Source organism: Conchiformibius kuhniae DSM 17694 (assembly GCF_000428785.1).
Lineage (GTDB): Bacteria > Pseudomonadota > Gammaproteobacteria > Burkholderiales > Neisseriaceae > Conchiformibius > Conchiformibius kuhniae.
Genome location: NZ_AUAP01000003.1, coordinates 1 through 57,671 on the forward strand (window position 1 = coordinate 1; position 57,671 = coordinate 57,671).

The window sequence follows — 57,671 nt, forward strand, 5'->3', positions numbered from 1 at the left end:
GCACTTCGCCGCTGATGCGGATGGCGGTTTGTCGGGATTCGGCAAGGTTGATGATGTTGTCTGCGGTAACGGGGTGCAGGGTGATGATGGGTTTGGGGGCGGTCGGCGGCGGGGAAACGGTCGGGGGAGTCGGGGTGTTGCCGTTGGCGGGGGGGTGGTCAGCAGTGGGGTTTTTGTCGCTGCCGCTTTTGGCAAGGACGGCGGCGGTGCCGATGAGTCCTGCTGCGCCCAAGCCCCACAGCAGGGGGCTGCCGCTTGTGGCGGCAGGGGCGGTGGTGTAGCTGCCGCCACTGTTTTGCAGGGGGGCGGCTTCGGCGGGTTCTTCAACAGGGGGTTGGACGGCGCTGTCCGGACTGTTTTGTGCCGCCTGTTCGTCAAGGGCGGGGGCTTCGCCGGTAATGGGGTGCAGGACGTGTTCGGTTGCAGGGTGCTGCGGGTTCATGATGCGCTCCTGATAGATGGGTTGATGCGCTCATTTTACACCAATTCGGGGGAAATTTCTATTCGCGTCAAGGGGTAGGCTGAATCGAACCTGCCCGCAAACCGCGTTGCCCCTTGCGCCGCCGAAGCGCCCGTCATGCGCCGTTTTAACGCGCCTGCGCCAGATTCCCCGTCAGCAGATACTCCACCGTTTCGCGCACCGACTTAATCGCCGTACCAAACGGCAACGGGTCTTTGCCACGGAAAAATAAACCCTTGTCCACCTCGCCACGAAATGCCTCCGCCAATTTCAAATCAATGCAAAATTGCCCGATTTTGTCCAAACCGTCCCGCAAACCGCACACCGACAAGCAATTGATGCCCTGCGTACAACGGCGCGGGTCGGCTTTGGCATTCGCCTGCAATTTTTCCTCGCGCTTGATGTAGCTGGACAAAAACTTGGTTTTCACGCCGCGTGCAGGCAGCCCCGCCACCGACATAAACTCGACAATCTGCTCTTTTTCCGCGCCCGCCAGCGTGTTTTTGAAATTGATGTGCGCGTCCCCTTCCTGCGTAACCGCAAACGCCGTGCCGATTTGCACCGCGCTTGCGCCCCAATCTTTCAGCGCGGTACTGATTTTTTGGAAATTCGCCATGCCGCCCGCCAAAATCAAAGGGATTTTTTCGCTTTCCAAGCCCAAGTTTTTAAACACTTCCATCGTTTCGTCAATCACGCGCTTGAACTCAAATTTGGCATCGTTCACGCCCGCCACCGTCATCGCGCCCAAATGCCCTGCCGCGTGCGCGGGGTGCTCAATCACCACCGCATCGGGCAACACGCCTTTTTTCATCCAACGTTTCAACACGATGCCGATGCCGCGCGATTCCGACAAAATCGGAAACAGGGCAACGTCTTTGTTGCCGCCCGTCAGTTCCGGCAAATCAAGCGGCAGCCCCGCGCCCATCACAATCGCGTCCGCGCCCGATTCGCAGGCTTGGCGCACCAGATGCGGGTGGTCTTTCACCGCTTTCATCACGTTTACCGCAATCATGCCGCGCCCCTCGCTTTGGGCTTTGGCTTTTTGGATTTCGCGGTCAAGTGCGATTAAATTCAAGCGCGTGTATTTTTCTTCGCTGGGATTGACCTTGCTTTCGGCAAGCAAATCTTCGTGCAGGTGGCGCAAATCCACGCTGGCAATCGTGCCGATGCCGTTTTCCCGCGCCACCGCGCTGGACAGCCCCGATGCGGAAATGCCCACACCCATGCCGCCCTGCACAATGGGAATCAATTCCTTGCCGCGAATGGTTAAAGGCTCGAAAGAATGCGAGAACATGTGTTTTCCTTTGAATGTTGTTTACGGTGTGTGTCGGGGCATTGTACTCCTTTTTTTTGCAAGATGAAATCGGTACTCTATTCGATTTTCGGGCAAGGGCGCGGCAAAAACGCCGTTTCGGCAGGGAAACGGCGCGGGGTGCGGGGTTTTGGGGCAAGACGGCACGCCCTAAACGCGCTCGAGCGCGGCGGGGTGCGTTTGCGGCAAACTGTAAATCTGCGAAACCGCGTCCACCAGCATGCCCTCATCGCCCAAGCCTTTGTTCAGCACGCGGGTGGGGGCGTGCAGCAGCTTGTTGGTCAATTGCACCGACAAACGCTCCAGCACTTCTTCGGGGCGCGCGCCCTTTGCCAACTGCTTGATGGCGTTGTTCAACACATGACGGCGGGCGCGTTCGCCTTCATCGCGCAGGGCGCAAATCAGGGGGACGCGCTGACGGCTTTTTTGCCATTGGATAAATTCGTCCACCTTTTGTGCCACCATTTGTTCGGCGGCGGCGGCGGCTTCGCGGCGGGCTTCTTTGCCGTTTTGCACCATCGAGACCATGTCGTCCACCGTGTACAGATGCACGCCCGCCACTTCCGCACTTTGTGCTTCGATGTCGCGCGGCACTGCCAAATCCAACAGAAACATCGGCTTGCCGCCGCGCAATGCCATGGCGCTTTCCACCATGCCCTTGCCGACAATCGGCAGGGGTGCGGCGGTGGACGACACCACCACATCGTATTCGTACAGCAGGTGCGGCAAATCGCCGAGCAAGCAGGGCGCGGCACCGCCCGTCAAACGGTCGCACAAGGCTTGCGCCCGCGCCAGCGTGCGGTTGGCAACGGTGATTTTGGCGGGGGAAGCGGCAGCGAAATAAGTGGCGACCAATTCAATCATTTCGCCTGCGCCAATCAGCAACACATTGACTTGGTTCAGATTGCCGAAAAGCCGTTGTGCCATTTTCAGCCCCGCCGATGCCATCGATACGGTGTTGTCGCCCACACAGGTACGGCTGCGGACTTCTTTGGCGGCGGAAAAGGTTTTTTGAAACAGTGCATTGAGCCATGTGCCGATGCTGTCTTGCTGACGGGCGGCGCGCACCGCGTCTTTCATCTGACCGAGAATCTGCGGCTCGCCCAATACCATGCTGTCCAGCCCGCAGGCAACGCGGCAGGCGTGGCGCACGGTGTCGCTGCAGCCGTAGCTGTACAGATAGGGACGGATTTCCGCCACGCTCAAACGGTGGTAGTCTGCCCACCAACGGATAATTTGTTCGGCTTCGCCCACGCAATACAGCTCGGTGCGGTTGCAGGTGGACAAAATCACCGCTTCGGCGGCGGCGTTGGCGTTTAAATCGCGCAGGGCTTCGGGCAAGGTGGCGGCGGTAAACGCCAATTGCTCGCGGATGGCAAGCGGGGCGGTTTGGTGGTTCAGCCCGACAGTGGTCATCTTCATGATAATGGTTTGTATTTGCAATTATTTTTTCATGCGGCGATTATAGCAAAAAAAACCGTTGGCAAACAATCCCGTTTGTTTTTGGCTATGGTGCGGGCAAAAACGGGTTACAATCGGCACAACAGCGTTCAGGAAACCCCGAGATGGCAAAAGCCCCGAAAACCGTTTACCAATGCACAGAATGCGGCGGCAACGCCCCCAAATGGCAAGGCAAATGCCCGCATTGCGGCGAATGGAACACCTTGCAGGAAAGCCTCGCCGCGCCCGAACCGAAAAACCCGCGCTTCCAATCGTGGGCGGCGGAAACCGCGCAGGTGCAGCCTTTGGCGCAGGTGAGCGCGGCGGAAGTGCCGCGCCAGCCCACCGGCATCGGCGAGCTCGACCGCGTACTCGGCGGCGGTTTGGTGGACGGCGCGGTGATTTTGCTCGGCGGCGACCCCGGCATCGGCAAATCCACCCTGCTTTTGCAAACTTTGGCATCGGCGGCGGCGCGGCGCAAAGTGCTGTATGTGTCGGGCGAGGAATCGGCGCAACAAGTTGCTTTGCGGGCGCAACGTTTGGGCGTGCGGGCGCAGGGCGTGGATTTGTTGGCGGAAATCCGTTTGGAAGCGGTTCAGGCAGCCTTGAAACAACACCGTCCCGAAATCGTCGTCATCGATTCCATTCAAACCGTGTATTCCGATTTAATCACTTCCGCGCCCGGCTCGGTGTCGCAAGTGCGCGAGTGCGCCGCGCAGCTCACCCGCACCGCCAAACAAATGGGCATCGCCGTGATTTTGGTCGGACACGTTACCAAAGACGGTGCGATTGCCGGCCCGCGCGTGTTGGAACACATGGTGGACACCGTTTTGTATTTTGAAGGCGACCAACACTCCAACCACCGCATGATACGCGCCATCAAAAACCGTTTCGGCGCCGCCAACGAATTGGGCGTGTTCGCCATGACCGAACAAGGCTTGAAAGGCGTGTCCAATCCGTCCGCGATTTTTTTGGCGAGTTACCGCGACGACGTTTCCGGCTCGTGCGTGTTGGTTACGCAGGAAGGCACGCGCCCGCTTTTGGTGGAAATTCAGGCATTGGTGGACGATGCGCACGGTTTCACGCCGAAACGGCTCACGGTGGGCTTGGAACAAAACCGTTTGGCGATGCTGCTGGCGGTGCTGAACCGTCATGCGGGAATTGCCTGTTTTGACCGCGACGTATTTTTAAACGCGGTGGGCGGCGTGAAAATCGGCGAACCGGCGGCGGATTTGGCGGTGATTTTGGCGATGCTGTCCAGCTACCGCGACCAACCCTTGCCGCAAAAAATGGTGGCGTTCGGCGAAGTGGGCTTGGGCGGCGAAATCCGTCCCGTGCCGCGCGGACAGGAACGCCTGAAAGAAGCGGAAAAACTGGGCTTCAAACGCGCCATCGTGCCGAAAGCCAATCTGCCGCGCCAAGCGGCGGAGTTTCCAAATTTGAAACTGCACGGGGTAACGAGTTTGGCGGAAGCGGTGGACTTGTGCCGCAACGGAGATGAGGAATGACATGGAAAGAACGGCAGATGCGGGCGCGGATTGCCGCGCTGGTACGGCAGCACGCCGAACATGATGATGCGGATTCGGCACATGATTTGTCCTTGCCCGAATTGGCGCGGAAAACCGAAGCCGCCACCTTGAGCGCGGACGAAGCGGCGTATCTGATTGAAACGGTGGTGTCGGAGGCATTGGATTTTGACGAACACGGCGAGCCTGTCGGCGAAACGCTGTTTTGGGAGGCGGCGATGGATTTTTTGTTGGACAAGCATGTTTGGCAGGCTGCCTGAACGCGCGAAAACCGTTCCCGCCGTCATTCCCGCGTAGGCGGGAATCCCAGTTTTTTAAAGCCAATATTTTTGAAATGGTGAATTGGATTCCCGCATTCGCGGGAATGACGGCGTGTTTTTTGCGGCAGGGTATAGGTTGGGTTGAAGCGCAGCGCAAACCCAACAAAATCCATAAATTTTCAGAAAAACGTTGAATTTGCAATTCGTTTTAACCAAGCCTATACTTGCTTGTGCCGCGATAGAGAAAACGCATAACACAGCAAATACAGCGCAAAACCGTTTTGGGAAACAAGCAAAAGCAGGTTCAAAACATTTGCATAACAAAACAGTTTCTGTTCGCCATAACCAATATATCTAATCAAAATAATGGATTATTATTGACAATAAACACAGCCCCTTGAAAATCGATACTTCCCAAAAAAATGAAAGGTATGATAAACAATGAGAAATTTGCTGTTACTGGATAGTGGTGCGTGTGAACACCAAGCACAGGTAATTTCATGCATTCCAGAACAATCAGGATTTGCGGTGGTATGTGATGAAACCATTTTTCACCCACAAGGCGGCGGTCAGCCTGCCGATAACGGTACAATTAACGGCATTGCCGTCATGGGCGTGAAAAAACAAAACGGTACCATCGTACATTTCTTACCCGAAGCCATACCGATGGGCATCGTAACAATGCGTGTGGACAGGCAAATTCGTTACCGTCATTCGCGGCTGCATTCGGCGGGGCATCTGATTGGTCATGTGCTGGAAACGGCAGGACGTTTGAAAGCAATTAAAGCCCACCATTGGCCTGATGAAGCCAAAGTAACGTTTGACAACCCCGATGGTATTTCCGTTACTGCCGATGCGGTGCAAACATGGTTTGATGAAGCGGTGGCACGGCAGTTGCCGCGCCATGTGGCGTATCGGGGCGATGTCAGGCTGATTGGTTTCGGAACGGATTGGGCGTATCCTTGCGGCGGAACGCATGTGGCGCATACGGGGGAATTGGCGGGCGTACGCATCGAAGCGGTTTCTGTGAGAAAAGGACAACTGTCGGTGCGTTATCACGATTGATTTTTTTACTATTTACTTATTAGGTAGGGTTTAGGTTGGGTTGGGGCGCAGCGCAAACCCAACAAAATCCATAAATTTTCGGAAAAACATTGGGTTTTCACTTCGTTTCAACCCAAGCTGCGCTTGCTCATCATTCTTACATTAGAAAATTTTAATTGATGGCACGCCCTAAACCTGTCCGAATCAGGGCAAGGCATGGGGCTTTGCTTTATGTGCAGCCCTGTGCGTTGGAACATCGTTTTTTTTCGTTCCGAAATTGTAAGCATTTTATTGGATTGCAGCCCGAGCAGGGCAAAGCCGCAATCCCGATGGTTTGGGGGGTGTCATTGACCGGAAAAAACACGGCACGGTGGTTGCCGCGCAGTGGTTTTTCGGTCAGTTGATGCGGTTTTTAATGGTCGGCAGCGTGCCAAGGCTTTTCCGCGCCCGTGTGGAAAGACGGTTTTTCGCCGCCCCACAGGGCTTCGATGTTGTAATAGTCGCGCACGGCGGGCAGCATGACGTGCACGACCAAGTCGCCCGCATCGACCAGCGCCCATTCGCCGCTTTCTTGTCCTTCGCTGCCTTGCACGGTAAAGCCCGCTTCTTTCAAATCCACTGCCACGCTGTTTGCCAATGCTTTGACTTGGCGGGTGCTGTCGCCGCTTGCGATAATCATGCGGGCAAACAAGGGGGTTTTTTCGGTGGTGTCCAATACGGTGATGTTTTTGGCTTTGACGTCTTCTAGGGCTTTGACGGCGGTGTCGGTCATTTTTTGCCAGAGTTCTTGTTCGGTCATGGGCGGGGTTTCCTGAAAAATCAAATCGGGGGATTATACCGTGTTTCGGTGTTTATGCGCCCAACACTTCGCCCGCCGCCGCGCCGCGACCCGCCGCAAAGGCTGCTGCGCTCATGCGTTTGCCGCCGGCGGGCTGGAGTTCGCCGATGCGCACCGCGCCCGTGCCGCACGCCACGATGATGCCGTCCGCGTCCGCCGCCAAAATTTCGCCCGCCGCGCCCGTGCCTTGCACGGTTTGCGCCTGCCAGATTTTCAGGGTTTTGCCGCGATGGGTCGTCCACGCGGCGGGCACGGGATTAAAGGCGCGGATTTTGCGGACGATGGTGTCGGCGGGCTGCGACCAATCCAATCGCGCTTCGTCTTTGCTCAGTTTGGCGGCGTAGCTAATGCCTTGTTCGGGCTGGGGAACGGCGTTCAGGCTGCCCGTGTCGCGCAGTCGGCGCAAATCGTCTGTGATGGCGCGTGCGCCCAAACGCATCAGGGCATCGTGCAAATCGGCGGCGGTGTCGCGCTTGCCGATGGGGTGGCGGTGGGTGGTGACCACCGCTCCGGTGTCCAAACCCGCGTCCATCTGCATGATGCACACGCCGCTTTCGGCATCGCCCGCTTCAATGGCGCGTTGAATGGGGGCGGCACCGCGCCAGCGCGGCAGCAGTGAAGCGTGAATGTTCAGGCAGCCGTGCTCGGGCGCGTCCAACACCGCTTGCGGCAAAATCAGCCCGTAAGCGGCCACCACCATCACATCAATCTTTAATTCTTTCAACAGATTGGGGATTTCATCGCTGCCGCGCAAACTTGCGGGCTGTTCCACGCGCAAACCCAATGCCCGCGCCGCTTGCTTCACGGGCGGGGGTTGCAGGTTCATGCCGCGCCCTTTGGGGCGGTCGGGCTGGGTCAGCACCAAAGGCACGGCAAATTCGGTGGCGATTTCGCGCAGGGCGGCGGCGGCAAATTCGGGCGTGCCGGCAAAGGCGACTTTGAGGTTTTGGTTCATGGTTTTCCTTAATCAATCATTAATAGTGTGGGTGTTGTACAAAGCCCGCGTCCGTGCGCTGACGGTGGTGCGCCGGTAAATATTTTGCGCGTAGGTTCCGCCGTTGATGGTTTCCGTGCCGTGCAATTCAATCCGTTGGAAACCGCAATGTTGCGCCAGCGCGTTGCTGGCGGCGTTGTGGACGGCGCAACGCAGTTCGCAATGGGGCAAATCGTCCGCCACCGCGTGCAGCAGCGCGTCCAATGCGCGGCTGACGATGCCGCGCCGGTGCAGCGCGGGCGAGAGCCAGTAGCCCGCCGCCGTGCCGCGTCCGCGCCAATCGATTTCGTTAAACGACAGCGTGCCGGCCGCTTCGCCCTGCCAAAGGATGGTCCACACTTTCGCTTCGCCGCGTTCGGCTTGGGCGCGGGCGCGGGCGATAAAGGCGGCGGTTTCGGCTTCGCTTTCGGTATGGCGCACCCAGTCCAGATAGGGCGAGAGTGCGGCGCGGTGGCGGTGGATGTGGGCGAACAGCGCGGGCGCGTGTTCGGGGGCGATGGCGTGCAGCGAAAGTTCCTTATCAAGGAGAATGTGGTCGGGCAGGGCAATCATGGTAGCAGGCTCGGACGGTGTTGTTTCCGTTCAACGGTTGGTTGTGGTGGGATTGGGGGGCATTATTTGACCGAAAAAACACGGCACCGTCATTCCCGCGCATCATCGTGCGGTGGATTTCCGCGTGCGCGGGAATGACGGTATTTTTTATATTGCACCGGTTTTCAGTATCAACAGGGATTGTGCAACCTTATCTGCGCCATTATATCGTTGATGGCAGGTGTTTCCCATACGGCATCGGGGGGATGTCGTTTGGCGCATGGCAATGTAAGCGATTTTCATTTCCCGAATATTGGCTTTTAATGTTAAAATTTCCGCACGATTTGTTATTTTTTGTATGGAGGCTGTGATGGAGCAAGGCGGTTTCGGCAGCAAAGGCATGTGGCACGGCGGTTGGACGTTGCGTCAGCAGGCGGCGGTGCGCCCGATGTGGGGCGGCGGAACGTGGCTGTGGCGGGGAATGTGTTTGTTGGGCAGGCATTGGGGGCGTTGGCTGGGCTTGGGGTTGTGCGCGGCTGCTGCGTTTGCGGGCATGTGGCAGGCGGCGCAGCAGACCATTGCGGTGTTGTTTTTGATGCCTTTGTTGGTGCTGATGTTGGGCGGGGGCGTGTTGTATGCGGCTTCGATGCGGGAGCTGGAGGGGATGCCGCCGCAGTTGGGGCATTTGTTTGCCACTTTGGCATCAGACAATTATGTGAATTTGCTGATTTTGTATTTGTTGCTGGTGGGGGTGTCGTTCGGTGTCGGCGCTCCGGCGGGCGCGGTGTTGTCGGCGCTGTACCGCGACAACCCCGCCGCTTTGCTGCTGCCGCTCGCGCTGGTGTGGGTGTTGCGGATGTTGTTGTGGTTTACGCCCGCGCTGGTGTTTTTGCAAGGGGAAAACCCGTTTCGGGCGATGCGCCTGAGTGCGCGGACGGTGTTGGGCAATGTGTTGCCGATGACGGTGCTGATGACGTTGCAGGGGGCGCTGGTGGCGGGTGCGGTGGCGGCGGTGCAGTGGGTGCAGACGGCAGGGGCAGGGCGTTTGGCGGTTGCTGCGGCGGTGTTGGCGGCGTTTGTGTTGTTTCAGGTATGGAATGCGCTGTGTTGCTATGCGGCGTATCGGGACGTGTGGTTTGAACAGGACGCGCCCCCGCCGCCAAAGGTGCGGCAGCCCGTAGACGACCTGCCGGAGCAGCCGCAGCCCATTCAGAAATTTTGCAAAAACAAGGCATCATCGCGCAACAGACGCGGCGGCGGACGGCGGTGTCGCGAAACCGCTTAAAGGCATACGGTAGGCGGGTGGGGCAAAGGTGCTATCCCGCCGATAAAGCGCACAAGGGCAATCCGCGTTACAATGCGCGTTTTTGACACAAACACACCGAGAAAACACCATGCCGAAAATTACCGTCTTGCCGCACGCCGAGTTTTGCCCCGAAGGAAAAGTGATTGACGCACCAAGCGGCGAAACCGTTTGTGACGTATTGCTGGCGAACGACATCGACATCGACCACGCCTGCGAAAAATCCTGCGCCTGCACCACCTGCCATGTGATTGTCCGTCAAGGCTTTGACAGCTTGGACGAGCCATCCGAAATCGAGGAAGACCTGCTCGACCAAGCGTGGGGCTTGGAAGCACAATCGCGTTTGAGTTGTCAGGCGGTGGTGGCGGAAGCGGATTTGGTGGTGGAAATCCCCAAATACACCATCAACCACGCCCGCGAACATTAAAGCACATATATTTTCTTATCACGCCGTCATTCCCGCGCAGGCGGGAATCCAAGTTGAAACCAAACCAATATTGGACATTCCACGCTCGCCGAAAGCAGCGATGGATTCCCGCCTGCGCGGGAATGACGATGCTGTGGTTTAACTGTCCGATTGGCTTCAGGCAGCCCGAAACTGTTTCAGGCTGCCTGTAAACTTTGTTACAATCCATTGTTTATTTTTAAAAAGGAAAAAAACATGAATTACCGCATCCGCCGCGACCCAAACGGCGAAGCGCCCCCGCAAACAGACGAAAACTGGGAACGCGCCACCTTGCGCGACGTGCTGCTGGAAGCCTACCGCGAACAACGCCGCGCCCGCGTGTGGAAAGCCGTGTGGCGCGGCGTGGGCTTGCTGGTGTTTTTAAGCGTGATGGCGGGGCTGATGGGCAAGGGCGGCAACGAAGATGCCAAACCCAACGGCGCACACACCGCCGTGATTGATTTGGTGGGCGAAATCGGCGGCGACGAATACACCGACCACGTTGCCATTTTGCGCGAAGGCATGGAAGCCGCCTACGAAAACAAAAATGTCAAAGCCATCATTATCCGCGCCAACAGTCCGGGCGGCTCGCCCGTTGTTTCCAATGTGGCGTTTGAAGAAGTGCGCCGCCTCAAAGCCGAACACAAAGACATTCCCGTTTACGCCGTTGCCGAAGACATGTGCGCTTCGGGCTGCTACTACATCGCCGCCGCCGCCGACAAAATCTATGCCGACCCGTCCAGCATTGTCGGCAGCATCGGCGTGGTCGGCAGCAGCTTTGACGCAACGGGCTTGATGGACAAACTCGGCATCAAACGCCGCACCCGCACCGCCGGCAGCAACAAAGGCATGGGCGACCCGTTCAGCCCCGAAACGCCCGAACAAATCGCCATTTGGCAGCAAATGCTCAACGAAATCCACGGCGAATTTATCAAAGCCGTGCGTACGGGTCGCGGAAACCGTTTGAAAGAAAAAGAAAATCCCGATGTGTTTAGCGGGCGCGTGTACACCGGCTTGCAAGCGCAGAAAGTCGGGCTGACGGACGGCACCGGCAATATTTACAGCGTGGCGCGGGATGTGGCAAAAGCCCCCGAGCTGGTGGACTACACCCCGCAGCAGGACGAATTGACCCGCTTGCTCAGCCGCCGTTTGCGGGCGGAAGTGAAAACGCAGGTATCGGCTTGGCTCGACAAAATGTGGTAACGCCGCATCAAAAGCCCCGCCTAGCCCCAAGCGCATACCGTACCGGCACGGTATGCGTTTGCTTATTGGGAAAATGAAGTCCGCCGGATTTTTACAAAAATTGCATCAAACTGCCATAAAAACAAAATTTCTTTACATAAAATGGCAAATTGAACGGGCGTAGGTGTTTTGCACTTGGCAAAGGCGGGAAAAACGGCTAATATGCTTACAACTGATTACAACAAGAACACCTTACAGGCTTTACGGTCTTGCTTTTTACTCCTTTCGGGCAAGACCGTGAGGGCAGCCGAAAGGCTGCGGGGTTTTCAACCCCATGTTTGTGAAGCGTAAAATCTCTGATTTGAGGTATTTCAGGCAGCCTTGTCGCTGCCTGTTTTTTTGTCTTTCGATTACGCGGTTTGCCGTTTCGCGCAGATGAGGTTGTCCAACGCCCACGCGCCGCTGCCCGCCGCCGCCAAATACAGGAAAATAAAGCAGAACAAGGCTGCCGGTTCGCCGCCGTTCATCAAGGGCAGCAACACCGCGCCTTGCGAAGCGTGCGCCATAAAATACGCCACCGCCATCATGCCCGACAGCACAAAGGCAACGGGGCGGGTAAACAAGCCCAGCAGCAGCAAACCGCCGCCGGCCACCTCCAGCACGCCCGCCGCGCCCAGCATGGAAAACAAAGGCATATTGTCAAAACGCTCGATGTGCGGCAGCGCAAACAGCTTGGCAGTGCCGTGCAGCAAAAACATATACGCCGAAGTAATGCGCAGCAAACCCAGCACAAACGGCTGGAATTTTTGCAAAGGATTGTTGTGAAGCATCATCTCTCCTGATGGTTGTCAAAACCGCAAATTATAACAGAACGGTTCAGCCGTTCAAATTCGCCGAATGCTCGCGCGTTTCGTGGAACACGATGTCCGGCCAACGCTCCATCGTCAAATTCAAATTCACGCGGTTGGGCGCAAGATACGCCAAATTTCCGCCCGCATCGGTGGACAAATTCGCCGCATTCGCCTTTTCAAATTCCGCCAATTTTTTCTTGTCGGCGCACGACACCCACCGTGCAGACCACACCGACACATTGTCAAACACCGCTTCCACGCCGTATTCCGCCGCCAGCCGCGCCGTTACCACCTCAAATTGCAACACGCCCACCGCGCCCAAAATCAAATCCGCACCCGAATGCGGCTTGAACACCTGCACCGCGCCTTCTTCGCCGAGTTGTTGCAAACCTTTTTGTAGTTGTTTGATTTTTAGGGGATTTTTGATGCGGACGCTGCGGAACAGTTCGGGCGCGAAAAACGGAATGCCGGTAAACGCCAACGCCTCGCCTTCGGAAAAACTGTCGCCAATCTGAATGTTGCCGTGATTGGGAATGCCGATGATGTCGCCCGCATACGCCTCTTCCACCAACTCGCGCTCGTGCGACATAAACGTTACCACACTGGACGCGGCAATGTCGCGGTTGATGCGTAAGTGTTTGATTTTCATGCCGCGTTCAAATTTTCCCGAACACACGCGCAAAAAGGCGATGCGGTCGCGGTGTTTCGGGTCCATATTCGCCTGAATTTTAAAGATAAAGCCTGAAAACTTGCTTTCATCGGGCGACACTTGGCGCACGCCGGCATCACGCGGCTGCGGCGCGGGCGCCCACTCAATCAGCGCGTTCAAAATTTCCTGTACGCCGAAGTTGTTAATCGCCGAGCCGAAAAACACGGGCGTGAGTTCGCCTGCCAAAAATTCTTCTAAATCAAACTCATTCGAGGCTGCCTGCACCAATTCAATCTCATCGCGCAGTTGCGCCATTTCCATCGGGAACAGTTCGTCCAAACGCGGGTTGTCAATGCCTTGAATAATTTCAAATTCGTGCGGCAGTTTTTCGCCGCCCGCGTCAAACAGGTAAATCTCATCGTTGAGAATGTGGTACACGCCTTTGAAATTTTTGCCCATACCGATGGGCCAAGTTACGGGCGCACAACGGATTTTCAAGATGTTTTCCACTTCGTCCAGCAATTCCAGCGAATCGCGCACTTCGCGGTCGTATTTGTTCATAAAGGTAACGATAGGGGTGTGGCGCATGCGGCAAACGTTTAATAATTTAATGGTTTGCGCTTCCACGCCTTTGGCGGCGTCGATGACCATCAGGGCGCTGTCCACCGCCGTGAGTACGCGGTAGGTGTCTTCGGAAAAATCTTGGTGGCCGGGCGTGTCCAGCAGATTGACAGTGTGGTCGCGGTAGGGGAACTGCATCACCGATGACGCCACCGAAATGCCGCGCTGCTGCTCGATTTCCATCCAGTCGGACGTGGCGAATTTGCCGGATTTTTTGCCTTTTACCGTGCCCGCGCTCAAAATCGCGCCGGAGAACAGCAGCAGTTTTTCGGTGAGTGTGGTTTTGCCGGCATCGGGGTGGGAGATGATGGCGAAGGTGCGGCGGCGGCGGACGTGGTCGGGAATGGCAGACATGGTGTTGTTTCGGAATGATAAAGGTGGAAAAATGCTTTTCAGGCAGCCTGAAATCGCGGCTGCCTGAAAAACAGTATTGTAAAACGTTAGCAGGATTGTGCCAACAAGGTTGCCGTGCGATATTGCCGCACGTTTCCGCTTCCGCCCGCAACAATGCGCGGCATCGTCAATTACGCCATGCCCGTTACGGACGGTAATCTTCAAATTCCCAATCGGTATAACGGTTTAATTTCCCGGCAATTTCATGCCAATTATCGCCGTTGATGCTGTTCAGCAGCTTTTGAATGGCTTGCTTAATCTCTTGAAAATCATAGCATTCCACAATCAGCCACGCTTTGGCGAACAATGTACCGCGATGGTGTGCCGATAACCATTTGGGCGTACACACCGACAAATAAAATAAATCGGCAGCATCGCCATCGTCCGCGCCGACAGACAAAGCCAAATACAACATAAAATTATCGGGTTCGGGCGGGCGGTATGCCGCCAAATTTTGCACAATCTCCGCACAATCCAAGCTTTTTAAGACGGGTTTCATGAGCTTGTCTCGGATTTTCGTTCGCGCAACCACGCCAAAGCCGCTGCTTTTTCCTGCTCGTTGCCGTATTGCACATCGCGCTGGGCGCGGCGGAACGCGGCTTTTTCGCGCTCTTCGGCAAGGCGGCGTTGGCGGAACTGTTCGCGGTTGGCGGGGGCGGACGCGGCTTGGTTTTGCGCCCGCGCCATCGCCTGTGCAATCAGCGCGGCGGCGTTGGGAACGGCGGGCGTTGCCGAAGTTTGGTTCGGATTGGGTTTCGGTTTTTTGGCGGCGGCACGGCGGGCGTTGCGGTTTTGGTAGCGGCTTTGCGCGTGCGCGGCTGCCTGAAAACGCGCTTCGGTTTCGTGCGTACCGAGAAAACGGTGGCGCGGCAGACAGGCATCTTCCGTGCCGACCATCTCGATGCAGTCCACCGGACAGGACGGCACGCACAAGCCGCAGCCCGTGCATTCGTCCGCCAACACCGTGTGCATCTGCTTGGTCGCGCCCATAATCGCATCAACGGGGCAAACGCGGATGCACGCCGCGCAACCGATGCACACGTTTTCGTCAATCAGCGCAAGCGCGGGCGTTTGCGTTTTGGCGGGGGCTTGCGGCGGACGGCGCAGCAATGCCGCCAAGTCGCGCATTACTATTTCGCCGCCGGGCGCACACAAATTCACCGCCGCTTCGCCCGCCACCAACGCCGCCGCATACGGTTCGCAGCCGTCATAGCCGCACTCGCGGCATTGGGTTTGCGGCAACAGGCGGTTGATGGTATGAAGGTTTATCTTGTTCATTCATCTGCAATCTTAATCACGATTTTGCCTTTCGCCCGCCCCTGCTCGCTGTATGCCAACGCCTGTTGCGTGTCGTCAAAGGCGAACACCTTGTCAATCACGGGCAGGACTTTGCCCTGTTCCGCCCACGCGCCGATTTCTGCCAACTGCCCGCCATCGGGACGCATAAACAGAAAATCATAAACCGCGCCGTGTTTTTTCGCGGCAAGGTGCAGGGGCGCGGACGCCAGCGCAAACAGGATTTTTTTGTAAAACGGCAAACCCCATTCGTCCGCCAGTTGCGCGGTCGGGACGGCAGACACGCTGACCACTTTCGCGCCCCGTTTCACCACCCGAAACGATTTTCTCAACGCATCGCCGCCCAGCGTGTCCAACACGCCGTCATAACCGCGCAGTTGTTCGCTGAAATCTTCCGTTTTGTAATCAATGATTAAATCCGCGCCCAAACGTTCCACCAACGCCCGTCCCGCCGCGCTCGCGGTGGTGGCGACAAACAAGCCCATTGCTTTGGCGATTTGAATCGCCGCCGTGCCGACGCCGCCCGCGCCCGCGTGAATCAATACTTTGTCGCCGGCTTGCAGCTTCATGCGCTCGTGCAGGGCTTGGTAGGCGGTCAGCGCCGCCAACGGCAGCGATGCGCTTTCGGTAAAGTTTAAATGCGGCGGTTTTTTGGCAAGGTGTTGTTTTTTGATGGCGATGTATTCGGCAAACGTGCCCATGCGGTCTTTGTCGGCGCGTCCGTACACGGCATCGCCTACGGCAAATTCGCGGACGTTGTCGCCGACTGCCGCCACGATGCCCGCCAAATCGTTGCCCAAAATCAGGGGCATGGGGTAGTCAATCAGCAGTTTCAGTCGTCCGTCCCGAATTTTGAAATCCACAGAATTGACACCTGCGGCAAGGATTTTCACCAGCACATCGTCTTTGCCGATGGCGGGGGTGGGGACGGTGGTTTTTTCCACGTTTTTCTGACCGTAAGCTTGAATGGTCATGGCGTGCATGGTGGCGGGAATGGCTTGTTCCATCGTAATTTCCTAAAAGATTTGCGACAAAATTTCAGGCTGCCTGAAAATGTTAAAATATAGCCTATTTTCTTGTCGTTTTGTCATAAACCATGCAAATACGCAAAGCCTTCAAATTTGAATTGATGCCCAACGGCACACAAACCCGTAAGATGAAACAATTTTGCGGCTGTGCGCGTTTCGTGTTCAACCGTGCTTTGGCGTATCAGAACGAGCAATATCAACAGGATTGTTCGTTCAAATTCAGTTACACCAAAATTGCCAATCTCTTGCCCGAATGGAAAAAAGAATTGGCGTGGTTAAAAGATTGCTACAGCCAAGTTTTACAGCAAAGTTTGAAAGACTTGGAAAGCGCATTTAAAAACTTTTTTGCCAAACGTGCGGATTTTCCCAAATTCAAACGCAAGGGCGAAAAAGACCGTTTCCGTTTTCCGCAAGGTTGCAAATTGGAGCAGGGCAACGCACGCATTTGGCTGCCGAAAATCGGTTGGGTGCGCTATCGCAACGCCGTCAGGTAAACGGTGTAATCAAAAACGTAACGGTCAGCCAAAAATGCGGTAAATGGTTTGTTTCCATTCAAACAGAGTTTGAGCAAGAAATCCCGACCCCGAAAGGCGGAGCAATCGGGATTGATATGGGCATTGTACGTTTCGCCACTTTGTCAAACGGCGAATATTTTTATCCCGCCAATGCGTTTCAAACTTTAAAAGGCAAGTTGGCAAAACTGCAAAAACGGTTCAAACATAAAACCAAGTTTTCAAACAATTGGCAGAAGTTGAAAACCAAAATAGCCAAACTGCACCACAAAATCGCCAACATCCGTAAAAACCACCTGCATCAAATCACCAACGCAATCAGCCAAAACCACGCGCTTGTGTTTGTGGAGGATTTGCAGGTGGCGAATATGTCCAAGCGTGCAACAAATCAAAATGTCAAAGCCAAATCGGGCTTAAACCGTGCGATTTTAGACCAATCTTGGTTTGAATTCCGCCGTCAATTGGATTACAAATTGTTGTGGCGCGGCGGGCATCTGATTGCCGTTCCGCCGCAAAATACCAGCCGTTGCTGTCCTGCCTGTAACCGCACGGCAAAGGAAAACCGCATCACGCAGGAAAAGTTTGAATGTGTGCGATGCGGCTATCAGAATAATGCCGATGTGGTCGGCGCAATCAACGTACTTTTGCGCGGTCAGGAAGTTTTGACCGCGCAAAAGTAAGGCAGGTTTCAGGGCAGGAAGTGTCCGCAGCGTCTGTGAAGTGAACCGTGCGGTTAGGCGGTCAGCAGCAGAAACCCGCCGAAGCGGGTAACGAAATTTCGTTGCCGCAGTAGGAAGCCCCTGCATTGATGCAGGGGTGGACTTCATTTCCCCATTTTCAACTTCTGCCACAAAGTGGTGGTGGTTTTTTTGGCTTCATCGCTCATTTGCGGCATCACGAAGCCGTTTTTCATGTCGTCCGCAGTCGGGAAGATGGAGCGGGTTTCCACCAGTTCTTTCGGCAGTTTTTCACGCGCGGGCAGGCTGGCGGGCGCAAAGGTAACTTCCATGGCGTTTTTGGCGGCAATGTCGCCGTCCAGTGTGTAGCTGATGTATTTGTGCGCGTTGGCAACGTTTTTCGCGTCTTTCGGAATCACCCAAGATTCCACCCAAAAGCCCATGCCTTTCGGGGTCAGTACTTCGATGCCGACATTGCTTTTCACTTCTTCGGAGCGTTTTTTCGCCATGTTCAGGTCGCCGCCGTTGCCTGCCACCAAGCAGAAATCGCCACGCGCCAAGGCGTCAATGTAGGACGCGCTGAACTGTTTGACATCGGGACGGATGGATTGCAATACTTCTGCGGCAGCTTGCAAATCTTCGGGATTGTCGCCTTTGGGGTCTTTGCCGATGTAGTTCAACACAATGGGGAACATTTCGCTGGGCGTGTCCCACAATGCCACGCCGCATTGTTTGAGTTTGTTGGTGTATTCGGGCTTGAACAGCAAGTCCCAGCCGTTTTCAGGCAGCTTGTCTTTGCCGCCGATGGCTTCCAAGCCTTTGGCGGTAATCGCCAAAGTGTTCACGCCGGAAAAATACGGTACGGCGTATTCGTTGCCGGGGTCGGCGGTTTCCAGCAGTTTGAGCAATTCGGGGTCAATGTTTTTGTAATTGGGAATCAGGTCTTTATTGATTTTCTGATACGCGCCCGCCTGAATTTGGCGCGGCAGAAAAGCGATGCCCGGCACCGCCAAGTCGTAACCGGATTTGCCGGTGAGCATTTTGGCTTCAAGCGCTTCGTTGTTTTCGTATTCGGTGTAGGTGAGCTTCAGATTGTTGTCTTTTTTGAAGGCATCAACGGTACTCATGTCCACATAGTTGGACCAGTTGAAAATATTGAGCGCGTCTGTTTGCGGCAGTTCGGCGGCGGCGGGAGCGGACGCGCCGTTTGCTCCCGATGCGGGGGCGGCGGCGGTTTTTTGTTCGGCGTTTTGCTGTCCGCCGCAAGCGGCAAGGGCAAACAGGACAACGGTGCTCAACAGATGTTTTTTCATCAAAATTCCTTTTCGATTGAAACCCCGCCGCAGACGGCGGTAAAATAAAATTCGGGGCATGTCCCCGACCAATCAGGGCGACACGCAGAACCATGGCAAACGTACCGCCCTGCGTGTTGAAACGGCTATCTTCTCTTGAATTTGGGAAAGAAAAGGGCGATTTTAGCAAAATTTTACGCGGCGGGGGTGCTTGGGTTTACAATGGGCTTTATCTTACATACACGGACACGCAACCATGAGACCCGAAGCGGTTTTTTTTGACTTGGACGGCACACTCGCCGACACCGCGCCCGACTTGGGCGGTGCACTCAACACTTTGCTGGCAAGCCGTTTTTTGCCTGCCGTATTGCCCGAACGCTACCGCCCGATGGCGGGACACGGCTCGGTTGCGCTGCTGGCATTGGCGGGCATTACCCCGCAAAGCGCGGATTTTGCCCGATGGCAACAAGACTATTTAAACGAATACGCCCGCCGCGAACACCAAAGCAGCACATTATTTGACGGCGTGGCAGACCTGCTGGACGGCTTGGCACGGCGCGGACTGACGTGGGGCATCATCACCAACAAACCGCAACGCTTTACCGAACGGCTGTTGGCAAAACTGGCATTGCCCGTGCCGCCCGATGTGGTGGTGTGCGGCGACACCTGTGCCGAACCGAAACCGAGTGCGCTGCCGATGCTGTACGCTTGCGAACAAACGGGCGTGCCGCCTGAACACTGCCTTTACGTTGGCGATGCCGAGCGCGACATGCAGGCAGGACGGGCGGCAGGCATGACCACCGTGTTGGCGCGTTGGGGCTACATTCCCGCCCACGAACGTCCGCAGCAGTGGGATTGGGATTATGAAGTGTACGAACCCGCCGATATTCTGACGTTGCCCTGTTTTTTTGATTAGAACATATTATCAACACCATACCACCGTTATTCCCTGTTTGTACGGGCACAACGGTGGTGTGTTTGTTTCACTTAAAAACAACGGCAAGTTTTGGATACGTCATTATTTGAACTTTTCTACTGAAAATCAGTGAAATATACAAATGTGCCGTCATTTCCGCGCAGGCTAATCGGCACGCACCCAAGTTTGCGTGCGCCCCAACAGCGATACGCCAAAATAACCGCGCACTTTCAAAGCCTTGCCGTCTGCGGAGAGCTCGGCTTTGGCTTTGTAGGTTTTGCCGCCTTTGGGGTCAAAGATTTTACCGCCTTCGTAAGTTTGCTCATCGCCTTTCAAGCCGGTCAGCACCACCATGCCCACCAAGGGGCGTTTGTCTTCGCACGCGGGACAAACGTTTTCCACACCCTGCGCCAACGACACGATTTTGCCTTGATAAGCCGCGCCGCTCTTGCTGATGTGCACAACGGCTTTGGGTTTGCCGGTTTTGTCGTCCGTAGTGCGCCATTTGCCTTCAATCGGTGCCGCCGACACCGCCAACGCTGCGCCCAGCGCGAACAGTCCGAACAGAATTTTTTGCATGGGATTTTCCTTACCGTGTTTAGAATAGGTTGGCAATTCTATTGAATGCGCCGCAGGCACGGCAAGCGGCTTAACGCTTGTTTACTTTTCAGACAGCCCGAAACATTCTGCTATAATCCCGCCCCATTGTTTCTAAAATCAAAATCCGCCATGCACAGCCCCGATTTGTCCCAAACCCTTGCCAAAGACCGCCATTTTTTGCAACGCGCTTTCAGGCAGCCCGAAAAATTCGGCGGCTTGGCAAAAGTGCGCGAAAAATACGCCAAATCCCACGAAATCTACCAAAAACGCCGGCAAAACCTGCCCAAACCGCAGTTTGACGGCACGCTGCCCGTTCACGAGTGTTTGGACGACATCAAAACCGCCGTGCAAAACCACCAAGTTACCATTATTTGCGGCGAAACCGGTTCGGGCAAAACCACGCAACTGCCGAAAATTTGCTTGGAACTCGGACGCGGCGCGGCGGGTTTAATCGGACACACCCAGCCGCGCCGTTTGGCGGCGCGTTCCGTCGCCGCGCGGATTGCCGAAGAACTGGGGCAAAATATCGGACAATCAGTCGGTTATAAAGTGCGTTTTACCGACCACACCTCCCGCGATGCCTGCATCAAACTGATGACGGACGGCATTTTGCTTGCTGAAACCCAAACCGACCGCTACCTCACCGCCTACGACACCATCATTATTGACGAGGCGCACGAGCGCAGCCTGAACATTGATTTTCTGCTCGGCTACCTGAAACAGCTTTTGCCGCAACGCCCCGATTTAAAAATCATTATCACGTCCGCCACCATTGACGCGCAACGCTTTTCCGAGCATTTCAGCGGTGCGCCCGTGATAGAAGTGAGCGGGCGCACTTATCCCGTTGACGTGTTGTACCGCCCCCTGCACAGCACCGATGAGGACGAAGCGGAAATGGAAACCGCCGATGCCATCGCGGACGCGGCGGACGAATTGGCACGTTTCGGCGCGGGCGATATTTTGGTGTTTCTGCCCGGCGAGCGCGAAATCCGTGAAGCGGCGGACGCGCTGCGCAAATCGCCGCTCCGCCAAAATGATGAAATCCTGCCCCTGTTTGCCCGTTTGTCGGCGCAGGAGCAGCAAAAAATTTTCCACCCCAAAGGCGACACGCGGCGGATTATTTTGGCGACCAATGTTGCCGAAACTTCGCTGACCGTACCGCGAATCCGCTATGTGATTGACACGGGATTGGCACGGGTGAAACGCTATTCGGCGCGGGCGAAAGTGGAACAACTGCATGTGGAAAAAATTTCGCAGGCAGCCGCGCGGCAACGGGCGGGACGTTGCGGGCGCGTGGCGGCTGGCGTGTGCATCAGATTGTATTCGCAAGAGGATTTTGAACAACGCCCCGCATTTACCGACCCCGAAATTGTCCGCAGCAATTTGGCGGCGGTGATTTTGCGCATGGCGGCGTTGAAACTGGGCGATGTGGCGGCGTTTCCGTTTTTGGAAGCGCCGGAGCAGCGTTATATTAATGATGGGTTTCAGGTTTTGCAGGAATTGGGCGCAGTGGAGACTGTCTGAAATATTTGGTTGTTTATCGAAACAACGGTCGGTATGACATTTCTTACGAAATATTGCTTTATAATGTCCATTAATTTAAAGAGATCTTATTCTATGAACGAACACGATTTTCTACAAACCGCCAGTTTAAACGCCTTACTGGCTGCTTTTGCTAACGCCAAACCTTATGCTTGTGGCTACATTATTGAATCATCTTACAAAAGTAGTAAATACGAAGTTAATCCACTCACTGAGCAAATGTACCAAACTAATAATATGTTATTGAGCCAATATACAGGTTTGCCGTTTCAATTAAACAAAACCAAGCACCAATTCGTTATTCAATCTACAACAAGATGCGATGATTTTTTCGCCCAAATTTACCGCCGCATCCAGCAAAAACGCTTTGAAACACAAATCAGCGACAATGCATTTGAAGATGCTATTTTATTGTCATTTTTTGCCTTGCGTGGCAGCCCTGATTTTAAAATGAATTTTTACAGCTTGGATTTACTGCGTTCAGTTGTCAGCCCCAAATATTTGGACAACTTATTTAATCTGCTAACCAATTTAAGCGACTTGCGCCAACTCAATCTGAATTTTCGCGAGCTGCAAGAGCAGTTTGTTTCCGGTGAAAACGAACGCAATACCCAATTTCGCATCAATCTTCGCTATTTCAATGACCGTGTTGGCACACAATTAGCACAAATCAATCAATACAAAGCCGATATTTTACAGAATAACAAAGCCATTATTCAGGATAAAAGCATTGTCCAAAAAAATAGTAAAACCTTTGTGGAACGTATTATTTTTTATACTTCTAAAGTCTTAGACCAACATAAAACCAAACGTGAAATCGAGCAACTCCGCAAAGAGCTCGGCTTTCAATACGATAACGGAATTGATGCCAGAAACAAACGTAATCAAGGAATTGTGCAGTATGTCCGCGTATATTTCCCCGATGAGTGTGCGGCGTGCAAACAAGATTACGCGATTGCCGATCGTTCGTTTAAATACCGTCAATCAGACCGCTATTACATGGAAGTGCACCACTGCATCAGTTTTTCTGCCGACAGCACCTGCGACCAAATTGACAACCTTGTAAAACTCTGCCCGGCCTGTCATCGTGCCTTGAGCAAAAATCGTGCCGATGAAACTTATCAGCGTCGACTAATTAGCCAAATTTTTGATAATGCTCCTACCGCCAAAGCTTTTTGCTTAAATTTCGTAGACAATGAACAGCAGGCAGTTGATTTTGTTTACGAAAGACTTAGGTAACCATTTTAAATTAACGGAGAGATAAAATGTTAAATGATATACAGTTTTTTCAACAAGCGAATTTAATGCAATTATTAGTTGTATATGCAAATGCAAAACCTACGAATGGTGGCTTTGTAGTTGTTTCCAATTATAGGTCTTCAAAATATGCAACTATCCAACTTGCTAGCAATATTTACTCTCAGAATAATCAGCTTTTATCTAATTATTTTGGTTTGCCATTTATGCTAAATGACAATAATCATGAGTTATTTATTCAAAGTTCTTTTACTACTTTTAATTTTTTTGAAAAAATTTATCGGCAAATTGATAATTTAAAAAACACTATTTCTGCTGATAATTTTTTGAATATACTATTAATTTGCTTTTTTGGTCTTCGTGGTAGTATAGATATTAAAGGATCTTATTACACTACTGATTTACTAGATAGTGTTATTGTTCACAATCCAGATTATATTTCTAGGTTGCAAACATGGTTAGCTGCAATTAATATCAACATTAACGATAGGCATCAACAACCGCAATATATTCAAGGAGTTTCTTTACGAAATACTCAATTTAGAGTGCCATTACGATTCATTTTTAATCAGATTGGTTCAGAAATTCAGTATATTAATTTATATAAGTACAATATTTTGATTTCTAATCAAACAAAATTTTAAAATGAAATTATTAGATTTATTTTGTGGTGCAGGCGGTTTATCGCATGGTTTTGAAAGTGCGGGTTTTGATATTGCCTTGGGTGTAGACATAAATGCTGCTGCCTTGGAAACTTTCCTGCGCAACCACTGTAATGCGCAAACTTTATGCGGTGATTTGACTGACGATATGTTAAAACAGCAAATTATTGAAGCATCAAAACAAAACCAAGTACGCGGCATTTTGGGGGGGCCTCCTTGTCAGGGATTTTCTCTGAAAGGCAAAAAACTGGGTCTGCAAGATGAGCGTAATTTTCTGTTTCGCGAATATTTGAAACTGGTTGCTGCAATCCAACCCGATTTTATTGTGATGGAAAATGTCAAAGCCTTAGTAAGCACAGCAAATGGCTATTTTTTAAAAGAAATTACTCAAGAACTGGAAAATTTAGGGCTAACGGTGCGTTTAAAAATATTGAATGCACGTGAGTTTGGTGTTCCACAAAATCGAGAGCGCGTATTTATTGTCGGTATGAAAAAACAAACCTTTGATTTTTCCAGGCTGCCAACAGGCAACCGCGTAACTGTTGCCGATGCCATTAGTGATTTGCATTTTTTAGCAAGCGGTGAGGGTGCATTTGAACAAGATTACAAGTTGCCTGAAAATAGCGCATACCAATGCGAAATGCGTCAAAATTCGCGCAAGCTGTTTAATCATCAGGCAACCAACCACAATCAAATTGCACTGACCAAACTGAAAATGATACCACCTGAGGGTGATAAAAGCAGTCTGCCGCTTGAGTTGCGCGGCAAACAACAATTTGTTACGACATGGGCGCGACTCAAATGGCAGGAAGTATCGCCTACCATTGATACACGCTTTGACACACCGAGCAACGGCTGCAATTCTCATCCCGAGCTGCACCGTTCCATTACTCCGCGTGAAGCTGCACGCTTGCAGAGTTTCCCTGATGATTTTGTGTTCTACGGAAAAAAGACCGACATCTGCAAACAAATCGGTAATGCTGTTCCTCCCAAACTTGCGTTTGCTCTTGCATGCGCATTAAAACAATATTATTTCAATGACTTTATTTAACTTAATCACCGAAATCTACCACGTTGACTGTATTGCGAAAATGCGCGAAATGCACCAACAGAACCGTATTGTACAGCACATTATTACTGACCCTCCTTATGCCATTTCATCCGAAAATCAGTTTCATACCATGAAAAATCCGCGCCAAGGTGTGGATTTTGGCGACTGGGACTGGGATTTTGACCCTGCCGCATGGCTAGTAGATGCGTTTCCATTGCTGGATAAAAACGGTTCATTAATTATTTTTTGCTCATATAAATTCATTTCGCATATTTGCAACCAAATTGAAAAGCTTGGCGGTGTGGTAAAAGATGTGTTGGTCTGGCAAAAAGCCAACCCTATGCCGCGCAATATTCATCGGCGTTATGTACAGGACATGGAATTTGCCGTATGGGCGGTGAAAGGCAAAAGCAGCAAATGGGTATTTAACAAACCTGATGATGTGTCCTACCAACGCGCATTCTTTCAAACACCTACACTATTGGGCAAGGAACGTACTGCCCATCCTACACAAAAGCCTGTTGCATTGATGAAACGCATCATCCAAATCCATACCCGCCCCCTAGATACGGTATTTGACCCGTTTATGGGTGTAGGCTCAACAGGTATAGCAGCTTTGGCTTTGTATCGGCAGTTTATCGGTTGTGAGCAAGATGCCAAGTGGTTTGAAATTGCACAGCAGCGATTACGCTCTCAGGGCGGCTTAACTCACATTTAATCTCATTCCCGCTATGCAAAATACAAAAAACATCCAAATACCAAACACATCGTCTAATCAACCCCGCTACCGCCTAACCAAAATCGGCGAGCAAATGGCACGGTTGCCGATTGACCCCAAAATCGCCCGCATTTTATTGGCAGCACAAAAGCATGATTGTGTGGCGGAAATTTTGGTCATTGTCTCCGCACTGTCCATTCAAGACCCGCGCGAACGCCCGTTGGAAGCGCGGGAGGCGGCGAACAAGGCACACGAGCGTTTTGCCGATAAGCAATCCGATTTTCTCGCCTATTTGAATATTTGGGACAACTTCCAGCGCGAGCGCGATAAGGGTTTGACCAATAAGCAATTGGTGCAGTGGTGTCATCAATATTTTCTGTCGCATTTGCGGATGCGCGAGTGGCGCGAATTGCACCGCCAGCTTGCGGAAATTGCGGTGGAAATGGGTTTGACCAGCAAAGAACGCGCTTTCAGGCAGCCTGAAAAACAGGCGCAACTGATGCCGTCCGAAAATCAGGGCGACCAAGATTTGTCCGCCAAGTTCAAACAAAAACAATTGGATAAAAAACAGCACCGCGCCCAAATCCGTGCCAAAAAAGATGCGGGCTACGAACAAATCCACCGCGCCTTGCTCACGGGCTTGATTGCCAATGTCGGCATGAAATCGCCCGACAGCCACGACTACACCGGCGCGCGCGGCAGCCGTTTTTTCCTGTTTCCCGCGTCCGCGCTGTTCAAAAGCAAACCGAAATGGGTGATGGCGGCAGAACTGACTGAAACCACAAAGCTTTACGCCCGCGATGTTGCCGAAATCAAGCCGGAATGGATTGAGCAGGAAGCGGCGCATTTGGTGCGTTATCATTATTTTGAGCCGCATTGGGAACAGAAACGCGGCGAAGTGGTGGCGGCGGAACGGGTTACGCTCTACGGTTTGACCGTGCTGCCGCGCCGTCCGATTGCCTACGGCAAGGTTGCGCCCGATGAAGCGCGGGAGATTTTTATCCGCAGCGCGCTGGTGGCGCAGGAATGCGATTTGAAAGCGCCGTTTTTTGTGCATAATCAAAAACTGATACGCGAAATCAGCGAGTTGGAGCACAAATCGCGCAAGCAGGACGTATTGGTGGACGAAGAAGCCTTGTTTGAGTTTTACAATCAAAGGCTGCCTGAACGTTATACGCCGTCTGAAAAACAGTCGCTGCCCATCGCCGACATCCGCACCTTTGAAGCGTGGCGCAAAACCGCCGAGCGCGACAATCCGCACCTGCTGTTTCTCACCCGCGAAGAACTGATGCAGCACGCCGCCGCCCACATTACCGAAGAACAGTTCCCCAAATTTTGGCGCAATACAGACGGCAAATTCCCGCTTTCCTACCGTTTTGAACCGCATCACCCGCTTGACGGCGTAACCCTGACCGTGCCGCTTACCGTGCTGAACCGCCTCAATCCCTCCGAACTGGAATGGCTGGTTCCGGGCATGATACGCGAAAAATTACAGTTACTGATTAAAGCCTTACCGAAACAAATCCGCCGCGTGTGCGTACCCGTTCCCGACTTTATCACCGCCTTTCTCGCCGCCGACCCCGACCGCAGCCGTCCGATTTTGCCGCAACTCGCCCACGCCGTTGCCAAAACCGCCGGCGATATGCGCCTGTTGGAACAGATTAATTTGGACGATTGGGCGGCGCAGCCCCTGCCCGAACATTGCCGTTTCAATATCCGCGTGATTGATGACGGCAAACAGGAACTGGCGTGCGGGCGCGATTTGGTGCATATCCAGCAGCAGCTCGGCAACGCCGCCGCGCTCACCTTCCGAGACAATACCCAAGAATTTGAACGGGATACGGTAACGAATTGGGACATCGGCACGCTGCCTGAAAGCATCAAATTCGCACGCGGCAAACAACAGCTTACCGGCTATCTTGCCCTGCAAAAAGAAAAAAACGGCAACATCGCCCTGCGCCTGTTTGACACCCGCGAAGCCGCCGACCAAGCCCACCGTCAAGGCGTGATTGCGCTGATGCAGCTTCAACTCAAAGAGCATATGAAAGATTTAAACAAAGGCATTCAAGGATTTACCGAAGCGGCGATGCTGCTCAAACACATTCCCGCCGACACCTTGCGCGATGATTTGACTGCCGCCGTGTGCGACCGTGCTTTTATCGGCGAAGACGAACTGCCGCGCAACGAAAAAGCCTTTAAAGAACAAATTAAACGCGCCCGCAGCCGTCTGCCTGCCGTGAAAGAAGCCTTGAGCCGCCATTTGCAGGACACCGCCGCCGCCTATGCCGAACTCAACGGCAAACTCGGCAAACACCCGCTCACCCCCCTGCTGCGCCAACGCCTGAATGTTCTGCTGTCTGCCGGTTTCGCCACGCGCACGCCGTGGACGCAATGGGCGCGGCTGACTATCTATTTGAAAGCAATGGTGTTTCGTATGGAAAAATATTCGGGCAATCCGGCGCGTGATGCGGCGCGGGAAGCGGATATTCAGCAGCTTGAAGCGGTGTGGCAAGAGAAGGTGCAATCGCTGGCGCGGCAGAATTTGCCTGTTTCAGGCAGCCTGAATGATTTTTTGTGGCAACTGGAGGAATTGCGGGTTTCCTTGTTTGCGCAGGAGTTGAAGACGCCGTATCCGGTTTCAATTAAGAGATTAATTAAATATTTGAAAGATATTGAATAATAGAAATTAAAAATACTTAAAAATACCCATAACCACATATTGACCACGACCATCCAACTATTGACAAATTTTCTAAATTTAATTTATTATTACAAAGCCTACTTTTTCAGGAAGCAGGGAAGCTGTAACAGTTTGTCAAGCACGCATTGGTATCAATGCGCGACAAGACGAGCGGGATTATGATGTGTCGTATTGCATAAATGCGCCTCCGTAATCAAGTTATGGTGAGTGTACTCCACTCTTAACATATAATGGCATTTTAAACGGGGTAATAAAAGTTACCCTCGGCTATACTGGGGAGCGCTAGAATTAGGACTGCCATAATCCTGCTCCCTAGTTTTGCTAACTCATTAAAAGGTCTAATCTAAATAGTGTTCCTATGATAAAAAAACCTAATCATCCTTGGTTTAAAAAAAAGGGATATCTACACTTTGATATGCCAATTTCAGTTAAACAAGCAGAATCCCTTGTTTTATCAAAACAAAATATTAAGTCGCATAGTTTTTACCCGTTTCTGCATTACGAGATACCCAAATTAAAAGTAAGAGTAATTGATGGGAAAATTACTCGCGACAAGAAAAGTAACCCAAATATCAAAAAACGTCCTATTTCATATGCAGCACATCGAGATAGTCATATTTTTGCATACTATAATTATATTCTTTCACAAAAATATGAAGACATCATCCTAAATAGTTACAATCATTTAGACAAATGTGTTTTAGCATTTAGAAAACTAGGCAAAAGTAACATAGATTTTGCAAAACTTGCATTTGATACTATTAGAGAACTTGGTAATTGCTCTGTTTTAGCATTGGATATCACGGGATTTTTTGATAATTTAAACCATGAGATTTTGAAGAAATCATGGTGCAGAATTTTAAATACAGATATTTTACCTGAAGACCATTATGCAGTTTATCGTGCAATAACAAAATTTTCTAAAATTAATGTAAATGACGTTTTGCAACATTTTTGCATTCCCAAAAATACAGCAAATCTAAAATCATATAAGCGCATTTGTTCTGCACAAGAATTTCGTAGCTTTAGAAAGCAATATCCAAACAAAATTACTCAAAATAGTAAAAATATAGGTATTCCCCAAGGTTCCCCTATTAGTGCCCTATTATCCAATATTTATATGTTAGATTTTGACATTTCTGTTTTTGAATATATCAACAAGTTAAATAAAAATTTTGTATATATGCGATATTGCGACGACATTCTATGTATTGTCAATAAAGAAAATATAAACGCAGTAAATGATTTTGTTATTAAAAAAATAGAAGAGCTGAGATTAACCATTAATCAGGAGAAAACCGAGATTGTTCACTTTTCTCAATATCAAGCCAAGCAATTAAAAAGTGATAGAGCATTACAATATTTAGGATTTATTATGGAGAACAACTCCATCAGTTTGCGTTCTACAGGACTCACTCGTTATTCCAATAGAATGAAGCGAGGAGTAAGTTTAGCAAAGCAAACTCATAGAAAATATTCCATTATCAGAAGTAGTAGAGGAAAACCTATAAAAAAATTATATAAGAAGCAGTTATATTCAAGATACAGCCACTTCGGTAGGCGTAATTTCATTTCATATGGAAAAAAAGCAGCAACTGCTTTTAAATCTAAAATTATTAGCAAGCAATTATATTCTTTGCATAAACGGTTAATTAGAGAAATAGCATCATAATTATGCCCGAACTCCCCGAAGTAGAAACCACCCTGCGCGGCATCGCCCCGTATATCAACAGTAAAACCGTTTCCCGCGTAACAGTGCGCCAGCCCAAATTGCGCTGGCCTGTCCCCGCCGATTTGCCCGATACCCTGCGCGGGCAAACCGTGCGCGAATGCCGCCGCCGTGCCAAATATCTGATTATCCGTTTTGATATGGGTATTTTATTGATTCATTTAGGCATGTCAGGCAGCCTGCGTGTGTTTCGCGGCGATGCGCCCGATGCGGGTAAACACGACCATGTGGACATCGCGTTTGCCGACAACACCGTTTTGCGTTACCACGACCCGCGCCGTTTCGGTGCGGTTTTGTGGTTTGCGGGGGTGGCGGAGCATCACCCTTTGTTGGCGAATTTGGGCGTTGAGCCTTTGCAAGACGGTTTTACCGCCGAATACCTGTTCGCCGTGCTGCAAAAGCAGTCGCGCCCGATTAAAACGGCGTTGATGGACAATGCCGTAGTGGTCGGCGTGGGCAATATTTATGCCAACGAAAGCCTGTTTCAGGCAGCCTTGTTGCCGACCCGACCCGCCAAGTCTTTGAGTTTGGACGACTGCGCCCGTTTGGTGGCGGCGGTGAAAGCGATTTTGGCGCGGGCAATTGAAAAAGGCGGCAGCACGCTGCGCGATTTTGTCGATAGCGAAGGCAAAAGCGGTTATTTCCAGCAGGAATATGCGGTGTACGGGCGTGCGGGTTTGCCGTGTCCGCAGTGCGCCGCGCCGGTTGAAAAAAGCGTGATTGGGCAGCGCGGTACGTTTTATTGTGCCGTATGCCAAATTTAGGGGCTGTTGTACAATACCCGAAACGGTCGATGCGACAGGTTTCGGGTATTTTTTATGGAATCGATTTTGGAATTGCGCCATTTGCGGACTTTGACGGCGCTGGCGGATACGGGCAATGTGTCGGCGGCGGCGGGACGGGTGTTTTTGACCCAATCGGCGTTGTCGCACCAAATCCGCATGTTGGAAAAGCATTTCGGCACGCCCTTGTTTGAACGCAAATCCGTGCCTTTGCGCTTTACCCCTGCGGGCGAGCGTTTGTTGAAGCTGGCGCGGGAAATTTTGCCTTCGGTGGCGGCGGCGGAGCGCGATTTGACCCAAATCGTTCACGGTGAAGCGGGGCAGTTGCGTTTGGCGGTGGAGTGCCACACCTGTTTTGATTGGCTGATGCCCGCGATGGGCGTGTTTCGTCCGCAGTGGCCGCAGGTGGAGTTGGACATCGTGTCGGGGTTTCAGGCAGACCCTGTGGCGTTGTTGTTGGCGCAACGGGCGGATTTGGCGGTGGTTTCTGAAGCGGTGGCGCAGCCCGATATTGTGTTTTATCCGCTTTTTGCCTACGAAACGGTGGGCATTTGTGCGCCCGAACACCCGCTTGCGGCACAAAAAATCTGGCAGGCACAGGATTTTGCCGATGAAACGCTGATTAGCTATCCCGTGCCGGACGATATGTTGGATTTGTTGCGCAAAGTGCTGTTGCCGCAGGGAATTTATCCGCAGCGCCGTACCAGCGAACTCACCATTGCCATTGTGCAGTTGGTGGCGAGCCGGCGCGGGATTGCCGCGCTGCCGCGTTGGTCGGTGCTGCCCTATGTGGAGAAAAACTATATTGTGGCGCGACAAATCGGGCGTCCGCCCCTACAAAGCGAGCTGTACGCCGCTTTGCGCCGCCAAGATGCCCAACGCGCTTATCTGAACGACTTTTGCGCCATCATGCGCCGCGAGAGCTTTGCCAATCTCGAAGGGCTGACCCCGCTTGCCAACAGCCCTTGAACATACAGGGTTTTGTCCTTATATTCCCGATTGAAAAACAAGTTATCGCTCTATTTTCCGCCAAAATTTCCTATCGGTTTTTCCCCTTGTTTCCCCTTGGTCAAACAAGGGGAAAACGCCGCGCCGCACAACAGGAGAACCGCCATGACCGAACTTGCCGAACTGCGCCAACGTTACACCGACCACGCCGCCACCTTGCCCGATGGTGCGCGGCAGTCGCTGCTCAATGCTCTTGCCCTTGCCGACACGCACTATCCCGCCGATGCGCGTGGCACGCAGGCGGGCGAACCTTTGATGCCGCGCCTGCTTTCCGCCGCGCTGATGGTGGCGGAGATGGACTTGCTGCCCGATGCCGTTGCCGCCACCGTACTCACCAACCTGCCGCGTTTTTACCCCGATTGGGCAGAAACCATTACCGAACAATGCGGCGCGTCCGTGTGCCAACTCGTGCGCGGCATTGACGAAGTGCAAAAACTCACCCACCTCACCCGCATGGACGCGCACGCCACCCCCGAAGAACGCGCCCGCCAAGCCGAAACCATGCGCAAAATGCTGCTGGCGATGGTGTCCGACATCCGCGTGGTGCTGATTAAACTCGCGTTGCGCACCCGCACCATGCAGTATTTGAGCCAAGTTCCCGACAGCCCCGCCGTGCGCACCCTTGCCAAAGAAACGTTGGACATTTTCGCCCCGCTCGCCAACCGCTTGGGCGTGTGGCAGCTCAAATGGCAGCTCGAAGACTTGGGTTTCCGCCACCACAACCCCGAAGAATACCGCCGCATCGCCAAACTGCTGGACGAAAAACGCGAAGAACGCTTGGAATACATTGAAAATTTTCTCAACACCCTGCGCGGCGAAATGGACAAAGCCCGCATTCATTATGACGTGGCAGGCCGTCCCAAGCACATTTATTCCATTTACAAAAAAATGGTCAAGAAAAAGCTGGACTTTGACGGCTTGTACGACATTCGCGCCGTGCGGATTTTGGTGGACAGCGTGGCGGAGTGTTACAGCACTTTGGGCATCGTCCACAGCCTGTGGCAGCCGATTCCGGGCGAGTTTGACGACTATATTGCCAATCCGAAAGGCAACGGCTATAAAAGTTTGCACACCGTGATTGTCGGGCCGCAGGACAAGGGCATCGAAGTGCAAATCCGCACCTTTGAAATGCACGAGTTCAACGAATTCGGCGTGGCGGCGCACTGGCGTTACAAAGAGGGCGGCAAGGGCGACAGTGCCTACGAACAAAAAATCGCGTGGTTGCGCCAACTGCTGGATTGGCGCGAAAACATGGCGCAAAGCGGCACGGAAGATTTGGCGTCCGCCTTTCAAACCGAATTGTTCAACGACACCATTTATGTGCTGACCCCGCACGGCAAAGTGTTGTCGCTGCCTGCGGGCGCCACGCCGATTGATTTTGCCTACGCGCTGCACAGCGATTTGGGCGACCGTTGTCGCGGCGCGAAAGTGGACGGGCAAATCGTGCCTTTGTCCACCGCTTTGGAAAACGGGCAGCGCGTGGAAATCATCGCCGCGAAAACAGGCGAACCTTCGGTGAACTGGTTGCACGAAGGCTGGGTGAAAAGCAGTCGCGCCATCGGCAAAATCCGCGCCCATATCCGCCGCCAAAACGCCGAAACCATTCGCGAAGACGGCAAAAACCAGTTTGACAAAATCGTGGCGAAAATCCACCCGAAGCCAAACCAGCAGCAGCTTTGCGAAAAACTGGGTTTCAGGCAGCTTGAGGATTTGTACACCGCCATCGGGCAGGGCGAACTCACGCCCCGCGCCGTGCAAAAAGCCTGCGAAACCGCGCCGCCGCCGCCGCCCGTTAATCCGCAAAGCATTGTCCGCAAGTCAAAAATCAAAAAAACGGGCGGTAACGGCGTGTTGGTGGACGGCGAGGACGGCTTGATGACCAATTTGGCAAAATGCTGCAAACCCGCGCCGCCCGACCTGATTGGCGGTTTCGTTACCCGCGAGCGCGGCATTTCCATTCACCGCCAAAGCTGTACGGATTTCGTCAATTTGTCGCGGCAGCACCCCGAAAAAGTGCTGCCCGCAAGCTGGGCGGCGGACGGCGCGGAACAGGTGTTTGCCATCGGCATTGAGGTGCGGGCGCACGACCGTGCCGGTTTGCTGCGCGATGTGTCCGACACTTTTACCCGCCACAAGCTGAACGTTACCGCCGTGCAAACGCAGTCGCGCAATCTGGAAGCGGCGATGCGCTTTACGCTGGAGGTGAAGCAGGTGGACGATTTGCCGCGCGTGCTGGCATCGGTGGCGGAGGTGAAGGGTGTGATGAGTGTGATGCGTTTGTAAAAAAGGTTTCAGGCAGCCTGCGTTTGGGAACGCGGCTGCCTGAAAGAACATTTAAAGGATAAACAAAATGTTAGGCTTGGCAATTTTATTCGGATTGGCGGTATGGTGTGTCGTTACCCTGATTGCCACGCTGATTGGCTACACAATCGGCAAGAAAAAGGGCATGGTAACGGGATTTATGCTGACGATGGGCGGCTGGTTGGTTTGGTGGGCGGTGGAGTTTGCCTATATTCAAGCGAAAGTCAGCTATTTGTGCCACACAGAAGCGGGAACAACCGTATATGTAACGCCCGAACAATGGCGCAAACAGATTGGGGAGGCAGAGTGGCAAACCTTACAAGAAGATTTTAAAAATATTAGCAGTAATTGGACGGTTGAGTTTAATGGGAAAAAGTATTATGGCTTAAATCAACCCAATAGACGATTGATTAACTTTTATGCTCGCGATAAGAATTCCGATGGTATTAGTGATTATGATGAAATTTATGTGGATAAAATCACAAATCAAGTGTTATTTACTCAACGTTTCTTTTCAGTAGGCACACCAGCCATTGCAAACTCATTAGAGGGATTAAAATTTTGGCTGGATAGGGTTGATGACTGTGGTCCTGATAATGATGAAGACAGGTTTTTTCATCGGAATTATACAAATTATTCAATAGAGTAAATCGTAGTAGTAGGCGTAGGGTGCGCCATGCGCACCATCTATTTGAAAAATCGGAAAAACGGTGCGCTGGGCGCACCCTACAACGGGCGTTCCCTCCCCTGCTTGCGGGGGAGGGCTGGGGTGGGGGTGCAACGCTGCATTTCAAAGCGGATTTTTCTTTAAAAACGGACTGCGTTTCCCCCACCCTGACCCTCCCCCGTAAACGGGGGAGGGAATATTTTTGCACCATGTATTTGAGAAACCGGAAAAACGGCGGGCGAAACATTTTCAGGCTGCCTGAAAACCCCGCATCACGCTCTGGAACGTGCCGTGATGCGGTTCAAACGATACACCGCCAAGCCCGACAGCAAGATGAAAAATGCCGTCATTCCCACATTTGCGGGAATGACGGTGTTGTGGTTTTGGGTCAAATTGATGATGCGCTTTGGGGCATTATTGCGGCTTCAGCTTGGCGGTGGCGGCTTTGTCCAGTTTGCAGTTGTCCACAATCACGGCATTGGTTTTGCCCTGACGCACGGACAACACGCCGCCGTCCACTTGGGTGATGGTGTCGCCGTTGGCGGGTTTGGTCGTCCACATGGTGCCGTCCGCATCGATGCTGACAAAGCGGTTGCCCGCCGCGCCGCCGTCTTGGGCAAACAGCCCCGGTGAAATGATGTTGTTGATTTTCACTTGCGCCACCACCACGCGCTTGTCTTTGATGCCGTACATGGCGTTGAGTTTGACCGTGCCGCCCTGCGATTGGCAAATGTAGGCGGCTTCTTTTTTGCTGTCGATGGTCAGCTCGGCGGCAAACGCGCCCGCACAGGCAAACAGTGCGGTGCAAGCGGCAATCACGGTTTTCATTATCGCGTCCTTTCGCAATTTGGGGAGAAAACGCCATTATAAACCCGCGCCGTGTTGCCGTGTGTTTGTGCGGCGTTAAACTTCGTTGGCGGCAAACCATGCCGATACGGTGTGTTCCACTTCGTCAATGCCTTGCTTTTTCAGGCTGGAAAACAGTTGTACGGTGGCGTTTTGCCCGCGCGCGCGCAAGGATTGTTTGACCGCCGACAAGGTTTTGATTTGTTCGTTCTTGGATAATTTGTCGGCTTTGGAAAGCAGAATATGCACGGGCTTGCCGGTGGGGGCGAAAAAGTCCAGCATTTGCCCGTCGGCGGGTTTGAGCGGGTGCCGTGCGTCCATAATCAGCAGCAGCCCGATGAGCTGGCGGCGCGTTTGCAGGTATTGCCCCAGCAGGGTAATCCAGTGGGCGCGTACCGCTTCGGGGACTTGCGCGTAGCCGTAGCCCGGCAAATCCGCCAGAAACGCGCCGCTTGCCAGCTCGAAAAAATTGATGTGTTGGGTGCGTCCCGGTGTTTTGGAAACATACGCCAAACGCACGTGGTTGCACAGGGTGTTGATGGCGCTGGATTTGCCCGCGTTGCTGCGCCCGACAAAGGCAATTTCGGCGGGGGTGTCGGGCAGGTCTTTCAAGTGATTGACGGTGGTAAAGAATTTGGCGTTTTGAAAAAGGCGGCTCATGGCAGGTTCGGTGTACGCAGTGGCAATATTGGTATAGAATACCATGCTTGGCGGGGTAAAATCCATTCACGAACCACATTAGGGCGTGTCATCATTTACTTATGCGGCGGTATTTTCAGCCCAAATGAGCACCTGCCGCGTTGAAAATCCTTGCACGGTGTCCGGCCTTGCGCGGGTTTTCGCCCTGTATCTGCGGATTTTTGCTTGAAAAACCGCTTCGCAAAGCCGTTGATGACACGCCCTGGCTTATTCTACCGCCGTGTACGGCGGGTTTCAAACCAAAAAGGAATTTTGATGAAACGATTGTTTATTGCATTGGGGATGTTGGGCAGCGCGGCAGTCGCCGCACCGCAGGCGGAGTTGGCAAAAGGCAAGCAGATTGCCGAACAGGTTTGCGCTGCCTGCCACGCCGCAGACGGCAACAGCAACATCGCCGCCTATCCGCGCTTGGCAGGTCAGCACCACAAGTTTATTTTCAAGCAAACCAAAGACATCAAAGAAGGCAAACGCACAACGGGCGCTGCCGCTTCCATGATGGCGGCGATACAGCAGTTGAGCGACGACGACATCCGCAACGTGGCCGCATTCTACGCCGCACAGCAGGCGCGTCCGGGCGAAACCAATCCCAAAGCCAATCCGCAATTGGGCGCGAAAATCTTCCGTGGCGGCTTGCCCGAGAAAAAAATCCCCGCCTGCATGGCGTGCCACAGCCCCAACGGTGCGGGCATTCCCGCCGGCGGCACCGAAGTTACCGCCTATCCGCGCCTGAGCGGGCAACATGCCGACTACGTGGTCGAGCAGCTCAAAGCCTACGCCGCCGACAAACGCACCGGCAACATGATGCGCGACATTGCCAAACGCATGAGCGAAGAAGACATGAAAGCCGTTGCCAACTTCATTCAAGGCTTGCATTAAGGTGCGTCATTGTTTGATATTTTCTGATGAAAATCAGTGAAATATAAAACGCCGTCATTTCCGCGCATGCGCAAATCCACTACACGACGACCTGCGGGCAATGTTTCGTCAAGGTTTGTTTGGGTTTGTCGTTGGATTTCCGCCCGCGCGGGCATGGCGGTGCCGTGTTGTTCAGCCAATTGGTGAAACACCGCTTGCCCGCTATCGGGCAAAGGTTTCCGCTTGGCGGGTGATGCGCCCCAAACCGCCGCATTGGCGAATTTTATCTCGGGTCGTCCGAACGGTAAAAACCGTTTCAGACGACCCGAATCGGCGTACAATACCGCGATTTTCCGTCTGATTTTTTCCCATGCCCCGAAACGCGAACAAAATCCCCCTTATCCGCCGCCCTTGGTTTGCCTTTTTAAGCTCGATGCGTTTTGCCGTTGCGCTTTTGTGCGTGTTGGCGGTGGCGTCCGTCATCGGCACCGTGTTGCAGCAAAACCAGCCGCCGCAAAACTATGTGGTCAAATTCGGCCCGTTTTGGGCGGAAATGTTCCGCGCCTTGGGGCTGTTTGACGTTTACGCTTCATGGTGGTTCGTGCTGATTATGCTGTTTTTGGTACTCAGCACGGGCTTGTGCCTGTGGCGCAACATTCCCCCGTTTGTGCGCGAAATGCGCTCGTTCCGTCTGAACGCCACTGCCAAATCACTGGCACACATGCGCCACAACACGCAAATCGAAGGTTTGCGCCCCGCCCTCGCCGCCCGTTATCTGACGGTAAACGGCTTCCGCGTGAAAAGCCAAACCCGCCAAGACGGCAGCGTGCTGCTCGCCGCCAAAAAAGGCACGGCAAACAAATGGGGCTATATATTGGCGCACAGTGCCTTAATCGTCATCTGCACGGGCGGGCTGATAGACAGCAACCTGCTGCTCAAGCTGGGCATGCTCGGCGGGAAAATCGTTCCCGACCAACACGCCGTGTTCGCCCGCGATTTCCAACCCGAAAGCACGCTCGGCACGGGCAATCCCTCCTTTCGCGCCAATGCTGAAATTGTCGAAGGGCAAACGGCAGACGTGGCGTTTGTCAATGCCGACAAAGGGCTGCTGCTGCAACAATTGCCCTTTGCCATCGAATTGAAAAAATTCCACATCGATTTTTACGACACGGGCATGCCCAAAGATTTCGCCAGCGATTTGCGCATCACCGACAAAGTCACCGGCGAACAGCACGAAACCACCATCCGCGTCAATCACCCGCTCACCTACAAAGGGCTGACCGTGTATCAGGCAAGCTACGGCGACGGCGGCTCGGATTTGCAGTTCCGTACATGGAATTTGGGCGGAACGGGCGCAGCCGTGCCGATGAAAGCCGTGTCGCAACGCCAATACCCGCTCGACTTGGGCGACACGGGGCGTTACCGTTTGGAATTTGGCGAACTGCGCGTTTACAATGTGGAAAACGTGGAAGCAACGGACGATAAAGACACCCGCAGCGTGCGTCAGGGCAAAAAATTTCAAAATGTCGGGCCCACCATCACCTTCAAGCTGCGCGACGGCGCGGGGCAGGCCCGCGAATACGTCAATTATCTGCTGCCCCTGCTGCGCGAAGGCAATTTGTTTTTCGCCACGGGCGAGCGCGACCATGCCAATGCGCCCTACCGTTGGTTGATGATTCCCGCAGACGCGCAGGGCAAGCCGGACGGGTTTATGGCATTGCGGGCGACTTTGCTCAACCCCGAAGCACGGGCGGCGGTGATTGACAAAACGGTGGCGGCGGTGGGCGAAGACAAACGCCCGCAATTCAAACTGGCGGTGGAAAACCTGCTGGCGCAGTTTGTGCGCGGCGGGTTTCGCGAAATCGACCGCCACATTCAAACCACCGTCCCCGCCGCAGAGCAGCAGAAAACGGGCGAATTGATGTATCAGATTTTGGTCGGTACGATGCACACCCTGCTCGATGACGCGCTGGTTCGCCACAAGCTGCCGCCCATGCCCGCAGGCGAAGCCAAAAGCACTTTCGTGCTGAACAGCTTGGACGCGTACACGGGTTTGACGGGTTTTTCTTCGCCGGTGCTGATGCAGCTTACGGGCTACAAGCAGGTGAATATGTCGGGTTTGCAAATCAGCAAATCGCCCGGTGCGGGCTTGGTGTATCTCGGTTCGCTGCTGCTGGTGTTGGGAACGGTGTTTATGTTTTATGTGCGCGAAAAACGGGCGTGGCTGTTGTTTGACGGCGGTTCGGCGCGGTTTGCGATGTCGTCTTCGCGCAGCGAGCGCGATTTGCGGCGCGAGTTTCCCGAGCATGTGGAAAAATTGGGTATTTTGGCACGCGATATGGGGGAAAAAACCTGATGAAAACGCGGGTATTGCCGCGCACGCGCTGGTCGTCGCCCGCTTTGTGGCGACCCACGCCGGTGTCGCTGGCGGTGCTGGTGTCGTCTTTGGCACTGTTTGGCATCGGCGAGGGAATGTTGGTGATTGCGGCATTGGGTTCGACGCCTTGGGTGGTGTTCGCGCAGGGGATTGCGCAAACGACGGGCATCGGTTTGGGCTGGGCGACGTTTTGGGTGAGCGCGGGGGTGATGTTGTTGTGGCTGCCGTTGCGGATGCGTCCGGGCTTGGGGACGCTGTTGAATATGGTGGTGATTGCGGCGGTGTTGGGGGCGTTTGTGCAATGGTTGCCCGCGCCGGCGCATTGGGCGTTGCGGGCGGGTTTGTGCGTGGGCGGGGTGCTGACGGTGGGGGTGGCTTCGGCACTGTATCTGACCTGTCATCTCGGGGCGGGCCCGCGAGACGGGCTGATGGTGGGGATTTGTCGGGCAACGGGTTGGCGCATCGGGGCGGTGCGGACGGTGTTGGAGGTGTCGGTATGCGCGGCGGGTTGGCTGTTGGGCGGTACGTTGGGGGTGGGGACGTTGCTGTTTGCTTTCGGTGTGGGCTGGGTGGTGCAAACGGCGGTCGGTGTGATGAGGCATGGGGGCGAACCTGCCTGATTGCCGTCCGCCGTTTTGCCCGAATGATATAGTTGATTAAAATCGCAACGATACGGCGTTGCCAACGCCCTTATGTACGACCCCGTACACGGCGGGCGTTGTCGCCTTGTCTCGTTTTTATTTTTATCAACTATACATTTTTGTAATAAAAACGAAGAAAATACGAACACGAAAAGGAAACACGCATCATGACCGAACGCAGCGATGTTTTGCCGCAGCACGAGTTGCTGCAAGAAAAATCTTGGATAAAAAAGCTGACCGTCTCCGATTGGCTGTTTGCGGCGGTGGTGCTGGCTGCCGCCGTTGCCGCGCAAATCGCCGTGCCGCACCATATGGACGGCTACGAAACCGCGATTTTGTGGGCAAGTGCGGCGGTTGCGGTGGCATTGGGCTGGTTTCACAAACCTTTGCGCTGGTTTATGCTCGGCACGGCGGCGGCGGCGGCTTTGGCGGTGTGGCTGTATGCGGGCGACATTGCCCGTGCCGGCGACCAGATTTCCGCCGCCACCGGCAAGGCGCAGGGCAAATTTCTGCTGCGCTATTTTTTGAGCAGCCAATCGGCGATTATGTGGCAGTGCGCTTTAACGGTTTTGGCGTTTGCCGCCTACACCTTCGGCGCATTGGCGGCATGGCGCGTCCACAAACGCCGTCCCGATGCCCCCTCCGGCAACATCGTGCTGAATTTGGGGACGCAGTTGGCATGGGCGGGCGCGTTTGCGGGCTTTACCGGCTTGCTGGTGCGTTGGCACGAAAGCTATCTGCTGCGCCCCGATGCGGGGCATATTCCCGTGTCGAACCTGTATGAAGTGTTTATCCTGTTTATGGTGATTACCGCGCTGATGTATTTGTATTACGAGAAAAAATTTTCCATGCAAAAGCTCGGCGGCTTCGTGTACGGGCTGATGTGCGTGCTGGCGGGCTTTGTGTTGTGGTACAGCGCATCACGCGGCGCACACCAAATCCAACCTCTGATTCCCGCGCTGCAATCGTGGTGGATGAAAATCCATGTACCCGCCAATTTCATCGGCTACGGCGCATTCGGCATGGCGGCGATGTTCGGCGTGGCGCAACTGCTTGCCCTGCGCGGCAGCCGTTTTCTGCCCGATGCCGCGCAGATTGAAGAAGCCATGTACAAAGCCATTGCGGTGGGCTTTTTGTTTTTCACCATCGCCACCATCTTGGGCGCACTGTGGGCGGCAGACGCGTGGGGACGCTACTGGAGCTGGGACCCGAAAGAAACGTGGGCGTTTATCGTTTGGCTCAACTACGCCGTGTGGCTGCACATGCGTTTGGTGGCGGGCTGGCGCGGCAAGGTGTTGGCGTGGTGGGCGATTATCGGCTTGTTTATCACGGCTTTTGCCTTTGTCGGCGTAAACATGTTTTTAAGCGGTCTGCATTCTTACGGACAATTGTAAAATCTTGATGATTGGAAAAATATGAAAACCATTACCCTGTACACCCGTTCCTACTGCCCCTACTGCACGATGGCGAAAAACCTGCTCGCGCAGGTGGGTGCGGCAGAACGCATTCACGAAATTTCTTTGGACGGCAACGACGCCGCGTTTGACGAAATGCGCGAAAAAAGCGGACGGCGCACCGTGCCGCAGATTTTTATCGGCAACGTGCATGTGGGCGGCTTTACCGACTTGCAGCAGCTTCACCGCGAGGGCGGGCTGATGCCGCTTCTGGATTGACCCGACCCGTTTTGCACAAGCAAAAAATCCGCACCGTTGCCATACGGTGCGGATTGTGTTTGCGGGTAAACGCCGAATCAAGCGGCGGCGCTGTCTTCCGCATCATTGTGCATATAATGCTTGCGGACGCTGCGTTTGACCTTTTCCAGCTTCAGGCTGATGGTTTCGCCCAAGCGCAGTGCCAAGCCGATGGCGAGAATGTCCACCACCGCCAATTGCAGCATGCGCGACACCATCGGCGTATAACGGCTGTTGTCTTCCTGCACCGCCACCGGCAGCACGCAATCTGCCAACTGGGCGAGCGGGCTGTCGCTGCGGGTGATGGCGATGACCTGCGCCCCGTTTTCTTTGGCAATGCTGACCGCATCAAGCAGCTCGATAGACGAGCCCGAATTGGAAATCACCACCAGCACATCGTCGCGGCTGAGTACCGATGCCGCCATCAATTGCGTGTGGGTATCGGAATAGGCAACGGTGGACACGCCGAAACGGAAAAACTTGTGCTGCGCGTCCTGCGCGACAATGCCCGAATTGCCCACGCCGTAAAACTCGATGCGGCGGGCATGGGTCAAAATGGCGACGGCGCTTTCCAAATCGCTTTGGTTCAGGCTGCGGCGCGCGCCGAGCAGGGCGGCGGCGGCGTTGCCCAAGACTTTTTCCATCACGTCGCCCATGCTGTCGTCGATATTCAGCTCGGCGTGGACGTAGGGCAGCCCCGAATGGCTGATGCTGGCAGACAATGCCAATTTGAACTCGGGCAGGCCTTTGAAACCCAAGCTGCGGCAGAAACGGATGACGGTGGGCTGGCTTACGCCCGCCCGTTCGGCGATTTCCGCCACGGCGGCATGGACGAACCATTTGGGTTCTGCCAAAGCGCATTCGGCGACTTTGCGCTCCGCCGTGGAAAGTCCGTTTAATTCTTCACTGATTTTGCTGAGCATAAAGCTGATTCCTTTCTCGATAACCGGTTTGTGCGGTTAAAAATGTCAATATTGTATTGTACTGTGTTTCGACAGGTATTCGTCCCGAAATAAAAACAATGACGCCAATATCCGCGCATCGCCCGTTTGCGGACAGGCAATCAGTTTGTCCACGTCCGACAGGGGAACGGCAACCGTTTGCAGGGGTTCGGGTTCGTCTCCGGGCAGTTTGGCGGGGGTCAGTGTTTCGGCAATGAACAGGTGCATGGGGCTGTACATGTGTCCGGGCGAGGTGTAAAGCGGACGCAGGGGGGTGAGCCGCGCTGCCGCAAAGCCGATTTCTTCCTGCAATTCGCGGTTGGCGCTTTGTTCGGGGGTTTCGCCGGCGTCAATCAGCCCTTTGGGCAGGGTTAGTTCGTAACGCTCGGTGCCGACTGCGTATTCGCGTATCATCAGCAGGTGGTTTTCGTGGACGGGCAGCACCATGACGGCGGGACGGCGGGCGGGGGTGAGCCGTTCGTAGGTGCGTTCCGCGCCGTTGGCAAAACGCAAGTCCACGCTTTGCACTTCAAATACGGCGGTTTTGGCGGCAAGGCGTACGGATAAAATTTGCGGTGGGGTGAGTGTGTGCGACAAGTAGTCCATTGTTTTTCTCCTGACGGCGGTCGGTGGGGGCAGGCACAATTGTAACGCAATTACGCGGTGATGCGCCAAGCGCACCGCCAAAAGCTTGGAACGTCAGCACCGTCCGCGCAGATGTTGCCGCAATGCCGCGCTCGCGCCCGTGAGACCCGGATGTTGCGCCAGCACGATGTAGGCGGGAATCGCTGCCAAGTAGGCGGAAAAACGTCCTTTGTGTTCAAAGCGGGCGCGGAAGGGTGATTGGGCGAAGTCGTCCCGCAGGCGCGGAACGATGCCGCCGCACAGGTACACGCCGCCGCGCGCGCCCAATGTCAGTGCCAAATTGCCCGCCGCCGTGCCCAGTGCGCCGCAAAATACGTCCACCGCACGGCGGGCGGCGGGGACGGTGTGGCGGCGGCGGGTGATTTCGGCGGCGTCCAACTGCGGCGGTTCGCCCGCGTATTGTCCTGCCAGCGCTTCGTACACCAGTGCCAAGCCCGCACCGCTCAACACGCGTTCGGCGGAAACGTGCCCGAAACGTTGTGCGGCAAGCTGCCAGACCTGCCGTTCGGCATCGTCTTGGGGGGCAAAGCTGGCGTGTCCGCCTTCGCCCGCCAATGCCAGCCATGTGCCGTTGCCGGCGGGCAGCAGCCCGCTCACGCCCAAGCCCGTGCCCGCGCCGATAACGGCTTTGGGCGCGTCCGGCACGGCTTCGCCGCCGCCGATTTGCAGCAGGTCGCGTTTGTCGGGCTGCGCCACCGCCAATGCCTGTGCGGTGAAGTCGTTCAGCAGCAGCAGGGTGTCCAAGCCCAAATCGCGGCGGGTGTGTTCGATGGAAAACGCCCAGTGGTGGTTGGTCATCTGCACCCAATCGCCGGCAACGGGGGTGGCAACCGCCATGGCGGCGTGCCGGACGGCGGGGTTGCCCGCGTGTTGGAGAAAGGCGCGTACGGCATCGCCCAAGCAGGCGTAATCGGCGCACGCCAACACTTCGACACGCGTCCACTGCTGCGCTGCGGTTTCGAGTGCGAAGCGGGCGTTGGTGCCGCCGATGTCGGCAAGCAGGCGGGGAAAATGGGCGCAATCAGTCATGGCAGAACACGCGGGTGCGGGTGTGCGGGTCGTGCAGCACGCGGCTGACGGGCAAATCGGCGCACACGCCTTCGGCAGCGCGGCGGAACACCGCCAGTTTTTCCGCCCCGCCGATGGCGAGAAACACTGCCCCTGCGCCGCAAATGGCAGACAAACTCATGCTGATGCGCTCGTGCGGCGCGGTCATCGGGCTGGTGTGCAGCACAAGCGGCGCATCGGGCGCGAGTGCCGCCGCCAACTGCGGCGCGTGCGGAAACAGGCTGGCGGTGTGTCCGTCCGCGCCCATGCCCAACACCACCACATCGGGTTGCACCAAACGGGCGCGTGCCGCCGCCACCACCGCCGCCGCATCGCGCAAATCTTCCGCTTTTGCGCCGTCTGCCACCAAAGCCAGCCAAGACGCCTGTGCCGCCGCACCCTGCAACAAATGTTCGCGCACCAGTGCCGTATTGCTGTCGGCGTGCGTGGTGGGGACGATGCGTTCGTCTGCCAAAGTCAGGTTCACACGCGCCCATGCCACATCGCGTTCGCGCAGCGCGTGAAAAAACGTAATCGGCGAACGCCCGCCCGATACCGCCAAAGTGGCACGCGGCTGCCGTGCCAGCACACCGTTCAAAGCCGATGCCGCCGCATCTGCCAAAGCCGAAGCCGCCTGTGCCGCATCGGAAAAATTCCGCACTTCCATAACTGCGATTCCTCAAACCATAGGGTGATTTTGCGGACGGCATTGTAACGCAAATCGCCCGCATTGCGCCTGTTCGGGCGAGACGTTATTGCCGCAGCCCCTGCTTGATGCTCGCCCAACCTTCGGGGTCGGGCTGCCATGCCACCGCATCGCCGCGCATCAACGCCCGCATCAACTGCGCCGTTTCCGCATCGGTGCGCTGCGCCGTTTCCACCAAACGGCTGTTGGCGAAAAACGATAAATTCGGGTCGTACAGCTCGGTTGCCTTTTCCAACTGATATAAATCGCGCTTTTCGTAAAAACGGCGCAACTCGGCGGCTTTTTGCGGCGGCACGCCCAAAATTTCCAAAGCAATCTGCCCCGTATTCATCGCCGAATCAAACGTTTCGCGGATAATATAATCCGCACCCGCATGGTGCAGGTCGTAGGCATGCAAACGGTCGTAAGCGCGGGCGATAATCGGCAGCTTCGGACAATGACGGCGGATAAACGCCACCACATCGGTGGCACGGTGGCGGTCACCGATGCACACCGCCACCAATTTCGCCTCGTGCAGCCCCGCCGAAATCAGCAATTCCGGACGGGTGGCATCGCCGTAATGGGTTTTGATGCCGTATTCGGTGAGCCGTTCCACCGTTTCCGCGTGGTGGTCAATCACGGTGGAGGCAAAACCGCAAGCGTTGAGCAGGCTGTTGATTTGATGACCGAAGCGTCCGTGTCCGAGCAAAATCACGGGATTGGATTCGTGAATGGCATCGTGTTCGCGTTCGGGCGTGCGGGGATTGTGGCGGCTGCGCGGCAGCAGGATTTTTTCATAAACGATAAATAGCAGGGGCGTCAAAACCATCGACAACGCCACCACCAGCGCGATGCGGTCGAGCCACTGCGCGGTCAGCACCTTGCCTTGGTCGGCAATCGACAACAGCACGAAACCGAATTCCCCTGCCTGTGCCAAACTCAAGGCAAACAGCTTCGCACCCAATGCAGGCAGCCTGAACAGTTTGCCCAAGCTCCACAAAATCAGCATTTTGATGCCCAAAGTGGCAAGGGTCAGCGCGGCAATCAGCCAAAACTCGCGTCCCAGCACGGCAAAATTCATGCCCGCGCCCACCGTGATGAAAAACAATCCCAACAGCAAGCCTTTAAACGGCTCCAAATTGCTTTCCATTTCATGACGGTAGCTGCTGTTTGCCAATGCCACGCCCGCAATAAACGCGCCCAGCGCGGGCGACAGCCCCACCAGCGACATCAACGCGGCAATCCCGACCACCAAAGCCAGCGTAAACAGGGTAAACAGTTCGCGCAAATGGGTTTTGACAATCAGGCGGAACATTCTCGGCACGGCATAACGCACCGCCAGCACAATCAGCAGCATCGCCGCCACGCTCACCGCCGCCAATACCCAGCCCGGTTGTGCCGCCAACAGTTTGCCGTGTGCGGCGGGCGAAGCGGCAGGCGCAACCGCCAACAAAGGCAGCAGGGCGAGCATGGGAATTGCCGCCACGTCTTGAAACAGCAGCACGGCAAACCCTGCCTGTCCGCCGGCCGTTGCCAACAGGTTTTTTTCGGAAAAGGTTTGCAGCACGATGGCGGTGGACGACAGGGCGAGAATGCAGCCGATGGCGGTACCGGTGCGCCAGTCCAAACCGAAGGCGTACATCGCGGCGGCGGCGAGTGCCGCCACACTCAAACCCACCTGCAAACCGCCCAAGCCCAACAGCTTGTGGCGCATCTGCCAAAGCATTTGCGGCGCGAGTTCCAGCCCCACCAAAAACAGCATCATTACCACACCGAATTCGGCGATGTGCTGGATTTTTTCGGCTTCATCGCCCACAAAACCCAGCACGGGGCCAATCACAATGCCCGCAATCAAATAGCCCAATACCGAACCCAAACCCAATCTTTGCGACACCAGCACCGCCGCCACCGCAAAAAACAAATACATGCAGGTATAAAGCAAAAGTGCCGTCATGAAACTGCCCCCGTTGCCGTAAAAAAAGCGCGATTGTAGCCGAAAAAGCGCGTTCGGGCTGCCCGAGCAGGGTGGCATGCGCCGTTGTTCCGCAGATGATGACGCACCCTAGGTTGTGTCACCATTTAAACTTTTATACTGAAAATCAGTGCAATATAAAAATGTGTCGTCATTCCCGCGCAGGCGGGAATCCAAAACAAATTTCAAAAAGCATTGATAAAACATCGCTTCACAAACATCAGCTAGTGGATTCCCGCATTTGCGGGAATGACGGCGTTTTTTTATTATGCTGATTTATAATGGAAAAGTTTAATTGACGACACGCCCTAATGTGCCTTGTGCGTGGTGCTGTACACAATCTTGTCCGTCCACGCCATCGCCACTGCCGACACCAAAAAGCCCAGATGCAATAAAAGCTGCCACATAATCTGGCTTTCGGGCAAATTACCCGCGTTGATAAAGGTTTGCAGCAAATGAATGGACGAAATGCTGATAATCGCCATCGACAGTTTCACTTTCAACACCGAAGCGTTCACATGATTGAGCCATTCCGGTTGGTCGGGGTGTTCGTCCACGTTCAGGCGCGACACGAAAATTTCATAACCGCCAATCAGCACCATAATCAACAAGTTGGCAATCATCACCACATCAATCAGGCTCAACACGGCGAGCATAATCGCGTTTTCGTCCATCGCGCCCAAATTGGCGACCAAGTGCCACAGCGATTTCAAAAACTTATACGAATAAATGCCTTGCACCACAATCAGCCCGAGATAAATCGGCAGTTGCAGCCAACGGCTGAAGAAAATCAGTTTGCCCAAAGGGGTGTGAAATTTGGCGATTTGCTTGGTTTCCATTGTCAAAAAGCGCGTATTTTAACGAAAAAAGCCCGCATTGTGCGGGCTGGGGCGGTTTCGGGCAGCCTTCGGAAAAAACGTCATTCCCGCGCAGGCGGGAATCCAAGTCGAAGCACGACAAACTTTGATAAAACATCGCTTGCCAAACATTGGGCAGTGGATTCCCGCATTCGCGGGAATGACGGCATTTTTATATTATACTGATTTAAATTAGAAAAGTTTAATTAATGACACGCCCTAGTGATGGCTGTGTCCGATTTGGAAGGTGAGCGTGGTGTAAGCCGCCAGTTTTTGGCACACTTTTTGGTCGGGGAAATCGGTTTTGTGTTCCACCATCGCTTTCCAAAAGCCTTGACGCAGGGGAATGATGTCTACCGTGCCGTCATCGCCCGTGGTGTCGGAAAACGCCTGCGCTTCGGTTTTGTGGGTTTTGCTGCGGTCGCTGGTGTCAAAGCCGTCAAAAGTGGCGGTAACGGTGGCTTTGGGCAAAGGCTCGCCGTTAAACAGCACTTTCACTTTGAAACGTTCGCCCACATGAATATTGGCGGGATTGTCCAAAGGCACGATTTCCAACACCTGACCAACGGGCTTGGTAATCACGTCTTTGCTTGCGCTTTCATGGCCGACATTGACGATGTTTTTGCCGTACATACGCGTTTGTTCGCAGTAAGTGGCATCTTTCATTTGCGTCATGTTTTGCTGTTTCCAGCCGTTCGCATTTTTAGACCAAAAAGTGGGTTGGTATTCGGCAATCACCAGATAGCTGCCATCTTTGACGGGCGCGGCGCTTTGGTATTGGTAGTTGTGCAGCCCTTTTTGCAGCAAATCCTGTTTGCCTTTTTCGGTAACCAGTTGCATGGGCTTGCGGAAAATATGCAGACGGTCATCGGCAATGCGCTCAAATTCGGGGAACTCGCCGTAGCCCAAATCGGCTTTTAAAATTTCGCCGCCGTGCGTGTGGTCGGTGGACACCCACACGCGGTGGGCGTGGGCGGGAACAATCAGGGCGCACAGCAGCGCGGCGGAAAGCAGGTGTTTCATCGCAGTCTCTCGTGTTCGGATGGGAAGTGCAAATGTTATACCATAACAATGTTAAAAACAAGCGCAGCCCGCACGGCTGCGGCTTATGTTGGCAGATGATGGGGCTAATCAAAAGTTTTGATGCCCTGTAAAAAAGGCAAACGGTTTGGTCGGCAGAAGCGGTATATTGCCGAACTTTGCATTTTGCACAAGGAATGCGCCATGCTTACCTTTATCGGATTGTCCATCATCGTGATAATCGTTGCCCTGCTGATTACCGAAAAGGTTTCGCCCGCCATCGCCATGATACTCGTGCCGCTTGCGGGCGCGGTGGTGGCGGGGTTTGACTTCGGGCAAATCAAGGAGTTTTACACGGACGGCACCAAATCGGTGATTCAAATCGTTACCATGTTCGTGTTTGCCATTTTGTTTTTCGGCATCATGAGCGATGTGGGGCTGTTCAAACCCTTGATTGACGGCTTGGTGCGGCTCACGCGCGGCAATATTGTGGCGGTGAGTGTCGGCACGGTATTGGTGTCGGTGGTGGCGCAGCTTGACGGCGCGGGCGCGACCACGTTTCTGCTGGTCGTTCCCGCGCTGCTGCCGCTTTACCAGCGTTTGCGTATGAACCCGTATCTGCTGTTTCTGCTGCTGGCCTCCAGCGCGGGGCTGATTAACCTGCTGCCTTGGGGCGGGCCCACCGGACGGGTGGCCACTGTGCTGCAAATGGATGTGGACGTGTTGTACAAGCCTTTGTTTGTCGTTCAAATAATTGGTTTGACTTATATTTTGGCATTGGCGGCGTTTTTGGGGCTGCGCGAGAAAAAACGCATTTTGGCGGAATACGGCGCGTTGCCCGATGTCGGCACTTTGTTGGACGAACACCGCGCTTCAGGCAGCGCGCCCGACCATTTGGCGCGTCCGCAGTTGTTTTGGGTGAACATTGCCTTGTTTGTTTTGACGATGGCCTTGCTGTTTTCCGGCAAACTACCGCCCGGCTATGTGTTTATGATTGCCGCTTCGCTGACGCTGCTGATTAACTACCGCCACCCGAAAGAACAAATCGAGCGCATCAACGCCCACGCGGGCGGCGCGATTATGATGGCGAGCATCATTTTGGCGGCGGGCACGTTCTTGGGGATTTTGAAAGGGTCGGGCATGTTGGACGCGATTGCCAAAGATTTGGTGAGCGTGCTGCCGAATGCTTTGCTGCCGTATCTGCACATTATCGTGGGCGTGTTCGGCATTCCTTTGGAGCTGGTGTTGAGTACCGATGCTTATTATTTCGGTTTGTTCCCCGTGGTGGAGCAAATCACTTCGCAGGCAGGCGTGGACCCGCGCGCGGCGGGCTATGCGATGCTGATTGGCAGCATTGTCGGCACGTTTGTTACGCCCTTGTCGCCCGCTTTGTGGATGGGTTTGGGCTTGGCGCAGCTTTCCATGGGCAAGCATATCCGTTATTCGTTTTTCTGGATTTGGGGTTTGTCGCTGCTGATTTTGGCAAGCAGTATTGCGGTGGGTGTGGTGCCGCTTCACCCTGTGCCCTAAAGTAAACGCAGACCAGCATTTTTTGATGTTTTCTTAACCTGAAAGGGCTGTGATTGCCCTTATAATGTCGGCGGAAACGGTGTCGCACCGTTTCCGTTATTTTTTTGTAAACGCATTATTGGGGGGTATTGTGATGAAAAAAATCATGATTGTATTTTTATTGGCGTGTGCGGGCGCGGGGTTTTGGTATGCGGGACACACGGTCAGCAGCAAGGAAACGGCGCAAACGCATCAGGTACTCAGCCAAAGCAGCGTATTGGCGAAAATCCGCGAATTGAACCGTTTGGAAAGCACGGCGTTTTACATCGACACGATTATCCGTACCGAAAAGCAGGGCAATTGGTATGCCCTGTGGCAGGACAGCGAAAAGGGCATGTTTGTTGCCAAAGGCAATGCGGTGGCGGGCATCGATTTGGACAAATTGGACGAAGGTGCGGTGTCGGTGGTGGACGGACGGGTGATTGTGCAGTTGCCGCAAGCGGAGATTTTGTCGGTGCAGCTCGACCATTTGGAGGTGTACGATTGGCGCACGGGGGCGTTTAATCTTTTGAAAGCGGATACAGGGGTGCTGGAGACGGTGCAGGTGCAGGCAAAGGCGCAGCTTGTGCGTCAGGCGTGTGCCAACGGGATTTTGGAGCAGGCGCGGGAGCGGGCGGCGGCACAGGTGGCGCGTTTGTTCGAGTTGGCGAATGTGCCGGTGTCGGTGTATCCGGCGGCGGGCGGGCATTGCCGTTATCCCGCATAAAACAAATCCGCCGTATCGGTCTGAACGTACGCGATACGGCGGGTTGGATTTTGGGGTGGCAGATGGGACTCGAACCCACGACCCTCGGAATCACAATCCGATGCTCTAACCAACTGAGCTACAACCACCACATAGAAAACTTTTTTGGCGCGCCCGACAGGACTCGAACCTGTAACCCCCGGCTTAGAAGGCCGGTGCTCTATCCGGTTGAGCTACGAACGCTTCGGGAATCCTGCTGGTCGGGGCGGTGGGATTCGAACTCACGACCCTCTGCTCCCAAAGCAGATGCGCTAACCAGACTGCGCTACGCCCCGCGTGAAAGATTGGCATTGTATGTGCGGGGTGGTTTGCCGTCAAGCCCTGTTTGGTGTGATGTGTTTATCTGATTATTTGGCAAGGGGATTATTTTCCGTGTTTCGGCGGGCGGAAGGAGCGGTTTTTCGTTTAAAATACGGCTTTTTTGATTGCGAGTTGATGATGTTAGACATTCAAACCATACGCCAACACCCCGCCGCCGTTGCCGAAAAACTGGCGCGGCGCGGCTTCGCCTTTGATTTGGCAGGCTTTGAAGCCCTTGAACAACAAAGAAAAACCCTGCAAGTCCGCGCCGAAGAACTGCAAGCGCGGCGCAACGGCGCGTCCAAACAAATCGGCGCGTTCAAAGCGCAGGGCAAACATGCCGAAGCGGAAGCGGCGATGCGGGAAGTGGCGGAAATCAAAAACGATTTGGCACACAGCGATGCCGAACTGCAACGCGTTCAGGCGGATTTGGACGCGCTGCTGGCGGGCGTGCCGAACCTGCCGCAAGACGATGTTCCCGATGGCAAAGACGAAAACGACAATGTGGTGGTGCGCACGGTCGGCACGCCGAAAACCTTTGATTTTGAAATTAAAGACCATGTGGACATCGGCGCGGGTTTGGGCTTGGATTTTGAAACCGCCGCCGCCTTGTCGGGCGCGCGTTTCAGCCTGCTGCGCGGCACGGCGGCGCGGCTGCACCGCGCTTTGGCGCAACTGATGCTGGACACGCACACCCTGCAACACGGTTACACCGAATGCTACACGCCCTACATCGTCAGCGATGCCGCGCTGTTCGGCACGGGGCAACTGCCGAAATTTGCGGAAGATTTGTTCCACGTTACCCGTGGCGGCGATGAGGAAAAAAACGTGCAATATCTGATTCCCACCGCCGAAGTGCCGCTTACCAACACCGTGCGCGACAAAATCACGGCGCAAGCGGATTTGCCGATGAAGTTTACCGCGCATTCGCCCTGTTTCCGCAGCGAAGCCGGCTCGCACGGGCGCGACACGCGCGGTTTAATCCGCCAGCATCAGTTTGACAAGGTGGAAATGGTGCAGATTGTGCGCCCCGAACAGTCCGCCGCCGCTTTGGACGAGATGGTGGCGCACGCGGAAAAGATTTTGCAACTGCTGGAACTGCCCTACCGTGTGGTGCTGCTGTGTGCGGGCGATATGGGCTTCAGCGCGATGAAAACCTATGATTTGGAAGTGTGGGTACCGGCGCAAAACGTCTATCGTGAAATTTCAAGCTGTTCCAATTGCGGCGATTTTCAGGCGCGGCGCATGAAGGCGCGGTTTAAGGACGCGGACGGCAAAAACCGTTTCGTCCACACGCTGAACGGTTCGGGTTTGGCGGTCGGCCGTGCTTTGGTGGCGGTGTTGGAAAACCATCAGAACGCGGACGGCAGCGTGAATGTGCCGCAAGCCTTGCGCCCGTATTTGGGCGGGGCGGAAGTGTTGAAGGGTTAGGGCGTGTCATTAATTAAATTTTTATTGTAAATCAGTTTAATAAAAAACGCCGTCATTCCCGCGAATGCGGAAATCCACTGTTCGATGTTTGGCACGCGATGTTTTATCAAGGTTTGTCGTGCTTCGACTTGGATTCCCGCATTCGCGGAAATGACGGCATGGTCGTTTTACGGGTGATGCGCCCTACATGTTTTGCGGGTCGATGTCGATGTGCCAACGGGTGTGGGCGGGGCAGTGTTGTTGCAGGGTGTGCTGCCACAGGGCGGCGGCGCGGTGCAGGTCGCGGCGGGACGGGCTTTCGAGAAAGATTTGCGCCCGTTCCCGTCCTGCCAGCCGCACCATCAGCATGGCGGCGGGGCCGGTTTGGACGACACTTGGCGGCAGTTGCGGCGACAATTCGGCGGCAAGACGGGCGAGCAGGGTGTGCGCTTGGGCAAAATCGGGCGCATCGGCGCGGACGGCTGCCTGATGTACAAACGGCGGCAGCGCGAAGGCTTGGCGTTCGGCGCATTGGGCATCGGCAAACGCGGCGTAGTTTTGCGCTTGGACGGCGGCAAACACGCTGTGGTGGGGCAGGGCGGTTTGAATCAGCACCCTGCCGGCGGCATCGGCGCGTCCGGCGCGCCCCGACACCTGCATCAGTTCGGCAAACAGCCGTTCGGGGGCGCGGAAGTCGGCGCTGTAGAGCGAGCCGTCCGCATTGAGCACGGCCACCAGATTCAAACGGGCGAAGTCGTGTCCTTTGGCGAGCATTTGCGTGCCGACCAAAATATCCGCTTCGCCCGCTTCGGCGGCGGCGTACACGTCCTGCCAGTCGTCTCGGCCGCGTATGCTGTCGCGGTCGGCACGGAAAATGCGGGCGTACGGAAAGGCTTGGCGCAAAGCGGCTTCGATTTTTTGCGTGCCGTGTCCGATGGCGGTCAAATCCTGATTGCCGCAGTCGGGGCAGGCATCGGGTACGGCGCGGCTGTAGCCGCAATGATGACAACGCATCTGCGCGGCACGGCGGTGCAGCACGGTTTTGGCGGAACAGTGCGGACAACCGAAGGTATGTCCGCAGTCGCCGCAAAACACGGCGGGCGCAAAACCGCGCCGGTTCAGATACACCAGCGACATGCCCCCCGCATTCAGATTGTCGCGCAACGCCTGCCACACGGCGGGCGCGATGCCCTCATCGCGGCGCAAACGGGCAATGTCCACCAGCCCGATGTGCGGCAGACACGCCCCCCGATGCGCCCGATGCGGCAGCGACAACAAAGCGTACGCGCCGGTTTGCGCCCTGTGCCAACTTTCCAAACTCGGCGTGGCGCTGCCCAACACCACCGCACATTGCGCCTGTTGCGCCCGCCACACCGCCAAATCGCGGGCGTGGTAACGCAAATCGCTGTCTTGCTTGAACGAAGCATCGTGTTCCTCGTCCACCACCACCAAGCCCAAATCCGCCATCGGCGTAAACACCGCCAAGCGCGTGCCCACCACCAGCCGCACCTGCCCCGACATCGCCCGCAAATAATCATCACTGCGCTGCTTGGCGGCGGTTTGGCTGTGCAGCACCGCAATCGGCATCTCGCCGAAACGCCGCCGCAAGCGTGCCAGCAACTGCGGGGTCAGCCCGATTTCGGGTAACAAAAACAAAACCTGCTTGCCTGATGCCAACACCCGCGCCATCGCTTCCAAATACACCTCGGTTTTGCCGCTTCCCGTAATGCCGTGCAGCAAAAACGGTGCAAAGCCCTGCGCTTGGGCAATGCGGGCAAGGGCATGGTTTTGCACATCGTTCAGCGTGCGGACGGGCGGCGGCACGGCGTATTCGCGCACCGTTTGCGCCAACCAGCCCCGTTGCCGCCAGTCTGCCAGCACCGGCGCAAAGCCCTTGTGAATGCCTTTCAACGCTTCGGCAGACTGCGGCGCGTCTGCCAACGCCCGCCACAAAGCCTGCTGCTTGGCGGCGCGGCGCGGCGGTTCGGCTTGGGCGCGACCCGATTCGTTCAGCGCGTACAGGTACGCCGGCGGCGGCGCGGGGCAGGGGCGCGTTTCCTTCAAACGCTGCGGCAGCGCGGCAAACACCGTCAAACCGAGCGGAAAATGGTAGTAACGCGCCGCAAACGCCGCCAAATCCCGCCACGATTCGGGCAAAGGCGTTTCGTCAAACACCGATTGCACCGGCAAAATTTTTTCTGCGGCAATTTCGGGCGACACATCACCGCACCACACAATCCCCACCACCGTGCGGCGGCGGAACGGCACCAACACCCGCGCGCCCGCCGGCAAAGGCGCATCACAGGCATAGGTAAGCGGGGGCAAAGGCGTGTTTACGGCAACGTGGCAATAGGGCATGATGGTACTTGCTTGTGGCAAAACAGGCATTGTATCGCCGATGCCTGTGCAATGCTTGTGTAATTAAGTTACAATGTCGGCAAACACAATAAACTTTCGGAACACACCATCATGAAGCTCCACCCCGCCCTCCGCGCCGTTACCGAGCGCATCATCGAGCGCAGCCGCGCCACGCGCAGCGCCTACCTCGCCCGCATCCGCGCCCTGCACGACCCCGACCGCCGCGAACGCAGCCGTTTGGCGTGTTCCAATCTGGCGCACGGTTACGCCGCCATGCCCAAAACCATCAAAATTGAAATGCAGCGCGAGCGCGTGCCGAACTTGGGCATGATTAGCGCCTACAACGACATGGTGTCGGCACACCAGCCGTTTAAGGATTTTCCCGACTGGATTAAAGACGAGTTGCACCGACACGGCGCGACCGCGCAAGTGGCGGGCGGTACGCCCGCGATGTGCGATGGCATTACGCAAGGCTATGAAGGCATGGAGCTTTCGCTGTTTTCACGCGATGTGATTGCCATGAGTACCGCCATCGGTTTGTCGCACCAAATGTTTGACGGCGCTTTGTATTTCGGCGTGTGCGACAAAATCGTTCCCGGTTTGATGATGGGTGCTTTGAGTTGCGGACATCTGCCGGGAATTTTCGTTCCCGCCGGTCCGATGACGAGCGGCATCGCCAACAAGGAAAAAGCGCGTACCCGCCAGTTGTTCGCCGAAGGCAAAGTGGGGCGCGATGAGCTGCTTGCCAGCGAAATGGCGTCCTACCACAGCCCCGGTACTTGCACGTTTTACGGCACGGCAAATTCCAACCAAATGATGATGGAAATGATGGGCGTGCATCTGCCTGCCGCCGCTTTCGTCAATCCGAACACGCCCTTGCGCGAAGCCCTGACCCGCCGCGCCGCCGCGCATTTGGCGGACAACATCAAAAACGGCAGCGCGGTGCCGCTTGGCGAGATGTTGGACGAAAAATCGTTTGTGAACGCGATTATCGGTTTGATGGCAACGGGCGGCTCGACCAACCACACCATGCACTTGGTGGCGATGGCGCGGGCGGCGGGGATTATTTTGACGTGGGACGATTTTGACGATATTTCCTCCGCCGTGCCTTTGCTGATTCGCGTCTATCCCAACGGGCAGGCAGACGTGAACCATTTTGCGGCGGCGGGCGGTTTGCCGTTTGTCATTCGCGAGTTGCGCGACAACGGTTTGCTGCACGATGATGTGCAGACGGTGATGGGGCGCGGCATGGCGGCGTACACGCAAGAGCCGTTTTTGCTTTCAGGCAGCCTGAAATGGCAGGACGCGGTGGCGCAAAGCCGCGATGAAGAGGTGATTCGTCCCGTATCGCGGCCGTTTTCGCCCGATGGCGGACTGCGTTTGATGAAAGGCAATATCGGGCGCGGCGTGATTAAGGTGTCGTCCATGCGCCCCGAAAGTTTTGTGATTGAAGCGCCCGCCATCGTGTTTGACGACCAAAAAGACGTGTTGGCGGCGTTTGAACGCGGCGAGTTGGAACGGGATTTCGTGTGCGTGGTGCGTTTTCAAGGCCCGCGCGCCAACGGCATGCCCGAACTGCACAAGCTCACGCCGCCGTTGGGGATTTTGCAAGACCGTGGTTTCAAAGTGGCTTTGGTCACGGACGGGCGCATGTCGGGCGCATCGGGGAAAGTGGCGGCGGCGATTCACCTGTCGCCCGAAGCCTTGAGCGGCGGCGGCATCGGCAAAATCCGCACCGGCGACCTGATTCGTTTCAACGCCAAAACCGGCGAGCTGACCGCTTTGGTGGACGAACGCGAGTGGGCGGCACGGACAACGCCGCAGCCGGATTTGTCCGCCAATCAATACGGTTTCGGGCGCGAGCTGTTTGCCGGTTTCCGCGAGCGGGCGGGCAGCGCGGAATGCGGGGCGGTGAGTTTGGGCGGGGATTGGGGCTGACGGGCGCATTGCCCGAATGCAGCGCATTTTGCCGCAACGGCGTATAATCGCAACCACAAACATAACGTTCCCGCCGCCGGTGGCGGGGTGTCAAACACAAAACACAATTGTTAAGGAATGCGTATGAAAAAATATCTGCTGACGGGCTTGCTGGCGTTGCTGGCAAGTGCCTGTTCCGACAAAAAAGCCGAAGAAACGGCACAGGCTTCCGCCCCCGCGCCTGCCAACACAACCGTTTATCGGGTCGGTTCGCAATTGAGTTATCCGCCGTTTCACTTTTTAGACGGACAAAGCCGTCCGGCGGGGTTTGAAGTGGAAGTGTTGCAGGCAGTGGCAAAAGCCGGCGGTTTTGACGTTGCCATCACCAATGCCCCGCGCACCGGCTTGGAGCGCACGCTCAATGACGGCACCTTCGACATTTGGTCGTCCACCGTGTCGGTCAAGCCCGAGCGTTTGGAAAAAATGGATTTCAGCCGTCCGTTTTTGC

Annotated in this window: 51 protein-coding genes, 3 tRNA genes and 1 pseudogene (1 of these 55 running past the window's edge); 29 read left to right on the forward strand and 26 right to left on the reverse strand. The window is 54.7% G+C overall.

Going from position 1 to position 57,671, the window contains the following annotated elements; translation table 11 throughout:
• The 3 genes from G392_RS12050 to hemA form a co-directional block, all read right to left on the reverse strand.
• The coding region (locus G392_RS12050) for a hypothetical protein (protein WP_034334389.1) at nt 1–442 on the reverse strand (442 nt) is incomplete at its 3' end.
• 145 nt (nt 443–587) lie between these two features.
• Nucleotides 588–1,754 carry an NAD(P)H-dependent flavin oxidoreductase gene (locus G392_RS0103840; protein WP_027009163.1) on the reverse strand — a complete coding sequence of 389 codons (1,167 nt, stop codon included), beginning with the start codon at nt 1,752–1,754 and terminating at the stop codon, nt 588–590.
• A 168-nt stretch (nt 1,755–1,922) separates the two neighbouring features.
• Nucleotides 1,923–3,194 (reverse strand): glutamyl-tRNA reductase, encoded by a 1,272-nt coding sequence (gene hemA, locus G392_RS0103845; RefSeq protein ID WP_027009164.1) that lies wholly within the window; start codon nt 3,192–3,194, stop codon nt 1,923–1,925.
• A 143-nt stretch (nt 3,195–3,337) separates the two neighbouring features.
• On the opposite strand from hemA, the gene radA reads away from it, so the two are divergent.
• From radA to G392_RS0103875, 3 genes are all read left to right on the forward strand, one after another.
• Nucleotides 3,338–4,720 (forward strand): DNA repair protein RadA, encoded by a 1,383-nt coding sequence (gene radA / locus G392_RS0103855; RefSeq protein WP_027009165.1) that lies wholly within the window; start codon nt 3,338–3,340, stop codon nt 4,718–4,720.
• The gene (locus G392_RS0103860; RefSeq protein WP_027009166.1) at nt 4,717–4,998 is read left to right on the forward strand and encodes a hypothetical protein; all 282 of its coding nucleotides are present in this window, start codon (nt 4,717–4,719) and stop codon (nt 4,996–4,998) included. The genes radA and G392_RS0103860 overlap by 4 nt, the downstream gene beginning before the upstream one ends.
• 528 nt (nt 4,999–5,526) lie before the next feature.
• On the forward strand, nt 5,527–6,063 hold the full coding sequence (locus G392_RS0103875; protein WP_051255565.1) for an alanyl-tRNA editing protein: 537 nt from the start codon (nt 5,527–5,529) through the stop codon (nt 6,061–6,063).
• A gap of 391 nt (nt 6,064–6,454) precedes the next feature.
• Here G392_RS0103875 and rsfS read toward each other — a convergent pair whose 3' ends face one another.
• From rsfS to G392_RS0103890, 3 genes are read right to left on the reverse strand one after another with little or no spacing between them, the layout of a single operon-like run.
• Nucleotides 6,455–6,841 (reverse strand): ribosome silencing factor, encoded by a 387-nt coding sequence (gene rsfS / locus G392_RS0103880; RefSeq protein ID WP_027009168.1) that lies wholly within the window; start codon nt 6,839–6,841, stop codon nt 6,455–6,457.
• Between the two features lie 52 nt (nt 6,842–6,893).
• Entirely contained in the window at nt 6,894–7,835 is a 942-nt protein-coding gene (fmt, locus tag G392_RS0103885; RefSeq protein WP_027009169.1) for a methionyl-tRNA formyltransferase, read from the reverse strand.
• A gap of 12 nt (nt 7,836–7,847) precedes the next feature.
• Nucleotides 7,848–8,426: a GNAT family N-acetyltransferase gene (locus G392_RS0103890; protein WP_027009170.1), complete on the reverse strand. Its 579-nt coding sequence runs from the start codon at nt 8,424–8,426 to the stop codon at nt 7,848–7,850.
• A 349-nt stretch (nt 8,427–8,775) separates the two neighbouring features.
• On the opposite strand from G392_RS0103890, the gene G392_RS0103895 reads away from it, so the two are divergent.
• The 3 genes from G392_RS0103895 (at nt 8,776) to G392_RS0103905 (ending at nt 11,356) form a co-directional block, all read left to right on the forward strand.
• Nucleotides 8,776–9,690, forward strand: coding sequence for a hypothetical protein (locus tag G392_RS0103895; protein ID WP_027009171.1), 915 nt, complete (start codon nt 8,776–8,778; stop codon nt 9,688–9,690).
• Nucleotides 9,691–9,799: 109 nt separating this feature from the next.
• A complete protein-coding gene (gene fdx, locus G392_RS0103900) occupies nt 9,800–10,135 on the forward strand; it encodes an ISC system 2Fe-2S type ferredoxin (RefSeq protein WP_027009172.1) in 336 nt (111 codons plus the stop codon).
• 234 nt (nt 10,136–10,369) lie between these two features.
• Nucleotides 10,370–11,356, forward strand: coding sequence for a S49 family peptidase (locus G392_RS0103905; RefSeq protein ID WP_027009173.1), 987 nt, complete (start codon nt 10,370–10,372; stop codon nt 11,354–11,356).
• Between the two features lie 389 nt (nt 11,357–11,745).
• On the opposite strand, the gene G392_RS0103910 is transcribed toward G392_RS0103905, so the two are convergent.
• From G392_RS0103910 to G392_RS0103930, 5 genes are all read right to left on the reverse strand, one after another.
• The gene (locus tag G392_RS0103910) at nt 11,746–12,168 is read right to left on the reverse strand and encodes a DoxX family protein (protein ID WP_027009174.1); all 423 of its coding nucleotides are present in this window, start codon (nt 12,166–12,168) and stop codon (nt 11,746–11,748) included.
• 43 nt (nt 12,169–12,211) lie between these two features.
• Nucleotides 12,212–13,810 carry a peptide chain release factor 3 gene (locus G392_RS0103915; protein ID WP_027009175.1) on the reverse strand — a complete coding sequence of 533 codons (1,599 nt, stop codon included), beginning with the start codon at nt 13,808–13,810 and terminating at the stop codon, nt 12,212–12,214.
• A gap of 184 nt (nt 13,811–13,994) precedes the next feature.
• Complete coding sequence (locus tag G392_RS0103920; RefSeq protein WP_027009176.1) at nt 13,995–14,348, reverse strand: immunity 8 family protein; 354 nt, start codon at nt 14,346–14,348, stop codon at nt 13,995–13,997.
• Nucleotides 14,345–15,127, reverse strand: coding sequence for an RnfABCDGE type electron transport complex subunit B (locus tag G392_RS0103925; protein ID WP_027009177.1), 783 nt, complete (start codon nt 15,125–15,127; stop codon nt 14,345–14,347). Before G392_RS0103925 ends, G392_RS0103920 begins: the two co-directional genes overlap by 4 nt.
• Nucleotides 15,124–16,152 (reverse strand): NADP-dependent oxidoreductase, encoded by a 1,029-nt coding sequence (locus tag G392_RS0103930; RefSeq protein WP_245571919.1) that lies wholly within the window; start codon nt 16,150–16,152, stop codon nt 15,124–15,126. Before G392_RS0103930 ends, G392_RS0103925 begins: the two co-directional genes overlap by 4 nt.
• Before the next feature lie 149 nt (nt 16,153–16,301).
• Between G392_RS0103930 and G392_RS12055 the strand changes: the two are divergent.
• Nucleotides 16,302–17,365: pseudogene (locus G392_RS12055) on the forward strand (RNA-guided endonuclease InsQ/TnpB family protein).
• Between the two features lie 143 nt (nt 17,366–17,508).
• Here G392_RS12055 and G392_RS0103940 read toward each other — a convergent pair.
• Entirely contained in the window at nt 17,509–18,675 is a 1,167-nt protein-coding gene (locus G392_RS0103940) for an extracellular solute-binding protein (RefSeq protein ID WP_027009179.1), read from the reverse strand.
• 235 nt (nt 18,676–18,910) lie between these two features.
• Here G392_RS0103940 and G392_RS0103945 point away from each other — a divergent pair, with 235 nt between their 5' ends.
• Nucleotides 18,911–19,570, forward strand: coding sequence for an HAD family hydrolase (locus G392_RS0103945; protein WP_027009180.1), 660 nt, complete (start codon nt 18,911–18,913; stop codon nt 19,568–19,570).
• Nucleotides 19,571–19,735: 165 nt separating this feature from the next.
• On the opposite strand, the gene G392_RS0103950 is transcribed toward G392_RS0103945, so the two are convergent.
• The gene (locus G392_RS0103950) at nt 19,736–20,149 is read right to left on the reverse strand and encodes a DUF2147 domain-containing protein (protein WP_051255566.1); all 414 of its coding nucleotides are present in this window, start codon (nt 20,147–20,149) and stop codon (nt 19,736–19,738) included.
• A 150-nt stretch (nt 20,150–20,299) separates the two neighbouring features.
• Here G392_RS0103950 and hrpA point away from each other — a divergent pair, with 150 nt between their 5' ends.
• From hrpA to G392_RS0104005, 11 genes are all read left to right on the forward strand, one after another.
• Complete coding sequence (gene hrpA / locus G392_RS0103955) at nt 20,300–21,694, forward strand: ATP-dependent RNA helicase HrpA (protein ID WP_027009182.1); 1,395 nt, start codon at nt 20,300–20,302, stop codon at nt 21,692–21,694.
• A gap of 93 nt (nt 21,695–21,787) precedes the next feature.
• Nucleotides 21,788–22,951, forward strand: coding sequence for an HNH endonuclease (locus tag G392_RS13235; protein ID WP_169718739.1), 1,164 nt, complete (start codon nt 21,788–21,790; stop codon nt 22,949–22,951).
• A 26-nt stretch (nt 22,952–22,977) separates the two neighbouring features.
• Nucleotides 22,978–23,613: a hypothetical protein gene (locus tag G392_RS12060; protein WP_034334393.1), complete on the forward strand. Its 636-nt coding sequence runs from the start codon at nt 22,978–22,980 to the stop codon at nt 23,611–23,613.
• A gap of 1 nt (nt 23,614) precedes the next feature.
• Complete coding sequence (locus tag G392_RS0103975) at nt 23,615–24,682, forward strand: DNA cytosine methyltransferase (protein ID WP_034334395.1); 1,068 nt, start codon at nt 23,615–23,617, stop codon at nt 24,680–24,682.
• Complete coding sequence (locus G392_RS0103980; RefSeq protein WP_156900793.1) at nt 24,669–25,400, forward strand: DNA-methyltransferase; 732 nt, start codon at nt 24,669–24,671, stop codon at nt 25,398–25,400. The genes G392_RS0103975 and G392_RS0103980 overlap by 14 nt, the downstream gene beginning before the upstream one ends.
• A 13-nt stretch (nt 25,401–25,413) precedes the next feature.
• On the forward strand, nt 25,414–28,080 hold the full coding sequence (locus tag G392_RS12065) for a DUF3418 domain-containing protein (protein WP_051255567.1): 2,667 nt from the start codon (nt 25,414–25,416) through the stop codon (nt 28,078–28,080).
• Between the two features lie 379 nt (nt 28,081–28,459).
• Nucleotides 28,460–29,773 carry an antiviral reverse transcriptase Drt2 gene (gene drt2 / locus G392_RS12070; RefSeq protein ID WP_034334397.1) on the forward strand — a complete coding sequence of 438 codons (1,314 nt, stop codon included), beginning with the start codon at nt 28,460–28,462 and terminating at the stop codon, nt 29,771–29,773.
• A gap of 2 nt (nt 29,774–29,775) precedes the next feature.
• The gene (gene mutM / locus G392_RS0103990) at nt 29,776–30,594 is read left to right on the forward strand and encodes a bifunctional DNA-formamidopyrimidine glycosylase/DNA-(apurinic or apyrimidinic site) lyase (RefSeq protein ID WP_027009186.1); all 819 of its coding nucleotides are present in this window, start codon (nt 29,776–29,778) and stop codon (nt 30,592–30,594) included.
• 54 nt (nt 30,595–30,648) lie between these two features.
• The gene (locus tag G392_RS0103995) at nt 30,649–31,581 is read left to right on the forward strand and encodes a LysR family transcriptional regulator (protein ID WP_027009187.1); all 933 of its coding nucleotides are present in this window, start codon (nt 30,649–30,651) and stop codon (nt 31,579–31,581) included.
• Between the two features lie 144 nt (nt 31,582–31,725).
• Entirely contained in the window at nt 31,726–33,903 is a 2,178-nt protein-coding gene (locus G392_RS0104000; protein WP_027009188.1) for a RelA/SpoT family protein, read from the forward strand.
• Nucleotides 33,904–33,970: 67 nt separating this feature from the next.
• Nucleotides 33,971–34,570: a hypothetical protein gene (locus G392_RS0104005; RefSeq protein ID WP_027009189.1), complete on the forward strand. Its 600-nt coding sequence runs from the start codon at nt 33,971–33,973 to the stop codon at nt 34,568–34,570.
• A gap of 432 nt (nt 34,571–35,002) precedes the next feature.
• On the opposite strand, the gene G392_RS0104010 is transcribed toward G392_RS0104005, so the two are convergent.
• Nucleotides 35,003–35,416, reverse strand: a complete 414-nt coding sequence (locus tag G392_RS0104010) for a hypothetical protein (protein WP_051255568.1) — start codon at nt 35,414–35,416, stop codon at nt 35,003–35,005.
• Between the two features lie 75 nt (nt 35,417–35,491).
• Nucleotides 35,492–36,094 carry a ribosome biogenesis GTP-binding protein YihA/YsxC gene (gene yihA / locus G392_RS0104015; RefSeq protein ID WP_027009191.1) on the reverse strand — a complete coding sequence of 201 codons (603 nt, stop codon included), beginning with the start codon at nt 36,092–36,094 and terminating at the stop codon, nt 35,492–35,494.
• A gap of 294 nt (nt 36,095–36,388) precedes the next feature.
• On the opposite strand from yihA, the gene G392_RS0104025 reads away from it, so the two are divergent.
• The 5 genes from G392_RS0104025 to grxC all read left to right on the forward strand — a co-directional run bounded on the left by G392_RS0104025 (nt 36,389) and on the right by grxC (nt 41,679).
• The gene (locus tag G392_RS0104025) at nt 36,389–37,009 is read left to right on the forward strand and encodes a c-type cytochrome (RefSeq protein WP_027009192.1); all 621 of its coding nucleotides are present in this window, start codon (nt 36,389–36,391) and stop codon (nt 37,007–37,009) included.
• Nucleotides 37,010–37,358: 349 nt separating this feature from the next.
• Nucleotides 37,359–39,344, forward strand: coding sequence for a cytochrome c biogenesis protein ResB (locus tag G392_RS0104035; RefSeq protein ID WP_027009194.1), 1,986 nt, complete (start codon nt 37,359–37,361; stop codon nt 39,342–39,344).
• Entirely contained in the window at nt 39,344–39,985 is a 642-nt protein-coding gene (gene yczE, locus G392_RS14305) for a membrane protein YczE (RefSeq protein ID WP_027009195.1), read from the forward strand. Before G392_RS0104035 ends, yczE begins: the two co-directional genes overlap by 1 nt.
• 188 nt (nt 39,986–40,173) lie before the next feature.
• Complete coding sequence (gene ccsB / locus G392_RS0104045) at nt 40,174–41,400, forward strand: c-type cytochrome biogenesis protein CcsB (RefSeq protein WP_027009196.1); 1,227 nt, start codon at nt 40,174–40,176, stop codon at nt 41,398–41,400.
• 21 nt (nt 41,401–41,421) lie between these two features.
• Nucleotides 41,422–41,679 carry a glutaredoxin 3 gene (grxC, locus tag G392_RS0104050; protein ID WP_027009197.1) on the forward strand — a complete coding sequence of 86 codons (258 nt, stop codon included), beginning with the start codon at nt 41,422–41,424 and terminating at the stop codon, nt 41,677–41,679.
• Between the two features lie 77 nt (nt 41,680–41,756).
• Here the strand turns inward: grxC and G392_RS0104055 are convergent, their stop codons facing one another.
• The 7 genes from G392_RS0104055 to G392_RS0104085 form a co-directional block, all read right to left on the reverse strand.
• Nucleotides 41,757–42,620, reverse strand: a complete 864-nt coding sequence (locus tag G392_RS0104055; protein WP_027009198.1) for a MurR/RpiR family transcriptional regulator — start codon at nt 42,618–42,620, stop codon at nt 41,757–41,759.
• A gap of 45 nt (nt 42,621–42,665) precedes the next feature.
• Entirely contained in the window at nt 42,666–43,244 is a 579-nt protein-coding gene (nudE, locus tag G392_RS0104060) for an ADP compounds hydrolase NudE (RefSeq protein WP_027009199.1), read from the reverse strand.
• Between the two features lie 93 nt (nt 43,245–43,337).
• Nucleotides 43,338–44,312 (reverse strand): glucokinase, encoded by a 975-nt coding sequence (locus tag G392_RS0104065; RefSeq protein WP_027009200.1) that lies wholly within the window; start codon nt 44,310–44,312, stop codon nt 43,338–43,340.
• Nucleotides 44,305–44,997 (reverse strand): 6-phosphogluconolactonase, encoded by a 693-nt coding sequence (pgl, locus tag G392_RS0104070; protein WP_027009201.1) that lies wholly within the window; start codon nt 44,995–44,997, stop codon nt 44,305–44,307. Before pgl ends, G392_RS0104065 begins: the two co-directional genes overlap by 8 nt.
• 85 nt (nt 44,998–45,082) lie before the next feature.
• Nucleotides 45,083–46,969, reverse strand: coding sequence for a monovalent cation:proton antiporter-2 (CPA2) family protein (locus G392_RS0104075; RefSeq protein WP_027009202.1), 1,887 nt, complete (start codon nt 46,967–46,969; stop codon nt 45,083–45,085).
• Nucleotides 46,970–47,295: 326 nt separating this feature from the next.
• Nucleotides 47,296–47,826 carry a TIGR00645 family protein gene (locus tag G392_RS0104080; RefSeq protein ID WP_027009203.1) on the reverse strand — a complete coding sequence of 177 codons (531 nt, stop codon included), beginning with the start codon at nt 47,824–47,826 and terminating at the stop codon, nt 47,296–47,298.
• A 237-nt stretch (nt 47,827–48,063) separates the two neighbouring features.
• Nucleotides 48,064–48,867 (reverse strand): DUF4198 domain-containing protein, encoded by an 804-nt coding sequence (locus G392_RS0104085; protein WP_027009204.1) that lies wholly within the window; start codon nt 48,865–48,867, stop codon nt 48,064–48,066.
• A gap of 201 nt (nt 48,868–49,068) precedes the next feature.
• Here G392_RS0104085 and G392_RS0104090 point away from each other — a divergent pair, with 201 nt between their 5' ends.
• Nucleotides 49,069–50,394 (forward strand): CitMHS family transporter, encoded by a 1,326-nt coding sequence (locus G392_RS0104090; protein WP_027009205.1) that lies wholly within the window; start codon nt 49,069–49,071, stop codon nt 50,392–50,394.
• A gap of 145 nt (nt 50,395–50,539) precedes the next feature.
• Nucleotides 50,540–51,139 (forward strand): DUF4230 domain-containing protein, encoded by a 600-nt coding sequence (locus G392_RS0104095; protein WP_245571920.1) that lies wholly within the window; start codon nt 50,540–50,542, stop codon nt 51,137–51,139.
• A gap of 51 nt (nt 51,140–51,190) precedes the next feature.
• Here G392_RS0104095 and G392_RS0104100 read toward each other — a convergent pair.
• The 3 genes from G392_RS0104100 to G392_RS0104110 all read right to left on the reverse strand — a co-directional run bounded on the left by G392_RS0104100 (nt 51,191) and on the right by G392_RS0104110 (nt 51,453).
• Nucleotides 51,191–51,267 (reverse strand) — tRNA-His (locus G392_RS0104100).
• A gap of 17 nt (nt 51,268–51,284) precedes the next feature.
• Nucleotides 51,285–51,361, reverse strand: a tRNA-Arg gene (locus tag G392_RS0104105).
• Nucleotides 51,362–51,375: 14 nt separating this feature from the next.
• A tRNA-Pro gene (locus G392_RS0104110) sits at nt 51,376–51,453 on the reverse strand.
• 163 nt (nt 51,454–51,616) lie between these two features.
• Between G392_RS0104110 and serS the strand changes: the two genes are divergently transcribed.
• Nucleotides 51,617–52,909, forward strand: coding sequence for a serine--tRNA ligase (gene serS, locus G392_RS0104115; RefSeq protein WP_027009207.1), 1,293 nt, complete (start codon nt 51,617–51,619; stop codon nt 52,907–52,909).
• 183 nt (nt 52,910–53,092) lie between these two features.
• Here the strand turns inward: serS and G392_RS0104120 are convergent, their stop codons facing one another.
• Nucleotides 53,093–55,246, reverse strand: coding sequence for a primosomal protein N' (locus G392_RS0104120; RefSeq protein ID WP_027009208.1), 2,154 nt, complete (start codon nt 55,244–55,246; stop codon nt 53,093–53,095).
• A 111-nt stretch (nt 55,247–55,357) separates the two neighbouring features.
• On the opposite strand from G392_RS0104120, the gene edd reads away from it, so the two are divergent.
• Entirely contained in the window at nt 55,358–57,184 is a 1,827-nt protein-coding gene (edd, locus tag G392_RS0104125) for a phosphogluconate dehydratase (protein ID WP_034334400.1), read from the forward strand.
• 123 nt (nt 57,185–57,307) lie between these two features.
• A protein-coding gene (locus G392_RS0104130) for a substrate-binding periplasmic protein (protein WP_051255570.1) crosses the window boundary here: on the forward strand, nt 57,308–57,671 show its 5' end (the start). It continues 440 nt past the right edge of the window; 364 of the gene's 804 nt are visible here — the first part of the coding sequence; its start codon is at nt 57,308–57,310; its stop codon lies beyond the right edge, outside the window.

Bases quoted from the DNA above. Each gene is read 5' to 3' on its own strand.
- G392_RS0103905 (WP_027009173.1), top strand. From the start codon at position 10,370: ATGAATTACCGCATCCGCCGCGACCCAAACGGCGAAGCGCCCCCGCAA.
- G392_RS0103930 (WP_245571919.1), bottom strand. From the start codon at position 16,152: ATGGAACAAGCCATTCCCGCCACCATGCACGCCATGACCATTCAAGCT.
- G392_RS0104080 (WP_027009203.1), bottom strand. From the start codon at position 47,826: ATGGAAACCAAGCAAATCGCCAAATTTCACACCCCTTTGGGCAAACTG.
- hemA (WP_027009164.1), bottom strand. From the start codon at position 3,194: ATGAAGATGACCACTGTCGGGCTGAACCACCAAACCGCCCCGCTTGCC.
- G392_RS0103910 (WP_027009174.1), bottom strand. From the start codon at position 12,168: ATGATGCTTCACAACAATCCTTTGCAAAAATTCCAGCCGTTTGTGCTG.
- G392_RS0103915 (WP_027009175.1), bottom strand. From the start codon at position 13,810: ATGTCTGCCATTCCCGACCACGTCCGCCGCCGCCGCACCTTCGCCATC.
- G392_RS0104075 (WP_027009202.1), bottom strand. From the start codon at position 46,969: ATGACGGCACTTTTGCTTTATACCTGCATGTATTTGTTTTTTGCGGTG.
- G392_RS0103860 (WP_027009166.1), top strand. From the start codon at position 4,717: ATGACATGGAAAGAACGGCAGATGCGGGCGCGGATTGCCGCGCTGGTA.
- G392_RS0104085 (WP_027009204.1), bottom strand. From the start codon at position 48,867: ATGAAACACCTGCTTTCCGCCGCGCTGCTGTGCGCCCTGATTGTTCCC.
- edd (WP_034334400.1), top strand. From the start codon at position 55,358: ATGAAGCTCCACCCCGCCCTCCGCGCCGTTACCGAGCGCATCATCGAG.
- fmt (WP_027009169.1), bottom strand. From the start codon at position 7,835: ATGAACCAAAACCTCAAAGTCGCCTTTGCCGGCACGCCCGAATTTGCC.
- G392_RS0104120 (WP_027009208.1), bottom strand. From the start codon at position 55,246: ATGCCCTATTGCCACGTTGCCGTAAACACGCCTTTGCCCCCGCTTACC.
- G392_RS0103840 (WP_027009163.1), bottom strand. From the start codon at position 1,754: ATGTTCTCGCATTCTTTCGAGCCTTTAACCATTCGCGGCAAGGAATTG.
- fdx (WP_027009172.1), top strand. From the start codon at position 9,800: ATGCCGAAAATTACCGTCTTGCCGCACGCCGAGTTTTGCCCCGAAGGA.
- pgl (WP_027009201.1), bottom strand. From the start codon at position 44,997: ATGGAAGTGCGGAATTTTTCCGATGCGGCACAGGCGGCTTCGGCTTTG.
- G392_RS0104000 (WP_027009188.1), top strand. From the start codon at position 31,726: ATGACCGAACTTGCCGAACTGCGCCAACGTTACACCGACCACGCCGCC.
- G392_RS0104010 (WP_051255568.1), bottom strand. From the start codon at position 35,416: ATGAAAACCGTGATTGCCGCTTGCACCGCACTGTTTGCCTGTGCGGGC.
- radA (WP_027009165.1), top strand. From the start codon at position 3,338: ATGGCAAAAGCCCCGAAAACCGTTTACCAATGCACAGAATGCGGCGGC.
- mutM (WP_027009186.1), top strand. From the start codon at position 29,776: ATGCCCGAACTCCCCGAAGTAGAAACCACCCTGCGCGGCATCGCCCCG.
- G392_RS0104025 (WP_027009192.1), top strand. From the start codon at position 36,389: ATGAAACGATTGTTTATTGCATTGGGGATGTTGGGCAGCGCGGCAGTC.
- rsfS (WP_027009168.1), bottom strand. From the start codon at position 6,841: ATGACCGAACAAGAACTCTGGCAAAAAATGACCGACACCGCCGTCAAA.
- hrpA (WP_027009182.1), top strand. From the start codon at position 20,300: ATGCACAGCCCCGATTTGTCCCAAACCCTTGCCAAAGACCGCCATTTT.
- G392_RS0104095 (WP_245571920.1), top strand. From the start codon at position 50,540: ATGATTGTATTTTTATTGGCGTGTGCGGGCGCGGGGTTTTGGTATGCG.
- ccsB (WP_027009196.1), top strand. From the start codon at position 40,174: ATGACCGAACGCAGCGATGTTTTGCCGCAGCACGAGTTGCTGCAAGAA.
- grxC (WP_027009197.1), top strand. From the start codon at position 41,422: ATGAAAACCATTACCCTGTACACCCGTTCCTACTGCCCCTACTGCACG.
- G392_RS0103920 (WP_027009176.1), bottom strand. From the start codon at position 14,348: ATGAAACCCGTCTTAAAAAGCTTGGATTGTGCGGAGATTGTGCAAAAT.
- G392_RS0104065 (WP_027009200.1), bottom strand. From the start codon at position 44,312: ATGACTGATTGCGCCCATTTTCCCCGCCTGCTTGCCGACATCGGCGGC.
- G392_RS12065 (WP_051255567.1), top strand. From the start codon at position 25,414: ATGCAAAATACAAAAAACATCCAAATACCAAACACATCGTCTAATCAA.
- G392_RS0103940 (WP_027009179.1), bottom strand. From the start codon at position 18,675: ATGAAAAAACATCTGTTGAGCACCGTTGTCCTGTTTGCCCTTGCCGCT.
- drt2 (WP_034334397.1), top strand. From the start codon at position 28,460: ATGATAAAAAAACCTAATCATCCTTGGTTTAAAAAAAAGGGATATCTA.
- yihA (WP_027009191.1), bottom strand. From the start codon at position 36,094: ATGAGCCGCCTTTTTCAAAACGCCAAATTCTTTACCACCGTCAATCAC.
- G392_RS0104005 (WP_027009189.1), top strand. From the start codon at position 33,971: ATGTTAGGCTTGGCAATTTTATTCGGATTGGCGGTATGGTGTGTCGTT.
- G392_RS13235 (WP_169718739.1), top strand. From the start codon at position 21,788: ATGAACGAACACGATTTTCTACAAACCGCCAGTTTAAACGCCTTACTG.
- G392_RS0103890 (WP_027009170.1), bottom strand. From the start codon at position 8,426: ATGATTGCCCTGCCCGACCACATTCTCCTTGATAAGGAACTTTCGCTG.
- G392_RS0103975 (WP_034334395.1), top strand. From the start codon at position 23,615: ATGAAATTATTAGATTTATTTTGTGGTGCAGGCGGTTTATCGCATGGT.
- nudE (WP_027009199.1), bottom strand. From the start codon at position 43,244: ATGGACTACTTGTCGCACACACTCACCCCACCGCAAATTTTATCCGTA.
- G392_RS0103995 (WP_027009187.1), top strand. From the start codon at position 30,649: ATGGAATCGATTTTGGAATTGCGCCATTTGCGGACTTTGACGGCGCTG.
- G392_RS12060 (WP_034334393.1), top strand. From the start codon at position 22,978: ATGTTAAATGATATACAGTTTTTTCAACAAGCGAATTTAATGCAATTA.
- G392_RS0104090 (WP_027009205.1), top strand. From the start codon at position 49,069: ATGCTTACCTTTATCGGATTGTCCATCATCGTGATAATCGTTGCCCTG.
- G392_RS0103945 (WP_027009180.1), top strand. From the start codon at position 18,911: ATGAGACCCGAAGCGGTTTTTTTTGACTTGGACGGCACACTCGCCGAC.
- yczE (WP_027009195.1), top strand. From the start codon at position 39,344: ATGAAAACGCGGGTATTGCCGCGCACGCGCTGGTCGTCGCCCGCTTTG.
- G392_RS0103895 (WP_027009171.1), top strand. From the start codon at position 8,776: ATGGAGCAAGGCGGTTTCGGCAGCAAAGGCATGTGGCACGGCGGTTGG.
- G392_RS0103980 (WP_156900793.1), top strand. From the start codon at position 24,669: ATGACTTTATTTAACTTAATCACCGAAATCTACCACGTTGACTGTATT.
- serS (WP_027009207.1), top strand. From the start codon at position 51,617: ATGTTAGACATTCAAACCATACGCCAACACCCCGCCGCCGTTGCCGAA.
- G392_RS0103925 (WP_027009177.1), bottom strand. From the start codon at position 15,127: ATGAACAAGATAAACCTTCATACCATCAACCGCCTGTTGCCGCAAACC.
- G392_RS0103950 (WP_051255566.1), bottom strand. From the start codon at position 20,149: ATGCAAAAAATTCTGTTCGGACTGTTCGCGCTGGGCGCAGCGTTGGCG.
- G392_RS0104035 (WP_027009194.1), top strand. From the start codon at position 37,359: ATGCCCCGAAACGCGAACAAAATCCCCCTTATCCGCCGCCCTTGGTTT.
- G392_RS0104055 (WP_027009198.1), bottom strand. From the start codon at position 42,620: ATGCTCAGCAAAATCAGTGAAGAATTAAACGGACTTTCCACGGCGGAG.